The sequence below is a fragment of the Arsukibacterium indicum genome (assembly GCF_019100565.1).
GTDB classification, from domain to species: domain Bacteria; phylum Pseudomonadota; class Gammaproteobacteria; order Enterobacterales; family Alteromonadaceae; genus Alishewanella; species Alishewanella indicum.
On sequence record NZ_JAHRID010000007.1, the window covers coordinates 201,498 to 255,276 of the forward strand.

The 53,779-nt window shown below is 49.5% G+C and carries 54 protein-coding genes (1 of these 54 running past the window's edge); 29 read left to right on the forward strand and 25 right to left on the reverse strand.

All coding sequences use genetic code 11. The features are described from left to right. Together KQY15_RS14960 and KQY15_RS14965 are read left to right on the forward strand one after the other, a co-directional pair. Positions 1–241, forward strand: the 3' portion of a protein-coding gene (locus tag KQY15_RS14960) for a c-type cytochrome (protein WP_217670567.1). The gene continues 152 nt to the left of window position 1, outside the view; the window shows 241 of its 393 coding nt (coding positions 153–393); its start codon lies off the left edge, out of view; the stop codon is at positions 239–241. A 161-nt stretch (positions 242–402) separates the two neighbouring features. After that, the gene (locus KQY15_RS14965; protein ID WP_217670569.1) at positions 403–2,256 is read left to right on the forward strand and encodes a sensor domain-containing diguanylate cyclase; all 1,854 of its coding nucleotides are present in this window, start codon (positions 403–405) and stop codon (positions 2,254–2,256) included. Positions 2,257–2,262: 6 nt separating this feature from the next. Here the strand turns inward: KQY15_RS14965 and rep are convergent, their stop codons facing one another. After that, a complete protein-coding gene (gene rep / locus KQY15_RS14970) occupies positions 2,263–4,278 on the reverse strand; it encodes a DNA helicase Rep (protein WP_217670571.1) in 2,016 nt (671 codons plus the stop codon). Positions 4,279–4,402: 124 nt separating this feature from the next. Between rep and ubiK the strand changes: the two genes are divergently transcribed. Beyond that, positions 4,403–4,690 carry a ubiquinone biosynthesis accessory factor UbiK gene (gene ubiK / locus KQY15_RS14975; protein ID WP_217670573.1) on the forward strand — a complete coding sequence of 96 codons (288 nt, stop codon included), beginning with the start codon at positions 4,403–4,405 and terminating at the stop codon, positions 4,688–4,690. Positions 4,691–4,752: 62 nt separating this feature from the next. Here ubiK and KQY15_RS14980 read toward each other — a convergent pair whose 3' ends face one another. Together KQY15_RS14980 and KQY15_RS14985 are read right to left on the reverse strand one after the other, a co-directional pair. After that, the gene (locus tag KQY15_RS14980) at positions 4,753–5,442 is read right to left on the reverse strand and encodes a pirin family protein (RefSeq protein ID WP_217670575.1); all 690 of its coding nucleotides are present in this window, start codon (positions 5,440–5,442) and stop codon (positions 4,753–4,755) included. Positions 5,443–5,624: 182 nt separating this feature from the next. Then, positions 5,625–6,068, reverse strand: coding sequence for a DoxX family protein (locus KQY15_RS14985; protein WP_217670578.1), 444 nt, complete (start codon positions 6,066–6,068; stop codon positions 5,625–5,627). Between the two features lie 190 nt (positions 6,069–6,258). Here KQY15_RS14985 and KQY15_RS14990 point away from each other — a divergent pair, with 190 nt between their 5' ends. Beyond that, on the forward strand, positions 6,259–7,167 hold the full coding sequence (locus KQY15_RS14990) for a LysR family transcriptional regulator (protein ID WP_217670580.1): 909 nt from the start codon (positions 6,259–6,261) through the stop codon (positions 7,165–7,167). Here the strand turns inward: KQY15_RS14990 and KQY15_RS14995 are convergent. From KQY15_RS14995 to KQY15_RS15030, 8 genes are all read right to left on the reverse strand, one after another. Then, the gene (locus KQY15_RS14995; protein WP_308160251.1) at positions 7,164–8,597 is read right to left on the reverse strand and encodes an MFS transporter; all 1,434 of its coding nucleotides are present in this window, start codon (positions 8,595–8,597) and stop codon (positions 7,164–7,166) included. The two genes, KQY15_RS14990 and KQY15_RS14995, sit on opposite strands and share 4 nt — an antisense overlap. Positions 8,598–9,169: 572 nt before the next feature. After that, positions 9,170–9,862: an aspartate/glutamate racemase family protein gene (locus tag KQY15_RS15000; protein WP_217670582.1), complete on the reverse strand. Its 693-nt coding sequence runs from the start codon at positions 9,860–9,862 to the stop codon at positions 9,170–9,172. A 50-nt stretch (positions 9,863–9,912) separates the two neighbouring features. Beyond that, positions 9,913–10,359, reverse strand: a complete 447-nt coding sequence (locus tag KQY15_RS15005) for a hypothetical protein (RefSeq protein ID WP_217670584.1) — start codon at positions 10,357–10,359, stop codon at positions 9,913–9,915. Between the two features lie 3 nt (positions 10,360–10,362). Then, complete coding sequence (locus KQY15_RS15010) at positions 10,363–10,875, reverse strand: hypothetical protein (RefSeq protein WP_217670586.1); 513 nt, start codon at positions 10,873–10,875, stop codon at positions 10,363–10,365. A gap of 426 nt (positions 10,876–11,301) precedes the next feature. Continuing rightward, positions 11,302–12,456: a hypothetical protein gene (locus tag KQY15_RS15015; protein WP_217670588.1), complete on the reverse strand. Its 1,155-nt coding sequence runs from the start codon at positions 12,454–12,456 to the stop codon at positions 11,302–11,304. A gap of 143 nt (positions 12,457–12,599) precedes the next feature. Beyond that, the gene (locus tag KQY15_RS15020; RefSeq protein ID WP_217670590.1) at positions 12,600–12,953 is read right to left on the reverse strand and encodes a hypothetical protein; all 354 of its coding nucleotides are present in this window, start codon (positions 12,951–12,953) and stop codon (positions 12,600–12,602) included. Positions 12,954–12,976: 23 nt separating this feature from the next. Then, complete coding sequence (locus tag KQY15_RS15025) at positions 12,977–13,915, reverse strand: SPFH domain-containing protein (RefSeq protein WP_217670592.1); 939 nt, start codon at positions 13,913–13,915, stop codon at positions 12,977–12,979. Between the two features lie 25 nt (positions 13,916–13,940). Continuing rightward, positions 13,941–14,387, reverse strand: coding sequence for an NfeD family protein (locus KQY15_RS15030; RefSeq protein ID WP_217670593.1), 447 nt, complete (start codon positions 14,385–14,387; stop codon positions 13,941–13,943). Between the two features lie 145 nt (positions 14,388–14,532). Between KQY15_RS15030 and KQY15_RS15035 the strand changes: the two genes are divergently transcribed. Next, entirely contained in the window at positions 14,533–15,813 is a 1,281-nt protein-coding gene (locus KQY15_RS15035; RefSeq protein WP_217670595.1) for an MFS transporter, read from the forward strand. A gap of 2 nt (positions 15,814–15,815) precedes the next feature. Here the strand turns inward: KQY15_RS15035 and KQY15_RS15040 are convergent, their stop codons facing one another. The 4 genes from KQY15_RS15040 to KQY15_RS15055 all read right to left on the reverse strand — a co-directional run bounded on the left by KQY15_RS15040 (position 15,816) and on the right by KQY15_RS15055 (position 19,762). Next, a complete protein-coding gene (locus KQY15_RS15040) occupies positions 15,816–16,763 on the reverse strand; it encodes an ABC transporter ATP-binding protein (protein ID WP_217670597.1) in 948 nt (315 codons plus the stop codon). Further along, positions 16,763–17,587: an ABC transporter permease gene (locus KQY15_RS15045; protein WP_217670598.1), complete on the reverse strand. Its 825-nt coding sequence runs from the start codon at positions 17,585–17,587 to the stop codon at positions 16,763–16,765. Before KQY15_RS15045 ends, KQY15_RS15040 begins: the two co-directional genes overlap by 1 nt. Before the next feature lie 182 nt (positions 17,588–17,769). Next, on the reverse strand, positions 17,770–18,831 hold the full coding sequence (locus KQY15_RS15050; RefSeq protein ID WP_217670600.1) for a M28 family peptidase: 1,062 nt from the start codon (positions 18,829–18,831) through the stop codon (positions 17,770–17,772). A gap of 55 nt (positions 18,832–18,886) precedes the next feature. Beyond that, positions 18,887–19,762, reverse strand: a complete 876-nt coding sequence (locus KQY15_RS15055) for a LysR family transcriptional regulator (RefSeq protein WP_217670602.1) — start codon at positions 19,760–19,762, stop codon at positions 18,887–18,889. Positions 19,763–19,861: 99 nt separating this feature from the next. On the opposite strand from KQY15_RS15055, the gene KQY15_RS15060 reads away from it, so the two are divergent. From KQY15_RS15060 to KQY15_RS15080, 5 genes are all read left to right on the forward strand, one after another. Further along, on the forward strand, positions 19,862–21,229 hold the full coding sequence (locus KQY15_RS15060) for an NADH-quinone oxidoreductase subunit L (RefSeq protein WP_217670604.1): 1,368 nt from the start codon (positions 19,862–19,864) through the stop codon (positions 21,227–21,229). Then, positions 21,226–23,646, forward strand: coding sequence for a DUF2309 domain-containing protein (locus KQY15_RS15065; RefSeq protein ID WP_217670606.1), 2,421 nt, complete (start codon positions 21,226–21,228; stop codon positions 23,644–23,646). Before KQY15_RS15060 ends, KQY15_RS15065 begins: the two co-directional genes overlap by 4 nt. Then, positions 23,643–24,437, forward strand: a complete 795-nt coding sequence (locus KQY15_RS15070; protein WP_217670608.1) for a DUF6671 family protein — start codon at positions 23,643–23,645, stop codon at positions 24,435–24,437. Before KQY15_RS15065 ends, KQY15_RS15070 begins: the two co-directional genes overlap by 4 nt. Next, entirely contained in the window at positions 24,434–25,402 is a 969-nt protein-coding gene (locus tag KQY15_RS15075; protein ID WP_217670610.1) for an L-threonylcarbamoyladenylate synthase, read from the forward strand. Before KQY15_RS15070 ends, KQY15_RS15075 begins: the two co-directional genes overlap by 4 nt. Positions 25,403–25,500: 98 nt before the next feature. Further along, entirely contained in the window at positions 25,501–26,013 is a 513-nt protein-coding gene (locus tag KQY15_RS15080) for a DUF2569 domain-containing protein (RefSeq protein WP_217670612.1), read from the forward strand. An 86-nt stretch (positions 26,014–26,099) separates the two neighbouring features. Here the strand turns inward: KQY15_RS15080 and KQY15_RS15085 are convergent, their stop codons facing one another. Beyond that, on the reverse strand, positions 26,100–26,906 hold the full coding sequence (locus KQY15_RS15085) for a DUF2884 family protein (RefSeq protein WP_217670614.1): 807 nt from the start codon (positions 26,904–26,906) through the stop codon (positions 26,100–26,102). 322 nt (positions 26,907–27,228) lie between these two features. Between KQY15_RS15085 and KQY15_RS15090 the strand changes: the two genes are divergently transcribed. The 6 genes from KQY15_RS15090 to ahpF all read left to right on the forward strand — a co-directional run bounded on the left by KQY15_RS15090 (position 27,229) and on the right by ahpF (position 35,515). Beyond that, entirely contained in the window at positions 27,229–29,043 is a 1,815-nt protein-coding gene (locus KQY15_RS15090) for an assimilatory sulfite reductase (NADPH) flavoprotein subunit (RefSeq protein ID WP_217670616.1), read from the forward strand. Further along, positions 29,043–30,761: an assimilatory sulfite reductase (NADPH) hemoprotein subunit gene (gene cysI / locus KQY15_RS15095; protein ID WP_217670618.1), complete on the forward strand. Its 1,719-nt coding sequence runs from the start codon at positions 29,043–29,045 to the stop codon at positions 30,759–30,761. Before KQY15_RS15090 ends, cysI begins: the two co-directional genes overlap by 1 nt. A gap of 46 nt (positions 30,762–30,807) precedes the next feature. Beyond that, positions 30,808–31,575 (forward strand): phosphoadenylyl-sulfate reductase, encoded by a 768-nt coding sequence (locus KQY15_RS15100; protein ID WP_217670620.1) that lies wholly within the window; start codon positions 30,808–30,810, stop codon positions 31,573–31,575. Between the two features lie 109 nt (positions 31,576–31,684). Further along, positions 31,685–32,935, forward strand: a complete 1,251-nt coding sequence (locus KQY15_RS15105) for a mechanosensitive ion channel family protein (protein WP_217670621.1) — start codon at positions 31,685–31,687, stop codon at positions 32,933–32,935. Positions 32,936–33,191: 256 nt separating this feature from the next. Beyond that, positions 33,192–33,758 (forward strand): alkyl hydroperoxide reductase subunit C, encoded by a 567-nt coding sequence (gene ahpC / locus KQY15_RS15110; protein WP_217670623.1) that lies wholly within the window; start codon positions 33,192–33,194, stop codon positions 33,756–33,758. Positions 33,759–33,970: 212 nt separating this feature from the next. Continuing rightward, positions 33,971–35,515: an alkyl hydroperoxide reductase subunit F gene (gene ahpF / locus KQY15_RS15115; protein ID WP_217670625.1), complete on the forward strand. Its 1,545-nt coding sequence runs from the start codon at positions 33,971–33,973 to the stop codon at positions 35,513–35,515. Positions 35,516–35,602: 87 nt separating this feature from the next. On the opposite strand, the gene KQY15_RS15120 is transcribed toward ahpF, so the two are convergent. From KQY15_RS15120 to KQY15_RS15145, 6 genes are all read right to left on the reverse strand, one after another. Continuing rightward, positions 35,603–36,472, reverse strand: coding sequence for a PDZ domain-containing protein (locus KQY15_RS15120; protein WP_217670627.1), 870 nt, complete (start codon positions 36,470–36,472; stop codon positions 35,603–35,605). Then, positions 36,469–36,837, reverse strand: a complete 369-nt coding sequence (locus KQY15_RS15125) for a DUF3379 domain-containing protein (protein ID WP_217670629.1) — start codon at positions 36,835–36,837, stop codon at positions 36,469–36,471. The genes KQY15_RS15120 and KQY15_RS15125 overlap by 4 nt, the downstream gene beginning before the upstream one ends. Continuing rightward, the gene (locus KQY15_RS15130) at positions 36,834–37,391 is read right to left on the reverse strand and encodes an RNA polymerase sigma factor (RefSeq protein WP_217670631.1); all 558 of its coding nucleotides are present in this window, start codon (positions 37,389–37,391) and stop codon (positions 36,834–36,836) included. Before KQY15_RS15130 ends, KQY15_RS15125 begins: the two co-directional genes overlap by 4 nt. 70 nt (positions 37,392–37,461) lie before the next feature. After that, complete coding sequence (locus KQY15_RS15135; protein ID WP_217670633.1) at positions 37,462–38,277, reverse strand: SAM-dependent methyltransferase; 816 nt, start codon at positions 38,275–38,277, stop codon at positions 37,462–37,464. Then, positions 38,270–39,952: a tetratricopeptide repeat-containing diguanylate cyclase gene (locus tag KQY15_RS15140; protein ID WP_217670635.1), complete on the reverse strand. Its 1,683-nt coding sequence runs from the start codon at positions 39,950–39,952 to the stop codon at positions 38,270–38,272. Before KQY15_RS15140 ends, KQY15_RS15135 begins: the two co-directional genes overlap by 8 nt. 47 nt (positions 39,953–39,999) lie before the next feature. Continuing rightward, positions 40,000–40,206 carry a hypothetical protein gene (locus KQY15_RS15145; RefSeq protein WP_217670637.1) on the reverse strand — a complete coding sequence of 69 codons (207 nt, stop codon included), beginning with the start codon at positions 40,204–40,206 and terminating at the stop codon, positions 40,000–40,002. Positions 40,207–40,481: 275 nt separating this feature from the next. Here KQY15_RS15145 and cysG point away from each other — a divergent pair, with 275 nt between their 5' ends. The 6 genes from cysG (at position 40,482) to KQY15_RS15175 (ending at position 45,264) form a co-directional block, all read left to right on the forward strand. Beyond that, the gene (cysG, locus tag KQY15_RS15150; protein WP_217670639.1) at positions 40,482–41,903 is read left to right on the forward strand and encodes a siroheme synthase CysG; all 1,422 of its coding nucleotides are present in this window, start codon (positions 40,482–40,484) and stop codon (positions 41,901–41,903) included. Positions 41,904–41,967: 64 nt separating this feature from the next. Continuing rightward, positions 41,968–42,753, forward strand: a complete 786-nt coding sequence (gene cysQ / locus KQY15_RS15155; RefSeq protein ID WP_217670641.1) for a 3'(2'),5'-bisphosphate nucleotidase CysQ — start codon at positions 41,968–41,970, stop codon at positions 42,751–42,753. Positions 42,754–42,803: 50 nt separating this feature from the next. Then, positions 42,804–43,496 (forward strand): 16S rRNA pseudouridine(516) synthase RsuA, encoded by a 693-nt coding sequence (gene rsuA, locus KQY15_RS15160; RefSeq protein WP_217670643.1) that lies wholly within the window; start codon positions 42,804–42,806, stop codon positions 43,494–43,496. A 263-nt stretch (positions 43,497–43,759) separates the two neighbouring features. Continuing rightward, positions 43,760–44,119: a hypothetical protein gene (locus tag KQY15_RS15165; RefSeq protein WP_217670645.1), complete on the forward strand. Its 360-nt coding sequence runs from the start codon at positions 43,760–43,762 to the stop codon at positions 44,117–44,119. 41 nt (positions 44,120–44,160) lie between these two features. Beyond that, positions 44,161–44,907, forward strand: a complete 747-nt coding sequence (locus tag KQY15_RS15170) for a complement resistance protein TraT (protein ID WP_217670647.1) — start codon at positions 44,161–44,163, stop codon at positions 44,905–44,907. A 114-nt stretch (positions 44,908–45,021) separates the two neighbouring features. Beyond that, the gene (locus tag KQY15_RS15175; protein ID WP_217670649.1) at positions 45,022–45,264 is read left to right on the forward strand and encodes a GlsB/YeaQ/YmgE family stress response membrane protein; all 243 of its coding nucleotides are present in this window, start codon (positions 45,022–45,024) and stop codon (positions 45,262–45,264) included. A gap of 33 nt (positions 45,265–45,297) precedes the next feature. On the opposite strand, the gene KQY15_RS15180 is transcribed toward KQY15_RS15175, so the two are convergent. After that, positions 45,298–45,540, reverse strand: coding sequence for a DUF1289 domain-containing protein (locus KQY15_RS15180; protein ID WP_217670651.1), 243 nt, complete (start codon positions 45,538–45,540; stop codon positions 45,298–45,300). 533 nt (positions 45,541–46,073) lie between these two features. Between KQY15_RS15180 and ilvG the strand changes: the two genes are divergently transcribed. From ilvG to KQY15_RS15215, 7 genes are all read left to right on the forward strand, one after another. Next, a complete protein-coding gene (gene ilvG / locus KQY15_RS15185; RefSeq protein WP_217670653.1) occupies positions 46,074–47,723 on the forward strand; it encodes an acetolactate synthase 2 catalytic subunit in 1,650 nt (549 codons plus the stop codon). After that, entirely contained in the window at positions 47,723–47,977 is a 255-nt protein-coding gene (ilvM, locus tag KQY15_RS15190; RefSeq protein WP_217670655.1) for an acetolactate synthase 2 small subunit, read from the forward strand. The genes ilvG and ilvM overlap by 1 nt, the downstream gene beginning before the upstream one ends. A 36-nt stretch (positions 47,978–48,013) precedes the next feature. Further along, positions 48,014–49,864: a dihydroxy-acid dehydratase gene (gene ilvD, locus KQY15_RS15195; RefSeq protein WP_217670657.1), complete on the forward strand. Its 1,851-nt coding sequence runs from the start codon at positions 48,014–48,016 to the stop codon at positions 49,862–49,864. Between the two features lie 43 nt (positions 49,865–49,907). Then, entirely contained in the window at positions 49,908–51,476 is a 1,569-nt protein-coding gene (gene ilvA / locus KQY15_RS15200) for a threonine ammonia-lyase, biosynthetic (protein ID WP_217670659.1), read from the forward strand. A gap of 66 nt (positions 51,477–51,542) precedes the next feature. Next, entirely contained in the window at positions 51,543–51,740 is a 198-nt protein-coding gene (locus tag KQY15_RS15205) for a ribosome alternative rescue factor ArfA (protein ID WP_217670661.1), read from the forward strand. A 120-nt stretch (positions 51,741–51,860) separates the two neighbouring features. Then, entirely contained in the window at positions 51,861–52,049 is a 189-nt protein-coding gene (locus KQY15_RS15210; RefSeq protein ID WP_217670663.1) for a hypothetical protein, read from the forward strand. Positions 52,050–52,058: 9 nt separating this feature from the next. After that, a complete protein-coding gene (locus KQY15_RS15215; RefSeq protein WP_217670665.1) occupies positions 52,059–52,346 on the forward strand; it encodes a type II toxin-antitoxin system RelE/ParE family toxin in 288 nt (95 codons plus the stop codon). 77 nt (positions 52,347–52,423) lie between these two features. Here the strand turns inward: KQY15_RS15215 and KQY15_RS15220 are convergent, their stop codons facing one another. Both KQY15_RS15220 and KQY15_RS15225 read right to left on the reverse strand, forming a co-directional pair. Beyond that, on the reverse strand, positions 52,424–52,597 hold the full coding sequence (locus KQY15_RS15220) for a hypothetical protein (protein ID WP_217670667.1): 174 nt from the start codon (positions 52,595–52,597) through the stop codon (positions 52,424–52,426). A gap of 120 nt (positions 52,598–52,717) precedes the next feature. Beyond that, positions 52,718–53,629 carry a hypothetical protein gene (locus KQY15_RS15225; protein WP_217670669.1) on the reverse strand — a complete coding sequence of 304 codons (912 nt, stop codon included), beginning with the start codon at positions 53,627–53,629 and terminating at the stop codon, positions 52,718–52,720. Positions 53,630–53,779: the final 150 nt, after the last annotated feature.

Consider the following 53,779-nt stretch of genomic DNA (forward strand, 5'->3'; position numbering starts at 1 on the left):
TGGTCCTCGTTCTGGCGAGCAGGTTTATCAGGGCGCCTGTATTGCTTGTCATGGCACGGGCGCACTGGATGCACCGAAGCCCGGTGCAGAAAGCTGGAAACCACGAATTGCTCAGGGCTTTGACGTGATGCTGAAACACTCTATTGAAGGCTTTAATAATATGCCGGCAATGGGTACCTGCGCTACTTGTAGTGAAGATGAAATTGCTGCTGCTATCCGGTTTATGATTGATGGCGTGTAGCGAATACTAATATTAGTTATACAAAAGCCGTGTTTTACACGGCTTTTGTTTTTATAAAAGGCACTAAAAATAGCTTGTTTAACGGCATTCCCTTCCATGTGGCGAAACTTTGTGCATAATAAAGATTATTCTAACGCCAGCATAAGCAGAGCACATTTAAGTTGAAGCTAAACGGATCACAACTCCAACTGTTTAAAGCCAAAGCACGCCGGCTTACCACCCTGATCGGTCGTTACCGGCAGGCGTATACCATTCAGGGCGCCTTACTAAAGTTGTCTGAACTGGCCAGCACCATCAGTGATATGCGGGAGTTTTACCCGGCTATCCACAAGATGGTGTCAGAGTTACTGCATGCTGAAAATTTTTATGTAGTGTTATACGACGCCAGTACAGAGCAGTACCAGCTGCAATATTTTTCAGATGAGAAAGATCAGCAACTTATTAAACAAGTACCGTCGACGGCATTTTCCAGCGGTCTTACCGGCTATGTAACGAAGACGGGTAAGCCATTGCTTTGTGACAAAGAGCAGTTTAATGCCATGATTGCCAGGGGGGACATTCAGGCGCAGGGTTCAGAATGTACCCATTGGATGGGCATACCGCTGTGGCGGGATTCCCAGTTAATTGGCGTGATGGCTATTCAGACTTACGACAGCGATTATCGCTATGGCGATGAAGAGCTGGCAATGTTCCTCAGTATTGGTGGCCATACTGTTACTGCACTGGACCGGGTCAAAAGCCGTGAGTTACTTGAACTGACGGTGCAGGAGCGTACCCAGCAGCTGCAACTAATTAATCAATCGTTACAAAAAGAGATTAAAGAGCGTACCAATGCCGAGCGGCTACAGGCTGCCTTGTATGAAATATCTGAGCTGACCGCTAGTAGCCGTGATATGCAAAGCTTTTATAAAGCGGTGCACAAGGTGCTGTCGGGCCTGATGTCTGCCGATAACTGTTATATCGCGCTGCTTAATAGCGATCAGACCAAGCTGACGTTTCCATTTTATCTGGACCAGTATTCACCACCTGCGCGGGAGCGGCCTATCAGTCGTGGCTTTACTGAGTACGTAATTCGTTGCGCTGAAGCGCGGTTAATTAACACCGATGCTGCCGAGCAACTGGCAGCAGAGGGTGAAATCCGCCGAGGTATGGCTGACCCGCTGCAACGCGCGCGATTGTCTTCATGCTGGCTGGGCGCGCCGTTGCTGATAGACCAGCGGGTGATCGGCGTCATTGCGGTGCAATCATATGATAATGCCTACGAATACACCGAGCAGGAACTGAGTATATTACGTTTTGTTTCCCAGCATATTGGAGTCGCTATCCAGCGTAAGCTGGCGGCAGAGAAGCAAAAGCAGCATCAGGAAGAACTGGAACGTAAAGTGTTTGAAAGCACCCGCGAGCTGCGTCAGACCAACTTATTCCTGCGGTTACAGGTAGAAGAACGAAAAAAAGCCGAACAAAAGCTATTTTACGAAGCAAACCATGATTTATTAACCGGCCTGGCCAACAGGCAGATGTTTCTGGAGCAGCTGAAACGCCAGTTTGCTATTTACAAACGTCAGCCAGATGTTGGTATGGCCTTGCTGTTTCTGGATTTAGACCGCTTTAAACTGATTAACGATACGCTGGGTCATCATATTGGCGATGCATTTCTGATTGAAACCAGCAAACGGATCTTAAGTGCGGTACGGGAGCACGACTTAGCTGCCCGGCTTGGCGGCGATGAATTTGTAGTACTGCTGCAGAACCTGCAGGGTGAGCACGACGCAGAAGATGTGGCTCAGCGGATTATTGAAAAGGTACGTGAGCCTTATTACCTTGAAGGGCAACAGGTAAATTCCGGTGTCAGCATTGGTATTGCTTTAATGCAAGCCGATTACAGTAATGGCGAGCAATTGTTGCGGGATGCCGATGCTGCTATGTACCATGCCAAGGCGCTGGGGCGTGGTCGTTATGCCATCTTCCAGGACAAAATGCGCGACCAGATGCTGCGGGCGCTCGGCGCCGAGTAAGGTTTGTCAGTCTTTTTTCAGCATCTGGCGCAGCCGCTCCAGGTGGGCCTGACCGGTTTGCTGACGTTGCTGCTCAGTTTTCGGTGGTGCCGCCTGTTGCCACTCCAGATCGTCCTGTGGTAATTCATGTAAGAAACGACTGGGTTCCGGCCTGATTACCTCACCATATTGCCGCCGCTCCCGCGCATAAGTGAAAATCAGTTCACGCTGGGCCCGGGTTACCCCAACATAGGCCAGCCGCCGTTCTTCTTCGACGTTATCTTCATCGATACTGCTTTGATGCGGTAATAAACCTTCTTCCATGCCCACCATAAACACATACGGAAACTCTAGGCCTTTCGAGGCATGCAGGGTTAACAGCTGCACCTGATCGGCATTATCTTCCTGTTGCTGCCGCTCCATCATATCGCGCAGGGTTAACCGGGTTACCACCTCTGGCAAGGTCATGGCTTCATGTTCGTCATCACCTTCCAGCATAGTGCTGATCCAGCGGTACAGTTCGTTAACGTTTTTCAGGGCCATTTCTGCGGCTTTCGGGCTGTTACTGGTTTCAAACAACCAGGCTTCATAGTGGCTCTGCCGGATTAAATCGCGCACTGCTTCAGCCGGATCGGCCCGTTTGGCGTTATCGGCTACCTGATTAATCCAGTTGGCAAATTGCTGCACCGCTTGCTGGGCCCGGGCTGATAAGTGCATGGATAATTCAATATCACAGCAGGCTTCAAACAAACTGATATTTTTACTGTTGGCCAGATTGCCAACCTGCTGCAAGGTTGCAGCACCTATTTCCCGCCGTGGCACATTAATAATCCGCAGCAACGCGTTGTCATCATCCTGGTTAACCAGTAACCGCAAGTAAGCCATGACATCTTTAATTTCGCTGCGGGCAAAAAACGAGGTGCCACCGGATATTTTGTACGGAATGCGGTTGGTCATCAGTGCCTTTTCAAATACCCGTGCCTGATGATTACCGCGATACAGCAAGGCGTAATCACGATATTCGCTGCGGTTGATAAAGCGATGTGAAATTATTTCCGCTACCACTTTTTCGGCTTCGTCTTCTTCATGCTTGCAGGGCAGCACTCTGAGTGGCACGCCATAGGTGTTCTGGCTGAACAGCTTTTTCTCAAATTCATGCGGGTTGTTGGCAATCAGAATATTGGCTGCTTTTAAAATCCGCTCTGCCGAGCGGTAATTCTGCTCCAGCTTAATCACATTTAAATTTGGAAAGTCGGTTTTCAGCAGCACCAGATTTTGCGGGCGCGCTCCGCGCCACGAGTAAATTGACTGATCATCGTCGCCGACCACGGTAAAACGCTGCCGCTCACCCACCAGTGCCTTAACCAGTTCATACTGGCTGGTATTGGTATCCTGATATTCATCGACCAGTAAATACTGAATTTTCTGCTGCCATTTTTGCCGCACCTCATTGTTGTGCTGGAACAACAAGGTTGGGATCAGGATTAAATCGTCAAAATCCAGCGCGTTATAGGCTTTTAACTGATCGCTGTACTGCTGATAATAATTGGCAAAATTAATGCTTTGCGGATCGCTTGCCCGCTGAATAGCCAGCGCCGGCAAAGTTAAATCATTTTTCCAGCCTGATATCTTATTTTGCAGGGCTTTTAATAAGTCTTTGTCGCCCTGAAACTCATTGGCGGTCAGCTCTTTTAACAGCGCCATACTGTCCTGATCGTCAAACAGGCTGAAGCTGGGCTTGTAGCCAATATGCCGGTACTCTTTCTTAATAATTTCCAGGCCAAGGGTGTGAAAAGTAGAAATTGTCAGGCCGCGGGTGGCAGTTTTCGGCAGCTGCGCCTGAATACGCTCACGCATTTCCCGCGCGGCTTTGTTGGTAAAGGTAACAGCGGCGATATGACGGGCAGGTAGCTGACACTGCTGAATTAAGTAGGCAATTTTATTGATAATAACCCGGGTTTTACCACTGCCCGCGCCGGCCAGCACCAGACAGGGGCCGGCAATATACGTTACTGCGGCATTTTGTTGCGAATTTAACTGCATAACCTATACCTTATTCCGGGGCCGGCATTGTAACCAAATTTAGCGGTAAATAGCATTCGCGTTCTGAATTTATCTCCGTAGAATAGCTGTATGATTACGTAGAACCGGGGACCAGGAGACGATTATGTTAGATCCAAAGAAAATTGAAGATATCGCCAAACAAATTGGCAATGCCCTGCCACCGCAAATAAAGCAGTTTGCTGATGATACTGAGGCCAAAGTAAAGCAGGTATTGCAGCAAAAGCTGGCTAACCTGGATTTTGTCAGCCGGGAAGAGTTTGATGTGCAGCGCCAGGTTTTATTACGGACCCGCGAAAAAGTTGAGCAACTGGAACAGCAGGTTGCTGCGCTCTTGGCTAAAAACGTTACGACTGACTCACAAACTGATCTGCCGACAGCCGATCAGCAGTAATGAAGGATACCCGGCAATGTGGGTTGCCATAATGCCGGGCAATAAGTTAGCCGCGTTATTAATCAGATTGGCAAGTTAAATAACAGAGCCTCACTATCTGCTGTAGCCAATAACTGCAGGGCGGATTGACCACTGACCATCAGGCCATCGCCAGGATTAACAGTATAATTATCGACAGTTAATTTGCCGCTGATTAAATGCAGATAAAGTTTGCGCCCTGCTGCCGGGTAGTTAAGTTGCTCGTCAGCACTGAGGCTTAACCGCAGTAAATGCGCTTGCTGTTTCAGTACTAAGCTGCCTTCTCGCCCATCCGGTGAGGCTATTAGGGTTAAACCGGGCTCACTAGCGAAATGCTTTTGCTGATAGCCCGGTGCGCCACCCTGCCTGTCTGGCATGATCCAGATTTGCAGAAAACGCAGATCTTCTGTCTGGCTGGCGTTATATTCAGAGTGATACACACCGCTGCCGGCGCTCATTAGCTGAAACTCACCAGCCGGCAGGATTTTTTCGTTGCCGGCGGAATCTTTATGAACGATAGCACCTTGCAGCACCAGGGTAATAATTTCCATATCGCGGTGGCCGTGGGTATCAAAGCCAGCGCCGGGGGCCACCCAGTCATCGTTAATAACTCTTAGCGCAGAAAAACCCATATGTGCCGGGTCATAATAACTGCCAAAAGAAAAGCTGTGACGGCTTTTCAACCAGCCAAATTCAGCTTTGCCGCGCTCTTCAGCCTTGCGTAGGGTAATCATCTGGTTCTCCTTATTACTAAACAATGCAGCTACTTATTGCGGTGTAAATGCAAGGTAGCCGGCATACTGACGTAACAGCAGCAGGGATGCTGCGCAGGCTGAAGGGGCACATGGATGTGATCCTTGAAGCCGGTGAAGTCAGTGTGTCGGCTGCCTTGTATGCCGGGATAAAAAGCAATCAGCTATTTTAGTTTGCTGGACAGTAGTTTATCTGCCGACAGATTACCTGCTCCGCTAAACAACAGCGAAACACTGGCTGCTAACAGCGCCAAACCAAACTCGTAACCGTTATTCGCCATAAACAAACCATTTTCAAAATGTACCGCAAAAATGGCGACCAGCATGGCTACTGACAAGGCTGCTGCGGCCGGCCGGGTTAACAAGCCAATAATTAACGCCAGGCCGCCAAAAAACTCAGCCGCACCGGCTAACAATGCCATCAGCATGCCCGGGCTTAAGCCTATGCTGTCCATCCAGCCGGCTGTGCCTTCAAGGCCGTAGCCACCAAACCAGCCAAATAGTTTCTGGGCACCATGCGCCGCAAAAATAATGCCGACCGGCACCCGTAAGGCCAGCGCCGACCAGCCCGCATCAGTAGAAGTTAGTTTATTAATTAATGTTTTCATAAGTCACCTTTCAAATTATTTAATGGTTAATCAAAGTTGGTTTGCTTGCTCGATAGCAAACATTCTATCGATAAGCTTAAGATAGCCCTGAAGTGCCAATATAAAAAGCGGAGCTTTTTGTATTGTTAATTCAAATAAATTGAATAATGGCGTAAGCTAATAATTTCTGGTGAACCAAACAGAGCACAGTATGCAGCAACTGATTAATTTAGATGCCCTGCGGGCACTCGACGCCATTGATCGAAAAGGCAGTTTTGCCGCAGCGGCTGAGGCGCTTTACAAAGTACCCTCGGCACTCAGTTACACCATGGCCCAGCTCGAGCAAAACCTGGGGGTGAATTTATTTGACCGCAGTAAGCAAAAAGCCCGCTTAACCCCGGCCGGCCAGTTGCTGCTGCAACAGGGTCGCGAATTACTTAAAGCTGCTGATCAGTTGCAAAAAGCCGTACAGCAACTGGACAGCGGCTGGGAGGCAGAGCTTATTCTTGCTCTGGACAGTGTGGTGCCGGCAGAGCCTATATTTGCCCTGGTTAGCCAGTTTTTGCAGCAGGGCAAGTTAACGCAGGTGGCACTGCGGCAGGAGGTGATGGCCGGAGGCTGGGAGGCGTTAAACACCGGCCGGGCCGACATTGCGATTGGTGTGCCGGCTACCCAGCATAGCGGGGCCTACCATTTGCAACTAATGGGCGAAGTGGAATTTGTATTTGCTGTGGCGCCGCATCACCGACTTGCCCAGCTGGATAAAGTGCTTACCCTGGCTGATGTACAACAGGAAACAGCAATCATCGTCGCTGATTCCGCCATCGACAGCCAGAAACTGTCCAGCGGGTTGTTCGACAGCCGGCAGAAGGTGGTGGTAGCTAATCTGGCGCAAAAAATTACTGCCCAGCAACAAGGCCTGGGGGTCGGCTTTTTGCCGCGCCACCTGGTACAACAGCAACTGGCGCGCGGTGAGCTTATCGCCAAGCAACACACCATTCCGCGCGACAGCGCAAAGTTATATCTGGCCTGGCACAAGCAGCAGCAAGGCAATGCACTTAGCTGGTTTTGTCAGCAGCTTTGCAGCTATCCATGGCAGCAGGTTTTCAGTCCAGATTAATTGTTATTCTGGCGTTGTGGCTGAGCCGAATCGTCCATAGCGCTCCTGGTTTCAGTGATATCTGTCATGGTAGGCTCAGTGCGGGGCGCACTCTCTGGCGCTGTGGGAAAAGCTGGCTTATGATCTTCGACCCACTCGTCATCCTGGCGCGGATCGAGTTGAGCAAGGGAAGCACCTGACGCTGCCGGTACTGCTACATATACACTTAACTGCTCATTGGCAATCCGCTCTGCGGTTAAGGCATAGCCGCCCAGAAGCAATGCCGCTAAAGCCAGCACGGTGAAAAAGAGGCCACCCGATACGCCCAATACTGCCCCGAGGATTAATGGCGCTAAAAATGAGCCAATCCCGTAGGCAAACAGCAAACTACGGCTGATTTCTACTAAATCTTTGCCGTGATCTAACCGGTCGTTAGCCCGGGCAACACTTAGCGGATAAATACTGAATAAGCTGGTACCAAGTAAAAAGCCCAGCAGATAAAACAGCCAGGTCTGGCTGGCAAATAATGCAAGTAGCAAACAAATAACAAAGCTGAATAAGCCAGCCCAGGCCAGTAATTTGCGCCGGCCATAACGATCAGACAAGGTGCCGACCGGCCATTGCGCCAGCAAGCCACCTAAAATTGAAATGGCCATAAAGCTTGCCACTACCGACTGTTCGCCGTAAGTATTGAGCACAAATACCGGCACCATGGTGTAAAAACCGCCGACGAAAAAGCCACCAATAACACTGCCTACCAGAGCTAATGGCGCAATATGTAATACCCTGGGCAAGCTGTAACGCTCAAAGGGTGGCAACACCGGTTGGCTAATCCGGGTTATGGCTACTAAAAACAGTGAGGCCAAAACCAGCACTGAGCCCAGCACAAACACCAGATGCGATGTTACGTCCATGCCTAAAATCAGCTGACCAATAGCGGTGGCCAGAAAAAACACCACCGTATACACCGCCAGCACCCGGCCGCGGTCCTCTGAACTGCTTTTTTCATTCAGCCAGCTTTCAAGCACAATTAACAGCGCATAAAAGGCAAAGCCGGATAGCAGGCGCAGGCCGGCCCACAGCCAGGGGTTGTAGTGTAAAGTGTGGCCGAGAAATGCCATGACCATCAGCGCAGAAAATGCCGAAAAACTGCGGGCATGACCAACCGAGACAATTAACTTCTGGCTGAACACCGCCGCCAGCAAAGCGCCCAGGAAAAATGCCGAGTTTATAATACCGATCACCAGCTCTGACAAGCCAGCCTGCTTTAAATACAGGCCGATGTAAGTCATCAGCATGCCGTAGCCTGTAGCCAGAAAGGCAATAGAGATAAACAATGACGAAATGGGTAACAACGCCTTTTTTAGAAACACAGCACGCTCACTATCGACAAAACAATAACTTAACCATAGTGTCTGATAGCCTGCCAGGCAAGCTGCAACATCCGGCACTGGATGCCGGTATAGCTGCAATGAAACAACTGAATGACCTGTTACCCATCGCCAAACACTACAGCCTTAGCAGCGTAGTTTCACCAGTTGTATCATTGCCGGATTACACTACTATTAGTTCTATAGTCGCTAAATCAGCATGCCACGGTTGCCAAATATGAAACTGTCACATAAAAAGAATGTGCAAGATAAAAATTCAGGGTCCCGCTCTAATGAACAACGGGGAGTGATGCTGATTAGTCAACAAACTGGTGCCAGAGTCTGTGTGGTAGACCCCGTCAGTTTGGGCGCCCTGGCAATGGCAACTGTTGGCGCCGTGTACACTGTCCGTCAATATAGGTTAGTGCGGCAGGCCTCCAATTCTAATAGATGTCCACATATCCATTCTGCAACCAGAAAGCAGTGTAAAGGTACGTTAGTAACTAACGACGTGATAGATGTTGAAGGCGTTAACTATTTAAGGCGGACATGCGAATTCGGGCATCAAACGTTGAAAAAAACGACTAAGCCTTAACCGCCAAAATCTAATGCCATTTTAAGCTACCCGCCAGTTGTATCATTTATCGGTTAACTCACCGCAATGCCAGTTCAGCTGCACTTATGGCGTGAATGCTGGTGGTATCAAACAGCGGCACTATTGCATCCTGCGTTGATACCAGCAAGGAAATTTCAGTGCAGCCGAGGATGATAGCTTCTGCACCTCGTGCAATAAGTTGGGCGATGATTTGCCGATACTGCTCTCTTGATTCTGGCAGCACCTTGCCTAAACACAGCTCGTTATAAATTATCTGGTGCACCTGCTGGCGCGCAGCCTCATCAGGTACCAGCACGTTCAAACCATGCTGTTCTGCTAATCGTGCTTTGTAAAAAGGCTGTTCCATGGTGAATTTTGTGCCCAACAGGCCCACGGTTTTATAGCCTGCAGCTTTTACCGCTGTGGCGGTGGCATCGGCAATATGCAGTAGTGGCAGTGTTGTCGCATCGTCAATAGCCCCTGCCACTTTATGCATGGTGTTGGTACACAGCACAATAAAGTCGGCGCCGGCGGCTTCAAGGCTTTTGGCGGCCTCTGCCAGCAACTGGCCGGCAGCCTGCCAGTCGCCAGCTCGTTGCATCTGCTCAATTTCGGCAAAATTAACGCTGTACAGAATAACTTTAGCCGAGTGCAGGCCACCGAGTTGCTGTTTCACGGTTTCATTTATTATTCGGTAGTACGGAATGGTCGATTGCCAACTCATTCCACCCAGCAAGCCAATTGTTTTCATGGTAGTTGCCTTAAAAATAGAATAGCCAGCGTTGTGCTATTTAACAGTCATTAATTATCTTGCGGTAACACCGCTTTGGTAAGCAACCAGTGGTTTTCATTACGTTGAAATATCGCGAGATGACTTTTCGATTCAAATAACATCAAATTATCGTGTTGGCTTACTTTAGTGTCAGGATCGAAGGGTGAAATCATTGCGTCAAAGTGGCGTAACAACTCTTGCTCAAGCGTGGTTTCGTATTCCGCTCCCAGCTTGTATTTAGCAACGAACTCACTGAAATCAGCCATACTCATCGCATCTGCCACGATATACTGATTAATGAACTCATAATGTTCACATTCAGAAAAAATAACCGTCGCTTCTCCATCAAAGGCAGCTCTTTCGGTGCAAATTTCAGCAGGGAGGATGGTATTAACTAACTTTTTTTCAATTTCCACTCCGTTACAGGCAAATACTGACAGTGCCAACGAAACAGGAAACAAAATCTTCTTTAACATAAATTAACCTGCTCTTTTTATCCGTTGAACCATCTTAGCTTCTAGTTTCACCCGCCACATATCAAAACTTAGCTGATCCATCATAATGGCTTCAATGGGAGTGAATACGTCAGTCATAGTTTTTAGCGATTTACCAGTAGAGAATATTTGACCTGCCACACCCAGATTTTTAAGTTGGGTTCCGTGCCGCCCCATTTGGCTGCCGCCTTTGTCGGCAATTTGGCTAACTCCATCAATAGCAAATCCCTCTACGCCACTAACAGTTTGCAGGACTTCTTTCAGTACGCCTTCAACCATCAGAGTTCGTAAGTCATATATAAGATTATCGCGGTACATCATAGCTATTGGTCTTTGGCGCAATATCTGATTAATAGCACCAGAACTTAACGCTTTGCTTGAAAAGAAATCAGCGAAAGTAGCAATTTCGACTCGCTCCATTTCAGAAATAGTTGAGTTTTTATTGAGTTGACGCAGTATATTGAGTAAGCGGCTTTTAACCTTGTCGTAGTGTTGCATGTTTCATCTCCATTGATTTGCCGTTAAATTAACGTAAACATCTGTGGTGATCAACTTTTTTGCCACATCATGATTATTTTCTGTTACGGATAAGATCGGAGAGCCTTTTTAGTGAGTGGACTTAAGATGCAAACTTTAAACTGGCAAAAATGATTTTATATCCTGAGTAGCCAGTAAACCCTTGGGTGTACGGCAAAATAAGGCGCAAAGCCATAAGCTGGTTCATCAGCGCTTAAAAGCGCTAAATATTCCAACGGTATTTTTAGGTGGCGCGGCTATGGTAAAGATAGCGCTGCGGCAATAGTGGCAGGGATTAGAGCAGCAGTTGGTTGCTAGAAATCAATGGTACTAACATTTTTAAATACGCAGCCAAGAATCAGGAGTCGACCATGTGTGTTTCGATATGCAAAATCACATGAAGCTTGATTAAGTTTGAGAGTCTGTAAAAGTTGATAAAAAGTCGTCTGGCAATTTATTGATTGCGTTTGGGTTAGATACAAAATTAACATGGGTTTGATAGCCGGTATCTTGGCTAAATCTGAGCATCAGTAATCCCACGGCAGAAATACGGGAATATTTGTTGTTGGAAAACACTCGAAGAAGAAGTAAATCAATAACACGTTTTTGTGATACTCGCTCGTTAAGAATACGTATCATGAGGACGTACGGAACACCTATATTAAATTGCTTGAGTTTCAGGTCAAGAGTGTTTCGTAGTGAACGATTGACTAGCTCTTCTGCATTGCCGGGCCAAGCTAATTTCATTGACATACCAGCATATGTCAAAATCTCTATGTTATTGCCAAAAGTAAAGCCAAAACTAGTTGGATCGATCTCATTAGCTCCAGGAAACTCTTTATAGTGAACAGCTGGAGTCCATTCCAGTGTTAAGACCTCTTCACCTAAAGCAATTTCATGCTTCCCTCGCTCTGAGTTTGCAATTGCTTGAATTGCTTTTCTTAGTACTTTGGGAGGAAGAGTTCGCCTATTTAAAACAAGCGGAGCGGTAACTGACAGCGCACGGTTAAGCTTGCTTTTTATAACAGCCTGCTGAAACTGATACATCATATGTGAAATAGCAGCTTCCCAATCGACAAGCTTTTGAATGTGAAATACAGTTACTTCAATAAAGACTCTCTTCGAATCGTTACTCCAATGCAAACCATAATCCACATTCTTTGGCTTCTGTCCCTCTAGAATTGAATAAAAGCTTGGACAGTCTAACTGCAATTGGCGTTTGAGTTTTCTCAATAAAGCGCCAACTAATAGCTCAGTAAGTTGCTCTTCGAATTGCACACCATCAGAATTCAGCAAAGCTCTAACCTTATTTTCAAACGCATACTCAGAATCACTAGTCATAGATTCAGACAATGCATACAACATGCTTCCTAGATCAATTAGCTGTACAGCAGAGCTGATTGAGGTTGATTGCCAATGTTTAGCGAGTTGTCCTTTAGGCTTAACTAACCAATTCCGATCAGCATGCTCAATAAGAACCTTCCAAAAGAGACGAGCATAATCTAAGTCCTCACTTTTGAAAGGTGTTCCATTTAAAGCATATTTGGTTTCGAGGAAAGACATGATACGAACCCTAATTTGTTTAATATTGCGCTGAGCGCTGAAAATTTTCTGCAATCCAGCAGGCTAATTAGAAATAAATTTCATGTAGTAAAAACAGAAAGCCAGCATGCTGCTGGCTTTCTGTTTACTCTTGCTCTGGCAGGTTACACCAGTACCGACTGGCGAAGCAGGTCATACAGCCGGCGTTCCTGAATGGCTTCTTCGCCATCGCTTTGCATAATTTGCTTAGCGGTATCCAATGCCAGTTGTTTATTAAACATTAAGGCGCTTTTCAGCCCGGTTACATAAGCCTCAACTTTATTGCTGCTAATGGCCTGACGCACATCGGCCATGGCCTGGCTTTGTACAGCAGTAATGCTGTTTACACCGCTCCAGTCTAAGCCGTCGGCAATGTCGTCTACCAGTTCCTGCTCATTCAAGCGTATTTTGCCGTCAACGCGGTACATTAAAATTGCCAGCTTGAGCAGCGCTTCATTAAAATCCTGTTGGTTTGCCATAAAATACTCCTTTGGTTATGGCCTTATTTAGCACCCGGCCGGGCTATTTTCAGTATTTCGGTCAGGCCGGCTACCGCGCCACCAATATTGGCCAGTTCGGCTGGTACTATCATGGTGTTGTTGGTTTTGGCCAGATTACCGAACTCTTTTACATATTGTTCGGCAACCCGCAGGCTAACCGCTTCCTGGCCACCAGGGTGGTTGATGGCTTCGGCGATCTGACGGATACCTTCTGCAGTAGCAATGGCGATAAGTTCGATTTCACGGGCCCGACCTTCAGCCTCGTTAATCTGACGCATCTTGTCACCTTCAGACAGGTTAATTACTTCCTGCTTCTGGCCCTCTGACACATTGATCATCGCCTGGCGCTCACCTTCCGATTTAGCAATGGCAGCGCGGCGTTCGCGCTCGGCTCGCATTTGCTGTTCAAGCGCATCTTTAATACTTAGCGGTAACTCAATATCAGAGATTTCATAGCGCAGCACTTTAATGCCCCATGGCGAGGCCGCTTCATCCAGTGCTTTTACCACTTCTTCGTTAATTTTTGCCCGTTCTTCAAAGGTTTTATCAAGGTCGGTCTGGCCAATAACCGAGCGCATGGTGGTTTGTGCCAGTTGCGAGGCGGCATAGCGGTAATCGTTAATGCCATAACTTGCTTTGTGCGGGTCAACAACCTGTAAATACAGTACGCCATTAATGCCAACCTGAATGTTGTCTTTGGTAACACAGGTTTGGCGTTCTACATCGATCACTTCTTCTTTTAAGCTGTGGGTGTAAGCCACTTTATCGATAAACGGAATTAGAATATGAAAGCCCGAATCAAGAGTGCGCGAGTATTTACCCAGGCGCTCTATCACAAAGTTTGATTTTTGCGGTACCACCCGGGCACTTTTGAAAATGGTGATAACCACCGCTAAGGCAAAGCCCAGTGTCAGTATCGTTTGAATGCTTATTGGTTCCATTGTTTATTCCTTTTTAAACTAACGGTTAAACGGGCTGCTGGGCCGATACAATTAAATGAATGCCTTCATTGGCAATAACCCAGGCCACCTCACCTGCTTTTAATGGTTCGCTGGAGCGGGCGTCCCATTGCACGCCGTTTAATACCACCCGGCCGGCGCCTTGCTGGAAGTCGGCCAGCACAACGACCCGGTTACCAATATCATCTTTCAGCCGGCTGGGCTGCTCGCCTTGATCCGCGGTGTAGCCGGTAAACCAGCGTTTAAAGTGGCCTCGGGCCAGTAGTAATAATGCCAGACTAACAATGCCGAAAATAAGGTACTGCATGGTGGCTGACTCTATCCAGCCCAGTTGCAGTAAAATACCAACAACAATAGCCCCGATACCCAGAAAAACCGCGACAATACTGGTTGCCAGCAATTCCGACAGAATCAACAGCACGCCAACGATGATCCAAATCATTGCCACACTCATAGCTTTATCCTGTATAGCTTAATTAGCCACAAACAGTAACTGATGTTAGATAAAAGGGTCAATCAATTTAATAGCTTGCTGCTGTTTCATTTGTAATGAAGTATAACGGAGGTAAGTGTGCAGAATTTAGTTAAGAAGCAGGATTATGGCTGAGCAAAAAATATACGAATTATTGGTTAATGAGGAAGATGCCCGCGCCTGTCGGGACATTCCGGACAGTGCCTGCACCAGGGTGCCTAAAAATTTTGTGCTGGTGCTGCTTAGCCAGCTGTTACTAAGCCTTGGAGATTTACTGACCAGCCCGAAAACGGTACTAACCTGGCTGATGAATGTCGTTGGGGCGCCGGCGGCAATGGTAGCCTGGCTGGTACCCATTCGGGAATCGGGCTCTATGTTACCGCAACTGCTGATTGGTGCCTGGGTGCGGCAGTATGCCATTCGTAAAACGTTCTGGATTGCCGGTAGTATTGTGCAGGGCAGTTGCGTACTGGCAATGGCCCTCGCCGTTAATTACTGGACGGGCGCAGCGGCTGGTCTGGCGATTATTGGTTTGCTGATGTTGTTTAGCCTGGGCCGCGGCCTTTGTTCGGTGGCAATGAAAGACGTAAAAGGCAAAACTGTACCCAAAGGTCAGCGTGGCCAGCTTACCGGTATTGCCGGTACAGCCTCTGGTGTTCTTACCTTGTTGGTGTCGCTGTGGTTACTACGGGAAGAGCCAGACAATCTGCTGGTGTATGTTGTGTTGCTGGTGGCAGCAGCAATGCTGTGGCTAAGTGCTGCTGCTATTTTCAGTCAGGTGCAGGAACAGCCTGGCGAGACTGACGGTGGGGCTAATGCGCTGCAGCAGGCCTGGCAAAACCTGGGTTTACTGCAAACCGATAAGCAGTTTCGCCAGTTTGTTATCTGTCGCGGCTTACTGCTGGGGTCGGCGCTGGTATCACCCTTTCTGGTAATGCTGGCCCAGCAACAACATGGCAATGGCCAGACTCTGGCCTGGTTTTTAATTTGCACCAGCGTGGCCAGCGCACTCAGTGCGTTATTCTGGGGCAAACTGGCAGATCGCAGCAGCCGCCAGGTGATGATTATTGCCGCTGCGCTGGCGCTGGCTGGCTGCGCCGTGCTGGCGGTAATGCAAATGGTTATTGGCGAGCTGCCACTGTATAGTTATCTGCTGTTGTTTTTACTGTTAAGCGTTGGCCATGCCGGGGTGCGGGTGGGCCGCAAAACCTATTTACTGGATATGGCATCAGGCAATCAGCGTACTGATTATGTGTCGGTCAGTAATACGGTTATTGGTGTGTTGTTGTTAGTGGTGGGCGGCATCAGCAGCCTGCTGGCCTGGTGGTCTTTGCTGGCCGTGCTTTGGTTTTTTGCCGCCAGTTGCCTGGCGGGTTTGCTGTATGCAGTAAAACTGCCTGAAGCGTGATATCAGGATAAAACCGTTGCCGCTTGTTTGCGGGCGAAAAGCTGCTGTTCCAGGGTTTTGCCCTTACTTAGCTGCTTGTACTGCCAGCCATTAGCCGCCAGACATTGCAGTAACCTGATATCAAAGTCGTCGACCACCTGCGGCTGATAGCTTAGTTGATATTCATGGTTACGCCCGGCGCTAACCTCTTTTACGCCGGCAAGCTGGCGCAGTTGCTGGCATACTTCATCGCTGTTTATCGCCGCGGCTTCTTTGCCTGTTGCCAGTTGCAGACTTAAATGAGCGATGCTTTCATTCGGTTGGGCATTATGCTGCTGCAACTGACCATCCTGCAGGTATAACACTTTGTTGCAAAGCCGCTCCAGCTCAAAAATATTGTGAGAGCTGATTAAAAAACTGGCATGCTGGCTTAAATCGCTGATCAGCTCCCGGATATGCAATGCATTGGCCGGATCCAGCCCGGCGGTGGGTTCATCCAGCAGAATTAACGCGGGCGAGCCGATAAAAGCCTGTGCCATGCAGGCCCGCTTGCGCATACCATGGCTAAGGGCGCCAGCTTTAGTGTGGTAATGGGCAGCCAAATCAACCAGTGCCAGCACCCGTTCGGTTTCAGCCCGGGCTTCCCGGCCAGTTAAACCCTGTAACTGGCCGTAAAAACTTAGTTGCTGGCCAATACTAAATGCCGGATCCAGCTGGGCGTCTTGCGGTAATGCGGCAACTTTACCAAATAAAGCCTGACTGCCAGGTTGTTCGCCCAGCAACTGCATGCTGCCACTATCGGCTTTCAGGTAACCACACAGCAGACTGAACAAGGTGGTTTTACCGGCGCCGTTCTGGCCAATTAACGCCACCGTTTCGCCTTTGTTAATTTCAAAACTGATATTATTCAGGACCTTATGCCGGCCATAGCTTTTAACTAACTGCGTTACTTTAATGATTGGGTTATTCATTACAGGGCTCTCCGGCTTAAAATTTGCTGAGCAATTAACAGAAAAACAGCAGTTTGGGCTAATGGTAAGGCCGCCAGTTGCAGGCTTTGCCAACCCTGGGCCGGAATAAGCTGCCATATTTGCGCACCGGGCATATATTTCAGTAAAAACGCCATGTCAGGCTGATGGTAAATAAGCCAGCTGAGCAAACCAAAAACCACCCCCAGGCTGACGATGGCCAGGCTTAGTGCCAGCCGGGAAGAACGGGCCCAGGCCGAGAACACAGTCATCAGTGCGGTAAATGGCATTAACACGATCAGCAAATGGCAGCTGATTAACAATGCCGCCTCAATGGCCTGCCAGCTGATACTGCCCTGGCGCACGGTACTGATAATCAGGGTTGCCGCCAGCGATAACAGAATTAAACACAGTTGCACCGCCAGCTGACCACAAAAACGGCCCAGCACAATGGCGGTGCGGCTGCTGCGCAGGCTGATAAAGCGTAAAGTGCCGCGGGCGGCATCGCCCGATAGTTGGTTGGCAGTAAACGCCAGACATAAGATTGGCAGTAAAATCAGGCTTAGCATCCAGTACAGAGTAAGCTCGGGTGCCGGCCAGTTCAGCAGTTGGTGCAAACCGAGCATGCCAAAAGCCGCTGTTAATGATTTCTGAAAATTGGGCTCCTGCAAAATGTCGCTGGCCGGGGCAATGGCATAACGTAACAGGAAAAACCATACCACCGCAGTGGCTGCCAGGGTCATCAGGCCGCGGCGGGTCAGCCACAGCCGGGACAGCTCTACCTGACTAAACAACACTATCTGACGCAGTAATAACATCATTGACATAAACACTTCCTTTTTTTGTTCTGTTTTTCTATCCGTGATTCTGCACAAAGAGTGCCATGTTTTTAATCTTTATATATCATTATGTTAAGTTGTTTTGGTTTGGCTTTCAGCGCCTTTGGTAATACCAACTGCCGATAAAGTGGTTTTTTTCACTACTTTATCGGCAGTTAACACCTGGCTGATCAATGTGGCTTAAGCTGCTGATCCAGCAACTGAATAAAGCTTAAAATTGTTTCACTGACCTGAGCGTAAAAGTCAGGGTCCACTTTATCAGCGGTATCCCGAACGGTATGGTAATCTTCATGGTCGGCCACCCCAAAATAAATAAAGGGCACCTGCTGCTGATAAAATATGCCGTGGTCTGAGCTTAAGGTCCAGTCCTGGGTGTTACCTGCCCGGTACCAGGGGCGGTCGTGACCGGCAATGATTTTTACGGCACTTTGCTGCTGCAGGTTTTGCAACAGCGGGGTCAGCCAGGGTCGCTGGTAACTGCCAACGGCAAATAGTAACTGATTAGTATCACGGCTCAGCATATCCATATTAACGTTAAACGCCAGTTGCTCAGGCTTTAACAACTTATATTTAAACAATGCCACCGCGCCTTGTAAGCCGCCTTCCTCTGCATCCAGCGCAACAAATAACAACGGGTGAGCAAGCGGATGCTCGCTGAAATATCGCGCCAGACCCAGCAGGGTGGCAACACCGGAGGCATTATCGTCTGCGCCGGCGAACAGCTCGCCGTTCTCCATACCCAGGTGGTCGTAGTGGGCGGTTAGCACTATTGGCTTTAGATTTGGGTTTAAACCGGGCAGCAGCCCCAGCACATTAGCTGCATTTTCCGCTGCCGGCACCGTGGCGGTTTTACCCCTTAACCAGCGACTCAACGAGAAATGTTGCCTGACAGTAAAGGGTTGCAAATAGCCGTCACTGCCTGCGGGCTGCAGGCCAATGTCGGCAAACTGCTGCGCCAGCCAGGCGCGGGCTTCAATGCTTCCAGGGGTACCCGGTTTCCGGCCTTGCCGCTCAGGGTGGGCCAGCCAGTTCAGATCAGCCAGCAGCTGCTGATGATTTAATCGCTGTTGCGGGGCAGCCGGGATCGCTGCTGCCTGTAACTGCGCCAGCCGGATACTCTCCCGCTCGGTTAACTGCTGTTGCCAGGCTGGCCAGGCCAGGGTGTATAGCAAAATAGCGGCAATCACACAAAGGGCGGCAACCGCCAGACACAGTCTTTTAGCTACAGACATTAATATTCCTTACTACTTTAAATATTGCCAACAGCTTAACAAATTACGGCAATTTTTATACTGAAAAAGCCTGCAGCAGCAGGTTCAGTTGCGGGTGCAACAGCTCACGCTGGGTGGTGATAATGTAAAAGTTTTCATATATCTGCGGCAGGGTCAGGTATTTTTGCAACCGGCCACTTTGTAATTCGTCTTTTACCACAACTTCCGGAATAACCGCCAGTGCACCACTGTCACGGGCAAGTAAGCGCAACATCGCCATGTCGTCGGCTTCAGCAACAATTCCAGGTTGTAATTGATATTGTGCGGCCAGGGCATCAAAGGCAGTACGCACCGGGCTTTGCACAGGAGGTAATACCCAGCGTTGGCCTTTGTACTCGGCAAGATTGTCAGTGAGTTGCTTACCCGGCGGACCAATGACCGCGACAGGTTGTCTGGCCAGCAACCGGCACTGCCATAACTGACTATCGTTACCCTGCACCGCAATATTGCTTAATGCCAGATCCAGTTGATGCTGGGCCAATGCATTTAACAGCATAGTCTGATTCATCGACAGCAAACTGTAGCGTGCATTATTTGTGGTCAGCAGCGGCGCAATAAAGCTTTCAATAAAGTTGCGTGACATGGTCGATAAGGTGCCAATCCGGATCGGACTATGCTGAGGTTGCATGCCCTGCAGCAGCAACTGCTCCAGCTCGGCACCGCGGCTGAAAATATCTTCGGCATACTTCAGTGTCTGATAGCCGCTGTCTGTTAAAACCAGCCGGCGGTTTTCCCGGCGAAACAGTTGCACCTGCATACTTTGTTCTAACTGCTTGATTTGAGAAGACAGCGCAGATTGCGAAATATGCAGGCGCTGTGCTGTCTCAGTCAGGTTGGTGCCCCTGGCGACTTGCCAGAAATAATATAGATGATGGTAATTTAACCGGCTCATAGTTCTCTTTTTGCGAACGATTTGTGATTTATTATGTATTTTACTAATGCTAATTCAGTGGAGACAATAGCGCCAGTTAATTAAATCAAAAGGTGAGCGATGGACGCGTTACTGACAATAAATGCACTGAAGCTGGTTTTACTGGCTCTGGTCGCGCTGCTGGCTGTGGTGATCTGGCGTTACAGCGCCACGGCCCTGGCCGGTGAACAAGATAAACTGCGTTTTATGCGGGCTCTGGCCCTGACCTTAACGGCTACCGTGTTTACCCTGCTAAGTAATCATTTGCTGTTGTTCTGGCTTGGCTGGTGCTGGATCAGCCTGAGTTTACAGCAGTTGTTGTTGTTTTATCCGCAGCGGCCACGTGCCCAGCTGGCAGCCCATAAAAAAGCGTTAAGTGCCCGGGCTGGCGAAATACTGTTAGCGCTGGCGTTTATGCTGCTTTATCTGGAGTTTGGCACGGCCGATATCAGCAGTATTACCAGTCAGGCCACTATTCAAACCAGCCTTGGCCTGTACGCTCATATCGCTACCGTGTTGCTTGTGCTGGTGGCATTAATTAAATGCGCTCAGCTGCCGTTGCATGGCTGGCTTATTCAGATAGTCGAAGCGCCAACGCCGGTGTCAGCGCTGTTGCATGCCGGTATTATTAACCTGGGCGGTATCTTGCTGCTGATTTTCTCACCATTACTGAAATTAAGTACAGCAGCCGCTACCTTGCTGCTGGTTTGTGCGCTGATCAGCACGGTGCTGGCTGCGCTGATTATGACAACCCGGATCAGTATTAAGGTGCGGCTGGCCTGGTCGACTATCGCCCAGATGGGCCTGATGCTGGTGGAAATTGCCCTGGGTCTTTATACCCTGGCCTTGCTGCACCTGTTGGCTCACTCCTGTTACAAGGCATATGCCTTCCTGCACAGTGGTAATGCCGTTAACCATTACCTTGCCGCTCAGCTGGCCGAGCAAACCGAGCCGCACGTCAGGCACTGGCTCCTGGCATTGCTGGCGGCAGCTGGCATGGTACTGCTGGCGCATCAGCTAATGCCGCTGTCCAGCTTAAGCAGCGGCGTACTGCTGGCGCTGGCCATTACCGTTTTACTTATGCCTTCCCTGGCGCGCGCCGACAGCCGCCGGCCACTTCGGGTAATGCTGGCGGTGACTTATGGCATCGGCTTACTGGCGCTGTATTGCAGCGGTAAGTTTCTATTGCAAAACATAGCGCCCACCACAGCGGTTCTGTCAACCCTGGCTGATTTGTTTACCAGCCTGGTATTCGCCGGGTTGTTCATCATGGCCGTGCTGCTGCGTTATCACAGCCGGCAGCGTGCCGTTAATCAGGTGTTTATCTGGTTAAATGCCGGTGGTTATCTTGATGAATGGGCGACCAGAGTTACCCTGAAAATCTGGCCCTATCAAAACAAAGCAGCAGCTAAGCCAAGTAACCTGTCACAAGCAGAGAGCCTGAAATGAATGCAGTCAGTATGTTAGCGCAGCAAACCGGCAGTAAACTGCAACCTCTGGTTGAGCAGGCTGCCAGCCAGATTGCTCCGGCGTGGCCGCTGGATCAGATGATCGCCGTTAACCCCTGGTGGCCGAAACGGCAACAGCACTTTGCCACGGTGTGTGCTGAGCAGCAGCTGCTGGCCGGCACCAGTTGCCTGATGAGTGCCAGCTGGTATCTGTCGCAGTGGCAGCAGCAGATCCAGCCCGAACATTTGCAACAGGCACTGCAGGAAGCAGAACTAAAAATGACCACTGAGCAGGCGGTGGCTGTTCTGTCACAACAACATGACTTACGCCAGTGGCAATCATTAGCGCAACTGTTATCCGAGCGGGCATCCAGCCAGGGTACACTGCCCTGGCCGCAGCTGATCCAGCAGCAGCTCAGCCAGTTTATGGGCTTGTACTATCAGTATCCGGAGCGTTTTAGTGTTGACGCTGACACTGAGCAGCATGCTTATCAGAGCTGGCTTACTGTGGTTCGCCAGGATAAAGGCTTGAAAGTGCTGACTGGCATTGATTTAACCGCGTTGTTTGCGACATTACCCGTCGAGCCAGCCGAACTACTGGTGCAGATGGAACCCTGGCTTAATAGCTGGTGTGAAAACGAGCAGGCAAAACTGGCGTATTTTGAGAACCTGCTGCAAAACTTGTCCGGCTGGGCGGGTTGGCAGGCATGGCTCGACTGGCAGCAGCAACTTAGCAAGCGTCAGAGTCACCATGCAGTTTGTCAGTTACTTTACATGTTACTGGGCTGGGACTGGGTATTGTGGCAGCACAGCAAGCGCAACACTGGCGCTCATCAGCAGCTGATTAGTGCGCTAAAACTGCAGAGCAGACAATACACTGCCATGCTGCTTAATACTCAGGCCCTGCAGAGTATACGCCAGGTTTGGCAGCGTGCAATGGAACTGAGTGTGCAACTACCGTTATTGCACCAGTTGCAGCAGGCTGCCCGTCAACCTGTTACCGCGGTAGGCCGGCCGGTATTGCAGGCCGCATTTTGTATTGACGTGCGTTCAGAGCCAATGCGCCGGGTGCTGGAACAACAAAATGACGGTATTCAAACACTGGGTTTTGCCGGCTTTTTCGGCCTGCCAATTGCCTATAAAGCCGCAGATAGCAAGCTTAGCAGACCTCAGCTGCCCGGGCTGCTTGCACCGGTGCTGGAAGTCAGCCAGGTCCGGCCTGAAAAGGCAACCTTACCGCGCCAGCCAGCGCTGGGCTGGAAGCAAAGTTTTGATTTGGCGTCATCCAGCCTGGGTATGGTGGAAGCCGCTGGCCCTACCAAGTTGCTCAGTCTGTTAAAGCGGGCGTTTTTCCGCACCAAAGCCCCCCACGCCATGAACCGGTATCTGGATGATGGCCAGTGGCAGCTGACACGCGAGATGCAACCACTGAGTATCGCAGAGCAGGCGCAACTGGCTGCGGCCATTTTATCGGCCATGGGCCTGCGCGGAGCATTAGCGCCAACGGTGCTTTTGGTAGGCCATGGCAGCGACACCTGCAATAACCCGCAAGCTGCGGCCCTTGATTGCGGTGCCTGTGGCGGCCAGACCGGCGAAGTTAATGTAAAGGTGCTGGCGCAAATTCTGAATAACCCTGAAGTACGGACAGAGCTTAACAGCCGGCATAAGCTAAACATAGCTGATGACACCCGCTTTTATGCAGCAATGCATCATACCACTACCGATGAGTTGCAGGTGTATCAGCCACCGGCCGACGCTGAATGGCTGGATTGGCTGGCCGAAGCTGGCGCACAAGCCAGGCAGCAACGGGCCAGCCAGTTTGCAGAGGTACCGCAGGACAGCTCTTTACTGAGTCGTTTTTTTCAACTGCGCAGCCGCGACTGGGCACAGCTGCGGCCAGAGTGGGGCCTTGCCAATAACGCCGCTTTTATCGTGGCGCCCCGGGCTCTGACCAAAGGCCTTAACTTACAGGGCCGCTGCTTTTTACATGACTATAGCGCGGAGCAGGATCCAGATTTCAGCTTGCTGCACACCATTATGACGGCACCTATGGTGGTCACTAACTGGATCAACATGCAATATTACGCTTCGGTAGTCGCGCCGGATAAATACGGCAGCGGTAATAAGCTACTGCACAATGTGGTAGCCGGTCATATCGGGGTGTTTGAAGGTAACGGTGGCGATCTGCGCACGGGTTTAAGCTGGCAGTCGGTGCATGATGGCAAGCAGTTACGCCATCAGCCCGTCAGGCTCAGTGTGGTTATTGCGGCACCGAAAGATGCTATTGCTGATATTATCAGGCAGTCAGCGGACGTAGCGGCACTGGTTAATAATCAGTGGTTATGGCTATATCAGCTGGACCCGGATGGCACTGTACATCAGTGGCAGCATGTGCGGTGGCACAGGGTAACGGCATGAGCCAGCCGGTTGCTATCCTGACCCGGCATGACAAAGCACGGCTGATTGCACCGGCACTCAGCCAGCTCGGCTGGCAGGTTGCTGAAATCGATAGTTTCGATACCGACAGCCTTGGCAGTTTTGCCGGTGAGTACCCGCGGTTTATGACGGCGCAGGAGTGTGCTTTTCGAAAAGCCGCGCTGGCCGCTGACTTATCCGGACTAAATATCGGCATCGGCAGCGAGGGCAGCTTCTCAGTCGGCCCATTCGGCATTGGTACTTATAACCTGGAGTTAATCTGCTGCGTTAATGTAGCAGAGGGCTGGGCGGTGACCGGCCGGTTTTATGGCCCCTCGCTGGCGCAGCAATGGCAGCTTAACGATACGGCGGCACTTGAACAGGCGCTGGCTGATATTGAACCCGACCAGCATTTGCTGTTGCAGCAAGGTAGTAATTTAAAAAAGGCGTTAACGGTAGCCCAGGCGCACAATCTGGCGCTGCTCTGGCTAGCCCATGGCACCGTCACCTTAAGTTATGATTTACGCGCTCATCTAAGCCCGGAGCGCCGTTTTCATATACGCCAGGCTGCCGACGATTTAGCCCGGCGTTTACAAAGCCATTGCCCAGAGTGCACAACGCCAGGATTCTGGCCGGATAACGCCCTGCCGGGGTTGCCCTGTGAGGCCTGCGGTGTTGCCACCAGTCTGACCCGGCACCGCCAGGCCTGTTGTCGTCGCTGCGGCCATACCACAATCACCCCGGTGGCAGCCCGCCACGCCAGCCAACAATATTGTCAGGAATGTAACCCTTGAATACGTTGTTACTAAGCTCAGATTCTGCTTCTGATATTAAATTATGTGCTGATTTTCTGCATAGTGGCCAGTTGGTCGCCGTGCCGACCGAAACAGTCTATGGTCTGGCCGCAGATGCATCCAACCCTGACGCGGTGAAAGTCATTTTTGCTGCGAAAGGCCGGCCAGCTAACCATCCGTTGATTGTCCATGTGCCTGGTAAAGCCGCGATTAGCCAATGGGCAAAAAATGTCAGTAACAGAGCATTTGCCCTGGCCGATGCGTTCTGGCCCGGCCCGCTTACCTTATTACTGCATAAGGCTGATCATGTCAGTTCAGTGGTTACCGGTGGGTTAAACACCATTGGCTTACGGATGCCATCACACCCGGTGTTGCTGTCGTTGCTGCAGCAATCTAACCTTGCGGTTGCCGCACCTTCAGCCAACCTTTACAAAAAGCTTAGCCCAACCTCAGCATCTCAGGTTATGGCAGCAATGCAAGGCAGAATACCTGCGGTGCTCGATGGCGGAGCCTGCCAGTACGGGTTGGAGTCAACCATTGTTGATCTTACCGGCGAAAAACCGATCATTGTCCGGGCCGGGCCGGTTTCTGCTGCCGACATTGCGACGGTGCTGGGCGAGAGTGTGGCCCAGCCAAAGCAGCATAGCGTCGCGGTGCCAGGCAATGTCGACGCCCACTATCAGCCGGGCAAAACGTTATATTGCTATGCAACTGCACAGTTACAGCAGGAGTTGGCGACACTGCAACAACCTGTCGCCGTGCTGCATTACAGTGACATCATTGCCAGCCCGCTGGTAACATCCTTTGTTATGCCAGTTGAGGCCGCCGACTATGGCCGGCAGCTATACCAGACGTTATTTAATGCTGATCAAGCAGCAGTAACAGCAATCTGGTGTGAAATGCCGCCGGATCATGACAACTGGCGTGCAATTCACGACAGATTACTGCGGGCAAAGTCCAATTAGCCGCTCCTTGCTGTAAATAATTTAATTGCTATCACTATTGTTAACCGGTATTTTTCATCGCTTGCACTAATAGAACTTTTTAAAGAAAAGGATAATTCATGAGTGAAAGCAAAGATTTGCAGGGATTGGGCGGTTGGTTAATTTTGGTAGGCATAGGTATTACCCTTTCGCCGTTTATCATGCTATTTCAGGTTGCGCCGTTATATTTTGAAATTTTCACCAGCGGCAGCTTTGAAGCGCTGACCACTGAAGGCTCCGCATCATATATTCCAATGTGGGGTGCCCTGTTAATGAGTGAAATTGTTTACAACGCCTGTCTGGTTGTACTTGGCTTTTATGTGATGTATTTGTTTTACACCAAGCATTACCTTTTCCCGCGTTTTTATATTGGAATGGTGGTTATCGTTTTTGTTTTTACCATCATTAATTCCTGGATGGTGACATTAGTTATAGAAGACACGGAAATGTTTGACCCGGAAACCACCCGCGCACTGGTGCGAACAGCCATTGTAGCGCTAATCTGGATCCCATATATGCTGATATCTGAGCGGGTTAAACAGACGTTCGTCAGAGGTGTTATTCAGCAACCGGCCAACTCATTGTCTGTTTGATGTTCAAGCTATGCCTGTGTTTGCAGCAGAAACAAAAAAAGCGCAGGCAAAGCCCCTGCGCTAAAGGTTGTGGTTGGGAGTTCGGGTTAACGGCTAACGCTTACTGTGTTGTCGCTGTTTTTAAATAAATCGTATTGTTGCATCGCCGGGATTTGCAGCTGGATCCGGCTTTCCAGGGTATCCAGTTTAGCAACCTGACTGCAGATGGCTTCGCCGCGCTGTTCCAACGCTTCGGCTTTAAATTCCATTTTTGCTTCCAGCTCTTCACCAAATTTTTCCATTTTCTGGCCAAATGCTTCCATTCGTTGCTCGAAGCTGCCTTCACCACTGGTCATGGCTTTACCTACCAGCATCATAATATTGCCCATAGACTGGCTTACGGCATCTTCAATTGCCTGTTCAAACTCGGGACCAAATGCCTGATCAATGTTGTCAAGCCGGCTGCCGTACAGATAAGTATTGTCTCCGTCCTGCACCACCACCTGATTGGCGGCATCGCTGATTTTGGTCAGGGCCTGCTGCATGGCCGGATACTCGTCCAGGGTTTTACCGGTCAGCTCGCTAACCACTGTGGTCAGCGCTTCGCTGGCCATAATAAGCGCATCTTCCACCAGTGCTACCGTTTCAACCGTCTGACTACGAATGCCGGCCTGATAATCGCGCAATAGCAACCGGGTGTCGTTATTTACCATAATCGTTTTACCGTTCAGGGTTAACTGCCCATCCTTATCAATTTGCCACAGGGTGGCACCCTGTTCCTGCAGCATAACGCTACTGCTGTTTATAACTAAATCATGGTCAAATTCGATATTACAGTGAGTATTCTGATGTGCCATGGCATTCATACTGATAGAGCCAAAGACAACGGCGCTGGCCAAAAGTGAGCTTTTCATAGTAGTAATCCTTTATTTGGTTCTTAATGACAAACTGTTAAGGCAAGGCTGATGCCAGTTTTTAAAGTGTTGTTTTAATTGGATTAAATTATATTGCAGTCTGTTTATCCTGCTGCTTGTTAGCGGTTTTAGCCATTTTTTAGCGTAATTAACAGTAGATGCTGTGGGCGGACCATCCTGAAAATGCCTTGTTATAGTGCAAAGTAATGCCAGAAAAAACTGCTTTTAATTACTATTTGGAATAACGCAGAGAGATCCATTCTTTTACCCGCATACGTTTGGATGGCTAAAATAACGCTATAAAGTTTATACAGGTGTTTTTATGCTTTTATCATCGTTAGTGGCGCAGGCCAGCCCGTTGTCAGAACAGCAGGTACAGCAATTACAAGGGCTGGTTAGTCAGCTGAACCCGATTCAGCAAGCCTGGGTTAGTGGCTATCTGGCGGCCAGTGCCCAACTGGCCGGCGCTCAGGCCGGGGCGCCAGCTACTGCCTCGGCGACCAGTGCAACGCTGACTATTGTGTATGGCTCGCAAACCGGCAATGCCCGCCATGTGGCAGAAGCACTGGCCAGCCTGGCCAAAGCAAAAAACATTGCCGCCAAAGTGGTGGATTTAGCCGATTATAAAAGCAGCCAGCTAAAAAATGAGCAGTATCTGATCATTGTTACCTCAACCTATGGTGAAGGTGAGCCACCGGAAAATGCGGTCAGTTTTTATAATTTTTTATTCAGCAAAAAAGCGCCGAAAGTACCGCAGCTTAAGTTTGCTGTGCTGGGACTGGGCGATACCAGCTATGAATTTTTCTGTAAAACTGCTGCCGACTTTGACGAGCGGTTGGCAGAATTAGGTGGTCAGCGCTTGCAGGCTCGTGCTGATCTGGACGTGGATTACGACGCTGCTGCCAGCAGCTGGAACAATGCATTAATCAGTGTGGTCGAGCCTGAGTTTGCCACTGCGCCTTCTGCCCAGGTAATTAACTGGCCTGGCCAGGCCACTACCGCAGCGCCGGCAAGCCAGTACACCAAACAGCAACCCTTCGCTGCAGAGTTATACACCAACCAGAAAATTACTGGCCGTGATTCCGGCAAAGATGTCCGCCATATTGAAATATCGCTGGCAGAGTCGGGCTTAACCTATCAGCCAGGCGATGCGCTGGGGGTGTATTTTGAAAACGACCCGGCCATCGTAGCAGAATTGCTGCAGTTGACTGCTCTGGAAGGAGAGGCGCAGGTAACTGTGGCTAATCAGACATTAAGTTTAAGCGACGCCCTGACCAGCCAACTGGAGTTAACTCAGTCTTACCCGGCGTTTGTTGAAAAATACGCCGCCGCCAGCGCCAATGACACATTGCAACAACTGGCGGCCGATAAAACGGCATTGCGGGCCTATCTGACTGACCGGCAGATTATCGATATCGTCCGCGATTATCCTGTTAGCCAAACACCGATCAGCGCTCAGCAGCTGGCTGATGCGCTGCGTAAACAACAGCCGCGGTTGTACTCTATCGCTTCATCACAGGCTGAAGTAGAAGACGAGGTGCATTTGACGGTAGCCGTAGTGCGTTACGACGCCTTTGGCCAGCCGCATACAGGCGGTGCCTCGGGTTATCTGGCCGACCGTCTGGCCGAGGGTGATAAGGTACGGGTATTTGTTGAGCAGAATAACAATTTCCGCTTACCAGCTAATGACGACACACCAGTGCTGATGATTGGCCCCGGTACCGGTATTGCGCCGTTCCGGGCTTTTTTACAGGAACGGGACGCCCGCGGTGCCAGCGGTAAAAACTGGCTGTTTTTTGGTAACCCGCATTTTACCCAGGACTTTTTATACCAGACTGAGCTGCAGGGTTACTTAAAACAAGGCCTGCTAACCAAGCTGGACGTAGCTTTCAGCCGCGACAGCGCTCAGAAAGTCTATGTGCAGGATAAACTGCGCAAACATGCGGCAGAGGTTTATCAGTGGTTGGAACAGGGTGCTCATGTCTATATTTGTGGTGACGCTAACCGGATGGCTAAAGACGTCCATCAGGCGCTGCTGGAAATAGTGCAGCAGCAGGGTAGCAAAACCGCCGAACAGGCCCAGCAATATTTAGATGAATTACGGGTAGCCAAACGTTACCAGAAGGATGTGTATTAATGAGCCAGTATCCGATTAAACCTGAGCTGCAAGTCAGTGGCAAACTATCTGACAACGAGCGGCTAAAAGCTGAAAGCAAGCACCTGCGCGGCACCATCGAGCAGGATTTAAGCGATGAAATCACCGGTGGCTTTAACGGTGATAACTTTATGCTGGTGCGTTTTCATGGCATGTACCAGCAGGATGACCGCGATATCCGGGCTGAACGGGCAGCGCAGAAGCTTGAGCCGCTGCATAATGTGATGCTGCGGGCGCGGATGCCAGGCGGTATTATTACCCCAAAACAATGGCTGGCCATTGACCAGTTTGCTGCCGATAAAACCCTGTACGGCAGTATTCGTTTAACCACCCGCCAGACATTTCAGTTTCATGGGGTGTTAAAGCCAAATATTAAGCCCATGCACCAGTTTTTAAACAGCATTGGTATCGACTCGATTGCCACAGCCGGCGATGTTAACCGCAACGTGCTGTGTACCTCTAACCCGGTAGAGTCAGAACTGCATCAGCAGGCGTATCAGTGGGCGGTAAAAATAAGCGAGCACTTACTGCCGAAAACCCGCGCCTATGCTGAAATCTGGCTGGATGAAGAAAAGGTGGAAACCACCGAAACTGAACCGGTACTGGGTGAGAACTACTTACCGCGCAAGTTTAAAACCACGGTGGTGATCCCGCCGCATAACGACATTGATGTGCATGCCAATGATCTTAACTTTGTTGCTATTGCTGAAAATGGCAAGCTGATTGGCTTTAACGTGCTGGTCGGCGGCGGCCTGGCCATGACCTTTGGTGATAACTCTACTTATCCACGCAAAGCGGAGGTGTTGGGTTTTATCAGTCTGGAGCACACCTTAGAGGTCGCTGAGCATGTTGTGACTGTACAGCGCGATTATGGCGACCGGGTTAACCGCAAAAATGCCAAAACCAAATACACTATCGACCGGATTGGCGTAGATACCTTTAAAGCCGAAGTGGAACAGCGGGTCGGTGTGCCATTTGCGCCAGCCAGACCATTTGAATTTACCACGCGTGGTGATCGTTTTGGCTGGGTAGCCGGCATTGATGGCAAACACCATTTAACCTTATTTATTGAGAATGGCCGGGTACTGGATTTTCCGGGCAAACCGCTGAAAACCGGTCTGGCTGCTATTGCTAAGGTGCATCAGGGCGATTTCCGGATGACAGCTAACCAAAACCTGATTGTTGCCGGAGTGCCGCCAGAGCAAAAAGCGTTAATTGAGCAACTGGCCCGCGAGCATGGCTTAATTGATGATGGCCATAGTGAGCAGCGTAAAAATTCAATGGCTTGTGTATCTTTTCCCACTTGCCCGCTGGCGATGGCAGAAGCCGAGCGTTATTTACCTGAACTGGTAACGAAAGTAGAAGCCTTGCTGAGTAAACATCAGGTTGATGACGACCATATTGTGCTGCGGGTAACCGGCTGTCCGAATGGTTGTGGCCGCGCCATGCTGGCCGAAGTGGGCTTAGTCGGCCGGGCGCCGGGCAAATACAATGTCTATCTGGGTGGCAATAAAGTGGGCACCCGTATTCCGAAACTGTATTTAGATAATGTCGGCGAAACGCAAATCCTCGGCGAGCTGGATAAGTTAATTGCTCGTTGGGCCAGCGAACGAAGCAGTGGCGAATGCTTTGGCGATTTTGTGATCCGCACCGGCGTAGTAGCAGAAGTGAAAGTCTCGAAGACCGACTTTCATGCCTGATTCAGCCGCCCGAAAGTTAGCAAACTTAATTAACCCAGGAATAGCAATGGCAGCAAACAGCATGACTGACAGTATAACAACCGATTATCGGCAGATACTGCAACAGGACAGCGCAACCCAGCAAGCCTGGCTGGCAGAGATTAATCATCTGCTAAGCCCGCTAAGTGCCAGCGAACGGGTGCGCTGGGCGCTGAATAACCTGCCGGCGCAGCCGATGCTTAGCTCCAGCTTTGGCATCCAGGCGGCGGTTATGTTGCATCTGGTGACGGTACAACAGCCAGATATACCGGTGGTGCTGACCGACACTGGCTATTTATTTCCGGAAACCTATCGGTTTATTGATCAGTTAACTGAGCAGTTGGGCCTGAATTTACAGGTTTACCGGGCGGCAATATCGGCCAACTGGCAGCTGGCCCGCTATGGCGAGCAGTGGCTGACAGCCGAGGGGACCAAGCAATATAACCAGTTGAACAAGGTAGAACCGATGCAGCGCGCCCTGCGTGAACTGAAGGTTGGTAGCTGGTTTACCGGTTTACGCCGCAGCCAGAGCAGCACCCGTGCTGACAAAGCTATTGTTGAAATCAGCCGTGGCGTGGTAAAAATTCAACCGATTATCGACTGGAGCAATAAAGACGTATTTTACTATTTAAAACAACACAACCTGCCGTACCACCCGTTATGGGAGCAGGGTTATTTATCGGTTGGTGATACCCATTCTACGGTTAAATTTGAGCCTGGTATGAGTGAAGAAGATACCCGTTTTAACGGCTTTGGCCGTGAGTGTGGGTTGCATATGGACGGTGACGGGATCTAGCAAGCAGGTTGCAAAGCTGAGTTATCGGGGCATAATAGCGCCTACTGCCTTTAATACTGCCGTGGCAATAAAGGTTGCTTTCCACGATAAACAGGGAACAGGTTGAGAGATGTCGGATTTTGACTTTAGTGCCTACCAGGGCTGGCTGGAACAGCACCCCGAAACCAGGTTATGGCTTAGCATTGGTTTATTGATACTGGTTGCCTGGCTGAGTAATTTCATTGTAAAAAAAGTATTAATCCGTGGCATTCTCCGCGCTTTGCGGGCCAGCGCCTATGGCCAGCATCAGGTTATCCAGCACTCTGCGTTTATCTCCCGGCTGGCCAACATTGTCCCGGCACTGATCATCTCTAAAGGTATTACGCTAATTGAAGGCGTGTCGGAAACCGTGACAACCATAGTAGTGAACGTCTGCAACGCCTTTGTGGTGCTGACGATTGCCCTAGCTATAGCTAATATTCTGACCCTGATTAATGCTATTTATGAGCAGGGCCCGGATGCGAAAACCAAACCTATTAAGGGCTATGTGCAGGTATTAAAAATAGTGGTGTTTACTGTCGCCCTGATTTTAATGATTGCTGCGCTGGTAGACCGCTCGCCGTTAATTTTATTATCGGGCCTGGGAGCAATGGCTGCGGTACTGATGCTGATTTTTCAGGACACGATATTATCGCTGGTTGCCAGTGTCCAAATTTCTTCCAATGATGTTATCCGGGTCGGTGACTGGGTGGAAATGCCGCAGCTTAACGCTGACGGTGACGTGATTGATATTGCCTTGCACACGGTAAAGGTGCAGAACTGGGATAAAACCATTACCACTATCCCCACCCGGCGTTTTATGACCGATGCTTTTAAAAACTGGCGTGGCATGCAGCAGTCTGGCGGCCGGCGGATAAAGCGCAGCCTGATGCTGGATCAGCAAAGCGTGCATTTTCTCGATAGTGAAGAGCGCAAGCATTTAACCCGCTTTAGTTTATTAGAGGACTATCTGGCGGAAAAGCAAAAGGAAATTGACAGTTGGAACAGCGAGTTAGCTGAACGGGGCCAGGAGCCGGTCAATACCCGGCGCATTACCAATATTGGTACTTTCCGTGCTTATGTGCAGCGTTATCTGGCCAGCCACCCCGGGGTGCGGCAGGACATGACATTAATGGCCCGCCAGCTTGCGCCTGGTGCCGATGGTTTACCGCTGGAAATATATTGTTTTACCAATACCACAGCCTGGCTGGCCTATGAGGGTATTCAGTCTGATATCTTTGACCATCTGCTGGCAATTTTGCCGGAATTTGGCTTGCGGGTGTATCAGCACCCCAGTGGCATGGATATCCGGGCGATTCAACTCAGTCGTCAGGATGATTAAACCCAAAGTAATTTAATAGCTATTGAGGACAAGGCGCTTGAGAAATCGGCGCCTTGTCCTCATCTAAAGGGCTGTGTTGTCACGTAGTTAATGCGCTACTGCGAAATAGTAGCAATGGCGCTGGCTTCTAATTCATAAAAGCGATGATATTAATTGATTTAATTCGTTTTAAAAAATTAAGATGTCTGGCTAATATAGCCAGCATTGAGAACGCGGAAATTTACCAATCTATTTATTAACCGAAAGGAGCAAGACTATGTCTTCAATTATCAATACTAAGATCAAGCCATTTAAAGCCACTGCATTTCATCAGGGCAAATTTGTTCCGGTAACCGAGCAAGACTTAGCTGGCAAGTGGGCAGTAGTATGCTTTTACCCGGCCGACTTCACCTTTGTTTGCCCGACTGAATTAGGCGACCTGGCTGACTTTTATGCCAAATTTCAGGAAATTGGTGTTGAAGTTTACTCAGTATCTACTGACACCCACTTCACCCACAAAGCGTGGCACGATGCGTCTGAAACCATCAAGAAAATCAACTACCCAATGATTGGCGACCCGACTGGTACCATTACCCGTAACTTCGGCGTAATGATTGAAGAAGACGGTTTAGCACTGCGTGGTACTTTCGTAATAAACCCTGAAGGCGAAATCAAAGTGGCTGAAATTCACGACTTAGGTATCGGCCGCAGCGCAGCTGAGCTGTTCCGTAAAGTCCAGGCAGCACAGTATGTTGCTAACCACGATGGCGAAGTATGTCCGGCCAAATGGACTCCGGGTGAAGCGACCTTAGCTCCATCACTGGACCTGGTTGGTAAAATCTAAGCAGTGCAGCAACCTGCAGTTTACTGCAGCGGGACCTGACTACAGCCCTTCTAAGAAGCTGTAGCTCAGCTTCCCTCTGCCAGACTACGGTTTGGTACCCGGGCAGGTAATGCCTGCCCGGACTATCCCGGATACTATGCTTACGGCCTGACAACTCAGGTTGAGGCTTTGTTACGCTGATTTTTATCGTCTTAATTTTTCTGGAGTTTTTTATGTTAGATACTAACCTGAAGCAAACACTTAAAACTTATTTGCAGAACCTGAAAACCGAGGTTGAGCTGGTGGTATCTCTAGACGATAGCGCCAAAGCCACTGAAGTAGAACAACTGGCTAACGATATTGCCGGTTTATCAGATTTAGTGTCGTTGCGTCGCGACGATGCTGCTATGGAGCGTAAACCTGCAATGCTGGTGCGCTCGGTAGCCAAAGATACCCACATTACCTTTGCCGGTGTACCACTGGGCCATGAATTCACCTCTTTAGTGCTGGCGCTGCTGCACTCTGGTGGTCACCCGATTAAGGTAGAAGCCGATACCATTGAGCAAATTCGCCAGTTACCCGGCAAATTCGAGTTCGAAACCTATATTTCCCTAAGCTGCCAGACCTGTCCGGAAGTGGTACAGGCGCTGAATATTATGGCCGCTACAAACCCGAACATTACTAACGTGATGATCGATGGCGCGATGTTTCAGGACGAAGTCAGCGAACGCAACGTTATGGCGGTGCCATCGGTATTTTTAAATGGTGAGCTGTTCTCGCAAGGGGCCATTACTCTGGAGAAAATTATCCAGAAAATCGACGTGAATGCCGAAAAACGCCAGGCTGAGGTGCTGAAAAGCAAAGCTGAGTTTGACGTATTAGTAGTTGGCGGTGGCCCGGCCGGTGCTTCTGCTGCTGTGTATGCTGCCCGCAAAGGTCTGAACACCGGTATTTTAGCCGAGCGCTTTGGTGGCCAGGTGGCAGACACCGTCGGCATTGAAAACTTTATTTCGGTTAAATATACCGAAGGCCCGAAGCTGGTTAATGCCTTAGAGGCCCACGTGCGGGAGTATGACGTGGATATTATGAATAACCAGCGCGCGGTTAAGCTAAGCAAAACCGACAAAGTTGAACTGGAGCTGGCAAACGGGGCGGTGCTTCGCAGTAAAACCCTGGTACTTGCGCCGGGTGCGCGCTGGAGAGAAATGAACGTGCCGGGCGAGCAGGAATATCGTGGCAAAGGTGTGGCCTACTGCCCGCACTGCGACGGCCCGCTGTTTAAAGGCAAAAAAGTGGCAGTTATTGGCGGGGGTAACTCCGGCATCGAAGCGGCTATCGACTTAGCCGGTATTGTTGAGCACGTTACCGTACTGGAATTTGCCGCCACGCTCCGAGCCGATGCGGTACTGGTGAAGAAAGCCAACTCAATGGGCAACATTACCATTATTACTGAAGCGCAAAGCACCGAAGTGACCGGTGACGGTAACCGGGTAAATGGTATTAATTACACCGACCGCAAAACTGGTGAGTCGCATCATGTTGAGCTGGCGGGTATTTTTGTCCAGATTGGTCTGGTACCGAATACCGAATGGTTGCGCGGTGCGCTGGAGTTATCGCCACGCGGTGAGATTATTGTCGACGAGCGCGGCCAGACCTCAGTACCGGGCGTTTTTGCCGCTGGTGACGCCACTACTGTGCCGTACAAGCAGATTATAATTGCCATGGGTGCTGGTGCCAATGCTTCCCTGGGTGCTTTTGACTATCTAATCCGGCATTAATCGCTGATCCGGCACTAAGTTAATATTTTAGTAAAACGGGATACCTCTCTCATCCCTCTTTGGCGGCAACCCTGGTTGCCGCTTTTTTTATTCACATTGCCGGTCGGTCACTTTCCATACTACCGGCTCCCAATACTTGGCGGGATCGGTTCTTTCTTCCGGTTTATCAATATAACGGCTGGCAAGGTGATAAACCTTATTGGGCTCAATCTTTAATTGCAAAACCTGGGTCAGCTGTTTTCTGCGCTCCCAAAGATCGGAGCGATTCCATCTGACTCGCGGTAACGCAATTTGCTCTGCTAGCTCAATATCCTGCAAACCGGTACCGACCTTTACTACATCTGTGCGACGATATGGCTCAGTCCTGAAATCCGTATCACCTGCCGCGCGAATAGCGGTCGGGAACAACTCCCGGGTACGGGGTGGGAAGTAAAATACTGAAACAAAGCCACAGCCGCCAGTTTGCAACGGCTTTGCGGTATCTGTAGTTTGCTCAGGGTTAATAACTAAGCGCCATGCCGGAATAGTCCGCCGGGTGACCGTGCTTTGGAGTTTGATAGCCTTGCCGGCACGGTTAACCCAGACATTAAAGGGCTTGCCCTCTTCAAAATCATTTAACAATGCCAACACATCCTCCAGACTGGTAGAATCAAGAGTCGCATTGTTAATTTGCGACACTTTATCCCCCACCTGTACCCCGGCTCTTTCTGCATCCGAATCCGGGGTTACCGCCAGTATTTTATGTTGCCGGTCCATTACCGCGCCAAAATGGTAGTAGTTACGGGCGGGCTCTTCAATAATTAGCGGGCCATCTTCTGCGGCATTGCCCGACGCCATTATTGCTGTCTGAACCGCTTCAATAATGTCCTGCGTGGCTTCTGGCTGCTGTGCATCCGCGCCCGTCACCCAAAGTGCAGTCATAACGGCGTAAAGCCGGGCCAGTTTTGATACTTTCATAAGGTATAAGTCCGTGGCTGAGGTTTATTCAGTTGCTGGCGCTGCGCTATTAAACGCTCAACCTGCTCATGATCGTTGCGAATAATGGATTGTTGAATTGCCACATCCAGCTTTTCCAGCTGATAGCGGTAAACCGGATCTGAGACTGCTAGCGGTTCGGGTTCAATCTGGCCGCTATACAAAATGCCACTTAATATACCAATAAACGCCAGGCTGGCGGCACTACTGAGCCACAGTGTAAGCTTGCGCCGTCTTTTATTGATACGTTGCTGTAGCTGCTGCCACATTAAATCGTCGGCAGTTTCCTGATGAGCGGCAGTTAAACGCTGACCTAGCAGTTCACTGAATTGTTGTTGCTTACTCATGGTTCGCCCTGCTCAAGTTGAGTTGCTAATTTAATTAAAGCCCGCCGGTATTGCTGCCGGACATTTTGCTCAGATAGTTTTAGCAACTCAGCCAGTTGCTGGTGGCTGTAGCCTTCAACGGCATATAACCACACTAATACCCGCTGCTGTTCAGACAGTACCGCCATAATGCGTTCAACATCATCCAGCCGGGTTAGCGAATCTATGGCGCTGTTCCAGCTTTGATCACAAATGTTGTCGCTCTCATTATCGCTAAGCAGCTGTTGCCGGTTGCGTTGACGCAGCGTATCCAGTGCCAACCGGATGCTAAGTTGTTTTAGCCAGCCACCTACTGCCAACGGTTGCTTAATATCTGCCAGGCAGGCAAATGCCTTAATAAAAATATCCTGGGTCAGGTCCCGGCCATCATCGGCAGAACCCAGCATGCCACTACATAAACGGAGCACCGCATCAGCAAAGTGGCTGTAAAACCGCTTTAAGGCGTCTGGCTGGCCGCGCTGGGCTGCTTTGATAATCTCAGGCGCTATTGGTCTGCCAAATCCGTGTGCTGACACCGGGTTTCCTTGTGCTGTTTTACTATAAGACGCTCTGGCATGACAAAGTGTGACATCGACGGGTGCATTTTCAGGATAACCGGCTGCGCCGTAATGGGTGGTCTGCCGGAACGCCAAGCTGATCCAGCATCTTGTGGTTAAGCTTTTTCGGATGCAGTGGCGGGATTACCAGGGTGGTGATCTGGTTCAGGGTTGCCTGCGGGAGTTCGGCTAAGCTGACTGGCTCGGCCCGGTACTGCCAGATTGGTAAGTCAGCGGCTTCATACAAAATCACCTGATGCGCTGGCGGGTACCATTGCTGCAGGTGCTGCACCAGAATTTCAATATAGCGGCTGTCGCTTTCCAGCCTGGCCAGACTAAAATCCCCGGCTATCGCCACCTGCCATAGCAGCAGGTAAGCACTGACATCAACAGTGCGCTGATAAAACAAAAACTGGCTGGCCTCAAACTGCTGACAGCCCTCAGCCATTGGGTCAATGCCCAAGTCAGCATATAAACAGGCATCGGCACCAATGCCGGCTTCCATTTTCGCGCGGTAGCCCTGGGCTTTCAGTTGGCGAATAGCCTCATGTGGCGGCCAGCTGGCAATACCGGGGTGGCCATAACAAGCCCACACCACGTTCTTGCCGGCAGTTACCGCGCCGATAACGGCATCCAGCATCGCCTGATAGCTTTTACTGCGTGGCTGGCCAGCTTGATAAAAAGGTTGTAAATCCACTAAGTTGGGGTTTATTTGCTGTAAAAAGCCGTTAAGGTAATGGCTATTGCTATGAAAAAATACGATATCAGCTGCCGCCAGTTGTTCGCGCGCGAGTATAGTCAGCTGGCTGCCCAGGGTGATCCCCAGCCCCAGACAAAGCAGGCTGCCGCGGCCTTGCTCAGCCAAAACTACTACCTTTGCTGGCAGCGGTGGGATAAACCATTATCCGGTTGCGACCACCGGTTTTGGCTCTATACAGGGCATCATCAGCTTGTTTTAACAAACTGTCAAAATCAGCGTTGCTGCTGGTTGCCACGCCAAAGCTGGCGGTTATCTGAATATGTTGGTCTTCAAACGGAATCACTAACTGCTCCAGACTGTGCCGGCATTGTTCCGCAATGTCTTCAGCATCAGCCAGGGCACAACCCGGTAAAAACAGCGCAAATTCTTCGCCGCCAATTCGCGCCAGAATATCCTGCTGGCGAATTTGTTCCTGACAACACTGGGCAATAGCACTTAGCACCTTGTCACCGGCGGCATGGCCGTATTGATCATTAATTTGTTTAAATAAATCAATATCAAACACAATCAGGCTGCACTCACCTTGCTGGCGCCGATTACCTAAGTGTTTACTGACCGCTTCATTAAAATAACGACGGTTAAATAAGCGGGTTAAAAAGTCGGTAGTGGCCAGCCGGTTCAGCGCCACCCGCTTGCTATTTAACACATAAATCACCAGTAGCAATAGTGTCAGCAAAGCAAAGGAGATTAACAGGGTTTTGAGTTTTTCATCTTTTTGCAGCTGGCTTTCCAGTTGCAGCAGCTTGTTTTTATTTTCCAGTAACGCCAGTTTATTTTCACTTTCCATAAAATCGGCCTGCGCCAGATGGTAGGCCACGCTGCGCTGCTTAAATTCGTCAATGTAGCTGTTTAGCGCGGCGATATGTTGTTTATAGGCCGCAACAGCTGCCACTGTGTTGTCTGTTTTCTCGTAAAGTTGAGCCAATAATAGCAGCGTTTCATTTTCAATCCGACTGTCGCGCAGGCGCTGGGCCAGTTGCTGCACTTGCTGCAATTCAGCCTCGGCAGCCGGAAAATCTTCCAGTTGCAGCTGGGCATATCCCAGATGATAGCGGGCCCGCAGGATGGCATAAGGAAAACCGATTTTTTGCAAATCAGGCAACATTGCTTGCATGCTGGCTTTGACTGCCGTGGGATTGGTATATATCTCTACTTCTGCTTTAAATTGCTCAAGGGTATGAGCCATTAACGGCTCATTCGCTTGCCAGCAGCCTTGCTTGGCACTTGTTAGAAGCTTGTCTGGATAACTCTGCCCAAGCCTGACCAGCGCATGGACTTGTAAAACTTCACTGATACACTTATTACGGGCCGAATCTGACACTTCACTAATCTTTTGCGCGTACTCAAGTGCTTTATCATAAACTCCGGCACTGATATGTAACTGAGTAGCGACGGTGTATACGTTTGCGCTAAGGTTAGCATCAGAATTGGATTTTGCATCTTGCAGGGCTTGATAGAGATAGCTGTAAGCTAGCTGGTGTTGTTTAATTGCCTCGTACATATTTGCCAACAGTAAGTTAGCTTTTATTCTGCTTTCGGAATAGGGACTATCGTCCAGAGATTTAGCTAATTCAATGGCTGCATCCAATTCGCCTTTTATCGCAAACAGATATGATTTAACAAAGGTATATTGGTGCAATTGCTGCTGACTCATCTGCTCAGTCTGCAACGCCAACTGATCAATTATATGCTGACTTTGTTGAGGTGTGCCGGTGCGGCCTTGTTCAGCCAGATCCAGCTGACTTTGAATGTTATTATTGGCACAAAGTAAAGCAGGCATACATAAAAGTACACCTGCTAATAAGTATTGTAGTGCCCGCTGGCACATTATTTTACCGGGAAGAAAAAAGTAACTGCATGAGTTGTTTTACCGCTCAGCTGTTCTACCTTGGCTTTATCTGCCGTTAACACTGCTTCCACCTCATGGCTTTGAAGGCCATACTTTTGCATAGTGGCTGCAGGGTCATTCAGGTAATCCTGCTGTAATGTTGGGTTGCTTGCTAAATCACTAATAAACTGGCTAAGAGTCGACATATTAAATCCTTTAAAATTGCTGCGCTGATTATTTTTGTTTAGATATTATCGCCCTTCTATGACAGAAGTGGCTGCTATTGCTGATATTTTACCCATCTAATGTAATGGAAATACCTGTTGTTAACAACTGTCGCGTTTCTAAAACCCCAGTATAAAGAGTGGACTATTAATTCCGTTTGGTTATATATGAGCGTGATAAGCTATTTTGCGAATGGTGCAGGCAGCGCTATGCTAAGCATTAGTTAAAGCTGACCGTTTCAGCTAGCGGAGCCGCAGTGCAATATCTTCCTTTATTCGTTAAATTGACCGGTAAACCGGTGCTGATTGTCGGCGGCGGCGCTGTAGCGCTGCGCAAAGCCGGTACCTTGTTAAGCGCCGGCGCTAAGCTTTATGTGATATCGCCCGAGTTTGCTCCGGAATTTATTGAATGGCAACAGCAGGGTAAAGCCGAGCTTATTACCGGTTATTTCAGCCCTGAACTATTAGACGGCAAGCTGCTGGTGATTGCCGCCACTGATAACGACAGCGTTAATGGCGCTGTGTATGACGCAGCAACCGCACGCAATATGTTGGTAAACACGGTAGATGATCAGCCCAAATGCGGCTTTATCTTCCCGTCGATTATCGACCGTAACCCGATTATTATTGCCATTTCCAGCTTTGGTACCGCGCCGGTGCTGGCCAGGCGCTTGCGGGAAAAGCTGGAAACCTTACTACCCCAGCATTTAGGGCCCCTGGCCCAGCTGGTCGGCCGTTTTAGGGATCAGGTAAAAGCCAAAATTAAAGGCTTTGCCGCCCGCCGTCAGTTCTGGGAAAAAGTGTTTAACTCCGATGTGGTGCGTGATGTCCAGGCTAATCAGCTACCACAGGCCGAGCAACGACTGAGTGCGCTATTGGCAGAGCCGCAGCAACTGGCTGGTGAGGTTTATGTGGTTGGTGCCGGGCCGGGCGATCCGGAGCTGCTCACTTTAAAAGCGCTGCAGTTAATGCAACAAGCGGATGTGGTGGTGTATGACTATTTAGTATCGCCGGAGATTATGCAGCTGGTACGCCGCGATGCGGAGCTGATTTGTGTTGGTAAAAAAGCCGGTGCGCATTCGGTGGCACAGCAGGATACCAATCAGATTTTGATTGATTTAGCCCTGGCTGGTAAGAAAATCTGCCGCTTAAAAGGCGGCGACCCCTTTATTTTTGGCCGCGGCGGCGAGGAAATTCAGGCACTATTGCCGCACAATATTGCCTTTCAGGTGGTACCGGGTGTTACTGCCGCCGCTGGTTGTGCCGCTTATGCCGGGATCCCGCTAACCCATCGCGATCATGCGCAAAGCGTGCAGTTTGTTACCGGCCATTGTCGTAAAGACGGCAGTGAGCCGGACTGGCAGAGTATGAGTACCCCGAACCAGACGGTAGTGATTTATATGGGTTTGATGAAAGCGGCCTATATCCAGCAGCAGCTGATAAGCGCCGGACGTGCGGCAACCACCCCGGTAGCGATTGTTGAAAACGGTACCCGGCTGGAGCAGCGGATTATTACTACAGAGCTAAGTGAACTGGCTGAGCGGGTTAGCAGCGAGCAGGTACAATCGCCGGCGCTGCTGATTATTGGTGAAGTGGTCAGTTTACAACAGCAGCTGCACTGGTTTGGCGCCAGGCCGCAAAGCCCCGTGTTTGCCCAGCCGCTAACCCGGCTGCGCTAAATCTGATAAGCTAGCCAGACTGATTTTTCGCTATTATTTCCTGACAACCTTCAAGGACGACCCTATGACAGCAACCTTATTGCCGGCCATTATTCAGATTGCCGAACAGGCCGGCGAGGCCATTTTAGCCATTTATGGCCGCGACCAGGCTGATTTTAATATCAGTGCCAAAAGCGATGACTCCCCGCTGACTGCTGCTGATATGGCAGCGCACCGGCTTATTGTCGCTGAGCTTGCAAAACTAACCCCGGAGTTACCGATTTTATCGGAAGAAGCGGCTGACATTAGCTGGGATATTCGCAAAAGCTGGCAGCGTTACTGGCTGGTCGACCCGCTGGATGGCACCAAAGAGTTTATTAAACGTAATGGCGAATTTACCGTGAACATTGCGCTGATAGATAACGGTGAGCCGGTATTAGGCGTAGTACATGCACCGGTACTGGCCAAAACCTATTACGCAGCCAAAGGTGAAGGTGCTTTTTTAAAGCACGCCGGAAATGTCAGGCCGATAAAGGTAAACCAGGCCAGCCGCGATCAATTAGTTAAAGTAGTGGGCAGTCGTAGCCACCCCAGCCCCGATTTAGCCGGCTATCTGGCCCAGTTTGATCAGCATGAAATGGTGCCGGTTGGCAGCTCGCTGAAGTTTTGCCTGGTGGCCGATGGCACCGCCGATGTCTATCCGCGTTTTGGCCCCACCATGGCCTGGGACACCGGCGCCGGCCATATTGTTGCCACTGAAGCCGGCGCCACCGTCAGTTTCGACGGTATCAGCGGCAAGGTGTATCAGCGGGAGCAGCTGCTTAACCCGAACTTTATGGTATCAGCACTCGTCCAGGCAACAGGCGACTAAACCGCGCCAGTGCGGTACACTAGCCACCTTATTTACAGGTGGCTAGTGTTATGCGTTTAGATAAATTTATATGTGATTGTACCGGCCTGACCCGTAGCCAGGCCGGCAAAGTTATTCGCCAGAAACTGGTGACGATAAACGGCGAGCTGGTTAAACAGGCTGCGTTGCAGGTTAACAGTGACGATAAGGTGGTAATGGATGGCCAGCCGCTGGCGATCATTGGCCTGCGTTATCTGATACTGCATAAACCAGCCGGCTTTCTTTGCGCCAACGATGACCCGGATCATCCTATCGTGTTCAGTTTACTGGATGAACCTTTAGTTGAGCGGCTGCACACCGTTGGCCGGCTTGATTTAGACACCACGGGCCTGCTACTGCTGACCGATGATGGAAAGTGGTCGCACCGGATCAGCTCACCGAAACATCATATTGCCAAAACCTACCGGGTATGGACTGCCGATCCAATCAGTGCTGATGCGGCCAGCCAATTTGCTGAGGGCGTTATGCTACGCGGCGAAAAAGACCCAACTTTGCCGGCGCAGCTGGAGATTGTTAGTGAGCGCGAAGCACTACTGACCATTCATGAAGGGCGGTATCATCAGGTAAAACGGATGTTTGCCGCTATTGGTAATAAGGTAGAGCAACTGCACCGTGAAAAAGTTGGTGGTTTGCAGCTGCCGGCAGATTTAGCCGAAGGCGAATATCGGGCGCTTACCGCTGCCGAACTTGAGTTATTGAAGTAGACAGAATTGCCATAATACGCTTATGTAAAGGTGTAATTGCCTTAATATTGAATTTGTTATGTTAAAGCACTTAATGTGTTTAACGTTGCAAATAGGGTTTGTTTGGTTTTTTCATTGTGCAATTTTGTAAAATATCTATTATCATTAATGGCCGTTGTGCTATTGCTGGCTAATAATCTATTGGCAGCGTTATTTATTGCGATAGTCAAATTTCAATGTGGTAGTTATGGAGTAACCACAAGTAACATACAAGGAGGAGCATCATGTCGCCTGCCATGATTAATAAAATCCGTAAGTCTCCCTTACGGTTTTTTGCAGTATTTTCGTTAAGTGCTGTATTGGCAATGTCTGTTCAGGCAGAGCCAAACGAAGAAGAAGATGAACTGGCCCGTGCTCAAGCCCAAATGAATTCTGAAGTGCTGTCTAAGCCTTTTTTGGCAGAGAAACCAGAAGAAGTTGATAAATACATAAAAAGTATGCTCGAGCAAAATATTAAGCCGGAAGAGTATAAAGGCAGACATTGGCGCAAGGGCTATACCTGTCGTGACTTACTGCGATACAACTGGACTGAATACAGAAATTGCCAGTATTACTATCGCTATCATGGTCGCTACTACTACTAACCGATAGTTTCAAACAATACCTAAAATAAAGGGAACTTAAAATGATCAATACTATTAAAACCGGCCAGCTGTTCGTGGTAATTCTATTAATGTTTGGATTATCGGGTTGTGCCGCAGTTCATACCTCTATCAGCAAGCGCGATTTAGACGTACAAACTAAAGTCAGTACCTCAATTTTTGTTGCACCAGTGCCACAAGACCGGCGGAAAATTTATTTAGAGGTTCGCAGTGCGGTAATGGAGTTCGACCGCAACGCCTTCAGAACGGCTCTTAATCAGCAAATAAGCCAAAGCGGCAATGGCTATACCTTTACCGATGACCCGGAAGAAGCTCAATACACCATGAGTGTGTTTGTGCGTCAGTTAGAAAAAGCATCGCCATCTGCTGCTGAAAATGCTCTGCAAAGTGGTTATTCTGGTGCCGGCATGGGTGCTGCTGCAGCTGTTGCGACCGGCTCTGGCTATCGCGGGGCGGCTGGTGGCGCTTTGGTTGGTGGTTTAATTTCTACCGCGGCGGATGCTTTTGTCAAAGATGTTACCTATTTATTGGTCGCAGATATTCAGATCCAGGAGCGTGCTAAAAAAGGTGTGATTGTTCGCCGGGATTCTAAAGTTAATGCCAAAATTTCAGATGATGGCGCGACAACCACCACCTATTCTGAAGCGTCTAATTTGAAAGAGTATCGCACCCGAGTGGTTACAACGGCCAATAAGGCTAACCTGGAGCTGGCAGAAGCTCAGCCGCTGATGTTCGAAAAAACCGCTTATGCTATGTCATCGTTTTTCTAATTAGATATGACAACCTAGCAGTAAAAAGCCGGTTTTAAGCCGGCTTTTTTACACGCGTTTTTTAGTCTATGCTCATTTCATGCTAATTCAGCATGAAACTATTAAGGGATTACTATGAATTTTATCGCTTTTTTAATTATCGGCGCGCTGGCGGGCTGGATTGCCGGCAATATTATGAAAGGTAAGGGCTTTGGCTTATTAGGCAATATGCTGGTGGGTATTGTCGGTGCTTTTGTTGGCGGTTTTTTGTTTGGCTTACTGGGCCTGGCATCTTATGGTTTTATCGGCTCGCTGGTTACCGCGACCGTTGGGGCGATAGTGCTGATTTATGTGGTGAGCTTAATTAAAAAAAGTTAGTTATTTTAGTAACGATAAGCGCTACGGCCAGATTCAGAACAAATCCAGTGATTCACCTTGTTCTGGCAAATCCTGCTCTTTTTTCGCTTTGCCATTCAGTCTGGCGCGACGCTGGCTTAGCAGTTTCAGGATATGCGCCCGCTCGGCAGCGGGCTTCTGATGCCAGTTAAAACGTTCGTCCCGCGAGCGCAGGCAACCGAGGCAATAACCCCGGTTATTGCTCTGACACACCCCGATGCAGGGGTTAGGTATGTCGAATAGCTCCAGCTGATCCACAAGGCTACCGCACTGGCTGATGAATAGTCTTAGTGTACGTTGTGTCCAGCCAAAGGTGCAAATATCGAATGGCTTTAGGCTTTACGAACCGGTTTACGCACGCCGACACGCCGTAAATACATCCCTGTAGGCTCGTTTCCGCCCGTCCAGGGCTTCAACGGTCGGCTTAGCGTAAGCCGGTTCTTAATCCGATATAATCGAAATCCAATCAATTATTTTTAGCCAGATCACAAAAATCGGTTGACTTCAGACTGATAGACGGCTATTTCTAATAGGCAATTGCTCTGTAAAACAGAGCCGAATAACAAAAATGAATTCAACCAAGAAAATAAGTAAGAATCAAATTATGCGTTTAGCTGCTGTTCTGAACATTATTGTCCTCGTGGTCGTGGTGATTATTAATCTCCGCGGGGGCGGTGTTTTGGAAAAATAAAGTAGCTTAAGGCGAAATCCAACAAAACCCCCGCTCCGCAAGGACCGGGGGTTTTGTCGTTTCAGGGCATGTGAAAATAACGGGTAGCAAGAGGTTTAGGATGAATGGCGCAGAGTTGGTATTAAAAGTGTTGCAGCAGCAGGGGGTGGATACCATTTTTGGTTATCCCGGCGGCGCTATTATGCCTATTTACGATGCAATTTATGCCAGCCCGGTCAAGCACTACCTGTGCCGGCACGAACAGGGCGGAGCGTTTTCGGCCATAGGCTATGCCCGCAGCTCGGGCAAGGTTGGGGTGTGCCTGGCAACTTCCGGCCCTGGCGCCACTAACTTAATTACCTCGCTGGCCGATGCCATGCTGGACTCGGTACCGCTGGTAGCGATTACCGGCCAGGTATCGCAGGTGGTAATGGGTACTGATGCTTTTCAGGAAATCGATGTGCTGGGCTTAAGTTTAAGCGTGACCAAACACAGCTTTATGGTACGCAGTGCTGATGAGCTGGCCGCAACGTTAAATGATGCTTTCGCTATTGCCCGCAGCGGCCGCCCTGGCCCGGTATTGGTTGATATTCCGAAAGATGTGCAACTGGCAGAGGTCAATGTACCTGAATTTGCCGCTAAACCAGTGCCGCAATCTATAAATACCTCTTTGGCGCAAAGTGCCCAGGCCCGCCAGCTGATTAGCAATGCCAAAAAGCCGATGGCGTATATCGGCGGTGGCGTACATATGGCGGGTGCGATGCCACAGTTGCAGGACTTTTTAGCAAAGTGCCCGATGCCATCTGTTACCACGTTAAAGGGCATGGGTTCGGTGGCGAAAGACAACCCCCATTACTTAGGTATGCTGGGTATGCATGGCACTCAGGCCGCAAACTTGGCGGTGCAGCAGTGTGATTTATTGGTATGTTTGGGTGCCCGTTTTGATGACCGGGTTACCGGCAACCTGCAAAAATTTGCGCCCAGCGCCAAAGTAATCCATGTCGATATCGACCCGGCGGAAATCAACAAAGTGCGCTTTGCTCAGGTGTCGTTTCTGGGTGATATGCGGCAAATTCTGCCAGCCATAGCCAGCAACACCAATTGCAGCGACTGGTTAGCCCATTGCAGCAGCTTAAAGTTGCAACACGGCTGGCGCTATGATCACCCGGGCGAGCGTATATACGCGCCGCTGATGTTAAAACAGTTGAGCGAGAGGATGCCGGACAACAGCGTGGTATGTTGCGACGTCGGCCAGCACCAGATGTGGGTAGCACAGCATATGCGCTTCAGCCACCCGCGCAATCATCTGTCCAGCGGTGGCCTGGGTACTATGGGTTTTGGCCTGCCGGCAGCAATAGGCGCAAAATTAGCCCGGCCGCAGGATACGGTGATTGCCGTATCAGGTGACGGCTCTTTTATGATGAACGTGCAGGAACTGGGCACCATTAAACGGTTCAGGTTGCCGGTGAAAATCGTCATTATCGATAACCAGCGCCTGGGCATGGTAAAGCAGTGGCAGCAGCTGTTTTTTAATGAGCGCTACAGCGAAACCGATTTATCCGACAACCCCGATTTTGTTGCATTGGCCGCTGCGTTTGCCATACCCGGCCACAGTATTACCCGCAAAGATGAAGTTGAAAGCGCGCTGGAAGCCATGTTTACCTGGCCCGGCCCCTATTTACTGCATGTAAGAATTGATGAAAAAGATAACGTCTGGCCATTAGTACCGCCGGGTGCCGCGAATGAAGATATGATCATGGAGAGCAACTAATGAACCATACCCTGACCATCACCACCAATAATGAATCCAGCGTGGTTGAACGTTTATTACAGGTTACCCGCTATCGCGGTTATCAGTTAGCCGGCCTGGAGCTGACTCCACTGGCAGAAAAAGCCGGCTTGTCGATCACGCTAACCGTTAGTAGCGATAAGCCGATCCATTTACTGACCAGTCAGTTGCATAAACTGTATGACGTACGCGATTTGCGGTTGGCCAGTGCCGACATAGCCGCGCTGCGTGCCTAAACTAATAGAAACAACTTATTAATTACGGAGTACCTGATGCCAAAGTTAAGATCCGCCACTGTTACCGAAGGCCGCAATATGGCAGGAGCCCGTGCGCTGTGGCGAGCCACCGGTGTTAAAGACACTGATTTTGGCAAACCCATTATTGCTGTGGTGAACTCGTTCTGTGAGTTTGTGCCAGGCCATGTGCATCTGCGTGATTTAGGCAAACTGGTGGCTAAAAGCATTGAAGAGGCCGGCGGTATTGCCAAAGAATTCAACACCATAGCCGTAGACGATGGCATTGCCATGGGCCACGGCGGCATGCTGTACAGCCTGCCGTCACGCGAGCTGATCGCCGATTCGGTCGAGTATATGGTCAATGCCCACTGCGCTGATGCGATAGTGTGTATTTCGAACTGCGACAAAATTACCCCGGGCATGTTAATGGCCGCTATGCGCTTAAATGTGCCCGCCATTTTTGTTTCCGGTGGGCCAATGGAAGCCGGTAAAACCAAATTGTCCGAGCAGATTATCAAGCTGGATTTAGTGGATGCAATGGTATCAGCGGCCGATCCTAAGGTCTCTGACAGCGACAGTGAACAGATTGAACGCAGTGCTTGCCCAACCTGTGGCAGCTGCTCGGGAATGTTTACTGCTAACTCAATGAATTGTCTGGTAGAAGCCCTGGGTTTAGGCCAGCCAGGTAATGGCTCGCTGCTGGCGACCCATGCTGATCGTAAAGAACTGTTTGTGCAGGCCGGTTTCCGGATCATGGAGCTGTGTAACCGCTGGTATAAGAACGATGATGCCAGCGCCTTGCCGCGCAGTATTGGTAATAAAACGGCATTTGAAAATGCCATGATGCTGGATATTGCGATGGGTGGCTCGACCAATACGGTACTGCATTTGCTGGCCGCGGCGATTGAAGCAGAAGTGGATTTTACCATGGCGGATATCGACCGTTTATCCCGCATAGTGCCGCATTTATGCAAAGTGGCACCCTCTACCCAGAAATACCATATGGAAGATGTCCATCGTGCCGGTGGCGTAATTGGTATTCTGGCAGAGCTGAACCGTGCCGGGTTGCTTAACCCGGATACGCCGCATGTAGCGGGTAGCTCGCTGGGTGCAGTGCTTGAAAAATGGGATTTAAAAACGAATCCGTCCAAAGAAGTGCAACAGTTTTATGCTGCCGGCCCGGCTGGCATTCGCACGACCCAGGCGTTTTCACAAAGTTGCCGTTATCCTTCGGTGGATGATGATCGGGTGGATGGCTGCATTCGCAGTAAAGCACATGCTTACTCGCAGGATGGCGGCCTGGCAGTGCTGTTTGGCAATCTGGCACCACAGGGCTGTATTGTAAAAACCGCTGGGGTTGAGCCGGAGAACCTGGTATTTACCGGCCGCGCCCGGGTATTTGAAAGCCAGGATGAGGCGGTAGAGGCCATTTTAAAAGGTAAGGTAGTGGCGGGGGACGCGGTAGTTATTCGCTACGAGGGCCCGAAAGGTGGCCCGGGTATGCAGGAAATGCTGTACCCGACCAGTTATTTAAAGTCGATGGGTTTAGGCAAAGCCTGTGCCTTGATCACTGACGGCCGTTTCTCAGGCGGCACCTCGGGTTTATCGATTGGCCATGTCTCGCCGGAAGCGGCCAGTGGCGGCGCTATCGCGCTGGTAGAGGAAGGCGACACCATCGAGATTGATATTCCCCAGCGTAAAATCGGCATTGCCATCAGTGATGAAGAGCTGGCAAAGCGCCATGCCCAGATGGATGCCTGGGGCAAAAAAGGCTGGAAGCCACAGAACCGGCAGCGGGTAGTAAGTACAGCGTTAAAAGCTTATGCCTTGCTGGCCAGTAGTGCAGATAAAGGTGCAGTAAGAGACTTAAGTAAACTGGAAGATTAAAACCTGAGCTGCAGGCTACAAGTAAAATATAACCGGAGCAACAATGAACAACCTGGCAATAGTCCAAGCAGAGCAGACAGATACCGAGTTAATGCAGCAGTATCTGCGCGAAATTCTGCTGTCGCCGGTTTATCAGGCTGCAGTGGAAACCCCGCTGGATGGCATGAACAAACTGAGCCAACGGCTGGGCCATACTGTGCTGCTAAAACGCGAAGACAAACAGCCTGTGTACTCGTTTAAACTACGCGGTGCGTTTCATAAGCTGCATAAAGTTAAGCAGCAGAGTCCCAACGTCAGTGTGGTGTGTGCCTCGGCCGGTAACCATGCTCAGGGCGTCGCCCTTTCTGCCAGCAAGCTGGAGATAAATGCCACTATCGTGATGCCAATCACCACCCCGGAAATTAAAGTCGCTGCTGTTCGGGCATTGGGCGGCAATGTAGTGTTGCACGGCACCGCCTTTGACGAAGCTAACAGCTATGCCATTAAGCTGGCCAATACTGAAGGCGCTATTTATATTCCGCCGTTTGACGATAGCGATGTTATTGCCGGTCAGGGTACGGTCGCCAAAGAGCTGTTAAGCCAGCATAATCAGCTTAATGCGGTGTTTATTCCGGTGGGTGGCGGCGGGTTAATGGCTGGTATGGCGGTGTATATTAAGGCCATTCAGCCTAATGTGCGGGTAATAGGCGTTGAGCCGGAAGATGCTGCCTGCTTAAAAGCAGCCCTGACCGCCGGTGAGCCGGTTACCCTGCCACGAGTGGGCTTATTTGCCGATGGTGTGGCGGTAAAACGTATTGGTACCGAAAACTTTAACCTGGCCAAACGCTTTTGCGATGAAGTGGTTACTGTATCAAGTGATGAAATATGCGCAGCAATTAAAGATATTTTTGACGATTTGCGCGCCGTCGCTGAACCAGCCGGCGCGCTGGCGCTGGCAGGACTGAAGAAATATAGCCAGCAATTAACTAACAGCACGTTAAGCAAACCGCAGCAATTCGCTGCAGTGTTAAGCGGTGCCAATTTAAACTTTGATACGCTGCGTTATGTGTCTGAACGCTGTGAGCTGGGTGAGAAAAAAGAAGCAGTATTTGCGGTGACTATTCCGGAAGAAAAAGGCAGTTTCCGCCGTTTCTGCCAGACCCTTGGCGGCCGTGCCATCACCGAGTTTAACTACCGTTATGCCAGCGATAATAAAGCCCATATTTTTGTCGGTATTAAACTGCGCCATGGCCAGCAGGAGCTTGATACAGTAACCAAATTGCTGAGCGACGCCGGCTATGATTATCAGGACTTATCCGACGACGAACTGGCCAAGTTGCACGTGCGGCATATGGTTGGTGGCATGCCACCACGGCAGCTAAGCGAGCAGGTGTATCAGTTTAATTTTCCGGAATATCCGGGTGCGTTAATGAATTTTTTAAACACGCTCGGCGAGCATTGGAATATCACTTTATTTCACTACCGTAACCACGGTGCCGCGACCGGCGATGTGCTGGCCGGCTTTGAAGTGGCCCAGCACAGTGATATCGCCGGCCATTTAGATAAACTGGGTTATCAGTATCAGCAAGTCAGCAATAACCGCAGTTATCAGGCGTTTTTAACCGCGGGCTAACAAATTTCTTGCTCAGATCCAGGGGCGCAGTTAAACTTTGCGCGTTTTTTAAACAGGAGAAAACAGATGAGTAAATCAGCGGCAACCGAGCATGGCCGCGGTGAAATCCGCGATAATGCGATTAAAGCCTTAGTCACCAGCAAGTTGTTTCAAACCAGGGTGGTTAAAGCGAAAAAGGGTAAAGGCTCCTACAACCGGAAAGGGCGTAATTCAAAAGATTACGCCCTTGTTGTTTTGGTCAGTCGCTACAACTTACTTGCTTAGTTACATCGCTGTGCCGAACGCCTCGCTTAACAAATTCGAGTAACCAACACCATAACGGTGCTTTTTATTGCTTTTCACCTGTATCCGGCTAACAATTACCGAGTTAACGGAGATATACCTATGCCAAGCCCGCTTAAAAAAGATGATGCCCATAAACTGATAGATCAGCTGCCTGCTGACGCTACCTGGGACGACCTGATGGAACAGATTTACGTGCGTCAAGCGATAGAGAATGGCTTACGTGACAGCGAGCAGGGCAAATTGCAAACTGTGCAGGAAATCCGGCAAAAATACGGATTGGCTGAGTAAACGCGCTAAATGAAAGTACTCTGGTCTGCTAACGCTGCAGAACACCTTGATGCTATTTTTCAGTACATTGCTGCAGACTCAGTAGTCTATGCCCTTAAAACAGTCGATGAAATAACCCGTCGGTCAGAACAAATCGCAGAACACCCTTTATCTGGCAGAGTCGTGCCCGAGTATAATCAAGTTCAAATTCGTGAAGTGCTTTATCGGGATTACCGGATTATTTATTACATCAGACTTGAGCAAATTGAGGTGCTGGCAGTAATTCGAAGCAGAATGCAGTTAACAGATATCGAGTAGCCGGGCTTGATCAAGGCATAAAGGTAAAGATTACGCCCTTAGTGTCTTGGTGAACTGCGAACTGAATGATTGCCTGCCTAACCTTGCTCGCGGTCAATCTTGGCGATAATGCTATCCAGCACCATTAAATCATTCGCCTTTTCCATATATTCAACGCTATCTTCATCCAGTTTTAGCAGTTCAGCGCGTTCAGCAGCTATTTGTCTGACCAGGCATAAGCGGATATGACGTAATTCTACAGTTGAGAACATAGCTCACTTACCTCGGATTTAGGGGGGCATAAAAAACTTGGAATTGCGGCAGATTTCAGATGTTTCAACTTTTCAATATACAGTATGGATAGCGCAGCTTTGCTTGCAGAGACTCCAAAGTCAGTTGTCGCTACTATGAACCTGACTAACGATGCTATCAATATCACTGAATAGAACTTTAAATTCCTCAAAACAATGTGCGTCCAATGTTTTGACTACTCTCTCTGCAAAATCATTTTTACCGCCAGTAATTTTTGGGACGGGAGAAATAGGTAATAAGTCTAGTTGTATCGCACTTAACGGTAAGTCAATTTTTACGCCATTAGAAACTAAAGAGATATCGAGCTCCGTAAATAGTCCTTTACCATTTTGATCCTTAAAGCATGTATCTTCAAATAGGAATTCAATACACACACAATCTGGAGTATTTTGACGAAACTCTGGGACTGGTAGCAGTAAAGCAAAGGCAAAACCGTTTTTATGAATTTTTAGTCGATGGTTATTTGGGGCTTGATCAAAATTTCTGAGTTTTTTAAAGCAGTCTAAACCTTCCTTATCGTGATCAAAAATTGCAATGTATATCTTTTTATCCTCGAAATGGATTGATTCAATCATTTTGCTCAAATTTGGACAACCTCCATTTGTTACGTGAGGTTTAGAGATGTTGTCACAAGGCCGAATTATGTAATTTGGCTTTTTAGAGAAAATTTTCTCGTAAGCAGTGTCTAAGATTGATTTATCAGTTTTACCCTCAGTTAAGACAATAGGTCTTTTTTCATTAGCTGCATCAGACTTAAGCAAAACCATTTGTTCTTTTATGTATTCAAGCTCAGATATCTTTTCAGAGTACTTTTTATGAATTTCTTTATGTATCTCTATTATCCCAAGTTCATCTTGAAGTTTTTCGAAGTGATCCGTATCGCTCTCAGCGTCAATGTTTACTACCTTTGACTCATTGTTATCACTGATAACTCTATAACGTGCCGCTGAATTGCTTGTTAAGGAAATAAATGCTGGTGAATGGCTAGTCACAAATATCTGGATATTCCGGGAATATCGTTGTTCAAAGTCGGAAGCCAACTTTGATGCGTGCGTATATTCCAAATGTAGTGGTCAAGTAAAATTGGCCACGGTTTTATAGTAAAGCCAGTATCTTTTCTCTGACTCATTTGGTGTTAAACC

Coding starts and splice junctions, on each gene's coding strand:
- KQY15_RS15030 (WP_217670593.1), bottom strand. CDS start 14,387: ATGAGTGTGGCAATGATTTGGATCATCGTTGGCGTGCTGTTGATTCTG.
- KQY15_RS15120 (WP_217670627.1), bottom strand. CDS start 36,472: ATGAAAGTATCAAAACTGGCCCGGCTTTACGCCGTTATGACTGCACTT.
- KQY15_RS15205 (WP_217670661.1), top strand. CDS start 51,543: ATGAGTAAATCAGCGGCAACCGAGCATGGCCGCGGTGAAATCCGCGAT.
- KQY15_RS15065 (WP_217670606.1), top strand. CDS start 21,226: ATGAATGCAGTCAGTATGTTAGCGCAGCAAACCGGCAGTAAACTGCAA.
- KQY15_RS15170 (WP_217670647.1), top strand. CDS start 44,161: ATGATCAATACTATTAAAACCGGCCAGCTGTTCGTGGTAATTCTATTA.
- KQY15_RS15005 (WP_217670584.1), bottom strand. CDS start 10,359: ATGTTAAAGAAGATTTTGTTTCCTGTTTCGTTGGCACTGTCAGTATTT.
- KQY15_RS15040 (WP_217670597.1), bottom strand. CDS start 16,763: ATGAATAACCCAATCATTAAAGTAACGCAGTTAGTTAAAAGCTATGGC.
- KQY15_RS15015 (WP_217670588.1), bottom strand. CDS start 12,456: ATGTCTTTCCTCGAAACCAAATATGCTTTAAATGGAACACCTTTCAAA.
- KQY15_RS15105 (WP_217670621.1), top strand. CDS start 31,685: ATGTCGGATTTTGACTTTAGTGCCTACCAGGGCTGGCTGGAACAGCAC.
- KQY15_RS14990 (WP_217670580.1), top strand. CDS start 6,259: ATGCAGCAACTGATTAATTTAGATGCCCTGCGGGCACTCGACGCCATT.
- KQY15_RS15025 (WP_217670592.1), bottom strand. CDS start 13,915: ATGGAACCAATAAGCATTCAAACGATACTGACACTGGGCTTTGCCTTA.
- cysQ (WP_217670641.1), top strand. CDS start 41,968: ATGACAGCAACCTTATTGCCGGCCATTATTCAGATTGCCGAACAGGCC.
- KQY15_RS15175 (WP_217670649.1), top strand. CDS start 45,022: ATGAATTTTATCGCTTTTTTAATTATCGGCGCGCTGGCGGGCTGGATT.
- KQY15_RS15210 (WP_217670663.1), top strand. CDS start 51,861: ATGCCAAGCCCGCTTAAAAAAGATGATGCCCATAAACTGATAGATCAG.
- rep (WP_217670571.1), bottom strand. CDS start 4,278: ATGCAGTTAAATTCGCAACAAAATGCCGCAGTAACGTATATTGCCGGC.
- KQY15_RS15215 (WP_217670665.1), top strand. CDS start 52,059: ATGAAAGTACTCTGGTCTGCTAACGCTGCAGAACACCTTGATGCTATT.
- rsuA (WP_217670643.1), top strand. CDS start 42,804: ATGCGTTTAGATAAATTTATATGTGATTGTACCGGCCTGACCCGTAGC.
- KQY15_RS15165 (WP_217670645.1), top strand. CDS start 43,760: ATGTCGCCTGCCATGATTAATAAAATCCGTAAGTCTCCCTTACGGTTT.
- KQY15_RS15000 (WP_217670582.1), bottom strand. CDS start 9,862: ATGAAAACAATTGGCTTGCTGGGTGGAATGAGTTGGCAATCGACCATT.
- KQY15_RS15090 (WP_217670616.1), top strand. CDS start 27,229: ATGCTTTTATCATCGTTAGTGGCGCAGGCCAGCCCGTTGTCAGAACAG.
- ahpF (WP_217670625.1), top strand. CDS start 33,971: ATGTTAGATACTAACCTGAAGCAAACACTTAAAACTTATTTGCAGAAC.
- KQY15_RS15125 (WP_217670629.1), bottom strand. CDS start 36,837: ATGAGTAAGCAACAACAATTCAGTGAACTGCTAGGTCAGCGTTTAACT.
- KQY15_RS15145 (WP_217670637.1), bottom strand. CDS start 40,206: ATGTCGACTCTTAGCCAGTTTATTAGTGATTTAGCAAGCAACCCAACA.
- KQY15_RS15100 (WP_217670620.1), top strand. CDS start 30,808: ATGGCAGCAAACAGCATGACTGACAGTATAACAACCGATTATCGGCAG.
- KQY15_RS15035 (WP_217670595.1), top strand. CDS start 14,533: ATGGCTGAGCAAAAAATATACGAATTATTGGTTAATGAGGAAGATGCC.
- KQY15_RS15070 (WP_217670608.1), top strand. CDS start 23,643: ATGAGCCAGCCGGTTGCTATCCTGACCCGGCATGACAAAGCACGGCTG.
- ilvM (WP_217670655.1), top strand. CDS start 47,723: ATGAACCATACCCTGACCATCACCACCAATAATGAATCCAGCGTGGTT.
- KQY15_RS15050 (WP_217670600.1), bottom strand. CDS start 18,831: ATGTCTGTAGCTAAAAGACTGTGTCTGGCGGTTGCCGCCCTTTGTGTG.
- ilvG (WP_217670653.1), top strand. CDS start 46,074: ATGAATGGCGCAGAGTTGGTATTAAAAGTGTTGCAGCAGCAGGGGGTG.
- KQY15_RS15220 (WP_217670667.1), bottom strand. CDS start 52,597: ATGTTCTCAACTGTAGAATTACGTCATATCCGCTTATGCCTGGTCAGA.
- KQY15_RS15020 (WP_217670590.1), bottom strand. CDS start 12,953: ATGGCAAACCAACAGGATTTTAATGAAGCGCTGCTCAAGCTGGCAATT.
- KQY15_RS15060 (WP_217670604.1), top strand. CDS start 19,862: ATGGACGCGTTACTGACAATAAATGCACTGAAGCTGGTTTTACTGGCT.
- KQY15_RS14980 (WP_217670575.1), bottom strand. CDS start 5,442: ATGATTACCCTACGCAAGGCTGAAGAGCGCGGCAAAGCTGAATTTGGC.
- KQY15_RS15140 (WP_217670635.1), bottom strand. CDS start 39,952: ATGCCTGCTTTACTTTGTGCCAATAATAACATTCAAAGTCAGCTGGAT.
- KQY15_RS15010 (WP_217670586.1), bottom strand. CDS start 10,875: ATGCAACACTACGACAAGGTTAAAAGCCGCTTACTCAATATACTGCGT.
- ilvA (WP_217670659.1), top strand. CDS start 49,908: ATGAACAACCTGGCAATAGTCCAAGCAGAGCAGACAGATACCGAGTTA.
- KQY15_RS15080 (WP_217670612.1), top strand. CDS start 25,501: ATGAGTGAAAGCAAAGATTTGCAGGGATTGGGCGGTTGGTTAATTTTG.
- KQY15_RS15085 (WP_217670614.1), bottom strand. CDS start 26,906: ATGAAAAGCTCACTTTTGGCCAGCGCCGTTGTCTTTGGCTCTATCAGT.
- KQY15_RS15045 (WP_217670598.1), bottom strand. CDS start 17,587: ATGTCAATGATGTTATTACTGCGTCAGATAGTGTTGTTTAGTCAGGTA.
- ahpC (WP_217670623.1), top strand. CDS start 33,192: ATGTCTTCAATTATCAATACTAAGATCAAGCCATTTAAAGCCACTGCA.
- ilvD (WP_217670657.1), top strand. CDS start 48,014: ATGCCAAAGTTAAGATCCGCCACTGTTACCGAAGGCCGCAATATGGCA.
- KQY15_RS15055 (WP_217670602.1), bottom strand. CDS start 19,762: ATGAGCCGGTTAAATTACCATCATCTATATTATTTCTGGCAAGTCGCC.
- cysI (WP_217670618.1), top strand. CDS start 29,043: ATGAGCCAGTATCCGATTAAACCTGAGCTGCAAGTCAGTGGCAAACTA.
- ubiK (WP_217670573.1), top strand. CDS start 4,403: ATGTTAGATCCAAAGAAAATTGAAGATATCGCCAAACAAATTGGCAAT.
- KQY15_RS14985 (WP_217670578.1), bottom strand. CDS start 6,068: ATGAAAACATTAATTAATAAACTAACTTCTACTGATGCGGGCTGGTCG.